Annotated in this window: 49 protein-coding genes; 27 read left to right on the forward strand and 22 right to left on the reverse strand. The window is 32.1% G+C overall.

The window, feature by feature from the left end:
• Window positions 1-419: 419 nt before the first annotated feature.
• On the reverse strand, window positions 420-1,436 hold the full coding sequence (locus Q4Q35_RS08735) for a glutamine synthetase beta-grasp domain-containing protein (protein WP_303277585.1): 1,017 nt from the start codon (window positions 1,434-1,436) through the stop codon (window positions 420-422).
• 279 nt (window positions 1,437-1,715) lie between these two features.
• On the opposite strand from Q4Q35_RS08735, the gene Q4Q35_RS08740 reads away from it, so the two are divergent.
• Window positions 1,716-3,902: a glutamine synthetase III family protein gene (locus Q4Q35_RS08740; protein ID WP_303277587.1), complete on the forward strand. Its 2,187-nt coding sequence runs from the start codon at window positions 1,716-1,718 to the stop codon at window positions 3,900-3,902.
• Between the two features lie 391 nt (window positions 3,903-4,293).
• On the opposite strand, the gene Q4Q35_RS08745 is transcribed toward Q4Q35_RS08740, so the two are convergent.
• Both Q4Q35_RS08745 and Q4Q35_RS08750 read right to left on the reverse strand, forming a co-directional pair.
• The gene (locus Q4Q35_RS08745; protein ID WP_303277588.1) at window positions 4,294-4,689 is read right to left on the reverse strand and encodes a VOC family protein; all 396 of its coding nucleotides are present in this window, start codon (window positions 4,687-4,689) and stop codon (window positions 4,294-4,296) included.
• A 32-nt stretch (window positions 4,690-4,721) separates the two neighbouring features.
• Window positions 4,722-5,135 carry a helix-turn-helix domain-containing protein gene (locus Q4Q35_RS08750; protein WP_303277589.1) on the reverse strand — a complete coding sequence of 138 codons (414 nt, stop codon included), beginning with the start codon at window positions 5,133-5,135 and terminating at the stop codon, window positions 4,722-4,724.
• 352 nt (window positions 5,136-5,487) lie between these two features.
• Here Q4Q35_RS08750 and Q4Q35_RS08755 point away from each other — a divergent pair, with 352 nt between their 5' ends.
• The 3 genes from Q4Q35_RS08755 (at window position 5,488) to Q4Q35_RS08765 (ending at window position 10,447) form a co-directional block, all read left to right on the forward strand.
• Window positions 5,488-6,666 carry an AIR synthase related protein gene (locus tag Q4Q35_RS08755; RefSeq protein ID WP_303277590.1) on the forward strand — a complete coding sequence of 393 codons (1,179 nt, stop codon included), beginning with the start codon at window positions 5,488-5,490 and terminating at the stop codon, window positions 6,664-6,666.
• Window positions 6,667-6,735: 69 nt separating this feature from the next.
• Window positions 6,736-7,707 carry a DUF3078 domain-containing protein gene (locus tag Q4Q35_RS08760; protein WP_303277591.1) on the forward strand — a complete coding sequence of 324 codons (972 nt, stop codon included), beginning with the start codon at window positions 6,736-6,738 and terminating at the stop codon, window positions 7,705-7,707.
• 220 nt (window positions 7,708-7,927) lie between these two features.
• Window positions 7,928-10,447: an adenosylcobalamin-dependent ribonucleoside-diphosphate reductase gene (locus tag Q4Q35_RS08765; protein ID WP_437439741.1), complete on the forward strand. Its 2,520-nt coding sequence runs from the start codon at window positions 7,928-7,930 to the stop codon at window positions 10,445-10,447.
• A 56-nt stretch (window positions 10,448-10,503) separates the two neighbouring features.
• On the opposite strand, the gene Q4Q35_RS08770 is transcribed toward Q4Q35_RS08765, so the two are convergent.
• The gene (locus Q4Q35_RS08770) at window positions 10,504-11,166 is read right to left on the reverse strand and encodes an ATP-binding cassette domain-containing protein (RefSeq protein ID WP_303277593.1); all 663 of its coding nucleotides are present in this window, start codon (window positions 11,164-11,166) and stop codon (window positions 10,504-10,506) included.
• Window positions 11,167-11,569: 403 nt separating this feature from the next.
• On the opposite strand from Q4Q35_RS08770, the gene prfA reads away from it, so the two are divergent.
• The 5 genes from prfA to Q4Q35_RS08795 all read left to right on the forward strand — a co-directional run bounded on the left by prfA (window position 11,570) and on the right by Q4Q35_RS08795 (window position 16,301).
• Entirely contained in the window at window positions 11,570-12,646 is a 1,077-nt protein-coding gene (gene prfA, locus Q4Q35_RS08775; RefSeq protein ID WP_303277594.1) for a peptide chain release factor 1, read from the forward strand.
• Window positions 12,647-12,677: 31 nt separating this feature from the next.
• Window positions 12,678-13,352: a signal peptidase I gene (gene lepB, locus Q4Q35_RS08780; RefSeq protein WP_303277595.1), complete on the forward strand. Its 675-nt coding sequence runs from the start codon at window positions 12,678-12,680 to the stop codon at window positions 13,350-13,352.
• A 7-nt stretch (window positions 13,353-13,359) separates the two neighbouring features.
• On the forward strand, window positions 13,360-14,178 hold the full coding sequence (gene pyrF, locus Q4Q35_RS08785) for an orotidine-5'-phosphate decarboxylase (RefSeq protein ID WP_303277596.1): 819 nt from the start codon (window positions 13,360-13,362) through the stop codon (window positions 14,176-14,178).
• 424 nt (window positions 14,179-14,602) lie between these two features.
• Window positions 14,603-15,478: a sugar phosphate isomerase/epimerase family protein gene (locus Q4Q35_RS08790; RefSeq protein ID WP_303277597.1), complete on the forward strand. Its 876-nt coding sequence runs from the start codon at window positions 14,603-14,605 to the stop codon at window positions 15,476-15,478.
• Between the two features lies 1 nt (window position 15,479).
• On the forward strand, window positions 15,480-16,301 hold the full coding sequence (locus tag Q4Q35_RS08795) for an ABC transporter substrate-binding protein (RefSeq protein ID WP_303277598.1): 822 nt from the start codon (window positions 15,480-15,482) through the stop codon (window positions 16,299-16,301).
• Window positions 16,302-16,511: 210 nt separating this feature from the next.
• Here the strand turns inward: Q4Q35_RS08795 and Q4Q35_RS08800 are convergent, their stop codons facing one another.
• The 3 genes from Q4Q35_RS08800 to purU form a co-directional block, all read right to left on the reverse strand.
• Window positions 16,512-16,688: a Lacal_2735 family protein gene (locus tag Q4Q35_RS08800; protein ID WP_303277599.1), complete on the reverse strand. Its 177-nt coding sequence runs from the start codon at window positions 16,686-16,688 to the stop codon at window positions 16,512-16,514.
• A gap of 250 nt (window positions 16,689-16,938) precedes the next feature.
• The gene (locus Q4Q35_RS08805; RefSeq protein ID WP_303277600.1) at window positions 16,939-17,649 is read right to left on the reverse strand and encodes a DUF4197 domain-containing protein; all 711 of its coding nucleotides are present in this window, start codon (window positions 17,647-17,649) and stop codon (window positions 16,939-16,941) included.
• 355 nt (window positions 17,650-18,004) lie between these two features.
• The gene (gene purU, locus Q4Q35_RS08810; RefSeq protein ID WP_303277601.1) at window positions 18,005-18,859 is read right to left on the reverse strand and encodes a formyltetrahydrofolate deformylase; all 855 of its coding nucleotides are present in this window, start codon (window positions 18,857-18,859) and stop codon (window positions 18,005-18,007) included.
• Window positions 18,860-19,005: 146 nt separating this feature from the next.
• Here purU and Q4Q35_RS08815 point away from each other — a divergent pair, with 146 nt between their 5' ends.
• The 3 genes from Q4Q35_RS08815 (at window position 19,006) to Q4Q35_RS08825 (ending at window position 27,346) form a co-directional block, all read left to right on the forward strand.
• Window positions 19,006-22,482, forward strand: a complete 3,477-nt coding sequence (locus Q4Q35_RS08815; protein ID WP_303277602.1) for a methylmalonyl-CoA mutase family protein — start codon at window positions 19,006-19,008, stop codon at window positions 22,480-22,482.
• A 734-nt stretch (window positions 22,483-23,216) separates the two neighbouring features.
• Window positions 23,217-26,771 carry an SUMF1/EgtB/PvdO family nonheme iron enzyme gene (locus Q4Q35_RS08820; protein ID WP_303277603.1) on the forward strand — a complete coding sequence of 1,185 codons (3,555 nt, stop codon included), beginning with the start codon at window positions 23,217-23,219 and terminating at the stop codon, window positions 26,769-26,771.
• A gap of 158 nt (window positions 26,772-26,929) precedes the next feature.
• The gene (locus Q4Q35_RS08825) at window positions 26,930-27,346 is read left to right on the forward strand and encodes a hypothetical protein (protein ID WP_303277604.1); all 417 of its coding nucleotides are present in this window, start codon (window positions 26,930-26,932) and stop codon (window positions 27,344-27,346) included.
• Window positions 27,347-27,356: 10 nt separating this feature from the next.
• Here the strand turns inward: Q4Q35_RS08825 and Q4Q35_RS08830 are convergent, their stop codons facing one another.
• Window positions 27,357-27,752: a hypothetical protein gene (locus tag Q4Q35_RS08830; protein WP_303277605.1), complete on the reverse strand. Its 396-nt coding sequence runs from the start codon at window positions 27,750-27,752 to the stop codon at window positions 27,357-27,359.
• A 122-nt stretch (window positions 27,753-27,874) separates the two neighbouring features.
• On the opposite strand from Q4Q35_RS08830, the gene Q4Q35_RS08835 reads away from it, so the two are divergent.
• Window positions 27,875-28,318 (forward strand): Lrp/AsnC family transcriptional regulator, encoded by a 444-nt coding sequence (locus tag Q4Q35_RS08835; RefSeq protein WP_303277606.1) that lies wholly within the window; start codon window positions 27,875-27,877, stop codon window positions 28,316-28,318.
• 3 nt (window positions 28,319-28,321) lie between these two features.
• Here Q4Q35_RS08835 and Q4Q35_RS08840 read toward each other — a convergent pair whose 3' ends face one another.
• Genes Q4Q35_RS08840 through Q4Q35_RS08850 form a run of 3 tightly spaced genes read right to left on the reverse strand, consistent with a single transcriptional unit; the run spans window position 28,322 to window position 30,453 of the window.
• Window positions 28,322-28,825, reverse strand: a complete 504-nt coding sequence (locus Q4Q35_RS08840) for a hypothetical protein (RefSeq protein WP_303277607.1) — start codon at window positions 28,823-28,825, stop codon at window positions 28,322-28,324.
• Window positions 28,826-28,831: 6 nt separating this feature from the next.
• Window positions 28,832-29,209 carry a VOC family protein gene (locus Q4Q35_RS08845; RefSeq protein ID WP_303277608.1) on the reverse strand — a complete coding sequence of 126 codons (378 nt, stop codon included), beginning with the start codon at window positions 29,207-29,209 and terminating at the stop codon, window positions 28,832-28,834.
• The gene (locus Q4Q35_RS08850; RefSeq protein WP_303277609.1) at window positions 29,200-30,453 is read right to left on the reverse strand and encodes an MDR family MFS transporter; all 1,254 of its coding nucleotides are present in this window, start codon (window positions 30,451-30,453) and stop codon (window positions 29,200-29,202) included. Before Q4Q35_RS08850 ends, Q4Q35_RS08845 begins: the two co-directional genes overlap by 10 nt.
• A gap of 336 nt (window positions 30,454-30,789) precedes the next feature.
• Between Q4Q35_RS08850 and Q4Q35_RS08855 the strand changes: the two genes are divergently transcribed.
• Together Q4Q35_RS08855 and Q4Q35_RS08860 are read left to right on the forward strand one after the other, a co-directional pair.
• On the forward strand, window positions 30,790-32,196 hold the full coding sequence (locus Q4Q35_RS08855; RefSeq protein ID WP_303277610.1) for a cytochrome P450: 1,407 nt from the start codon (window positions 30,790-30,792) through the stop codon (window positions 32,194-32,196).
• Between the two features lie 165 nt (window positions 32,197-32,361).
• Window positions 32,362-32,970, forward strand: coding sequence for a DUF1684 domain-containing protein (locus Q4Q35_RS08860; RefSeq protein WP_303277611.1), 609 nt, complete (start codon window positions 32,362-32,364; stop codon window positions 32,968-32,970).
• Window positions 32,971-32,981: 11 nt separating this feature from the next.
• On the opposite strand, the gene Q4Q35_RS08865 is transcribed toward Q4Q35_RS08860, so the two are convergent.
• The 3 genes from Q4Q35_RS08865 to Q4Q35_RS08875 form a co-directional block, all read right to left on the reverse strand.
• Window positions 32,982-33,701, reverse strand: a complete 720-nt coding sequence (locus tag Q4Q35_RS08865; RefSeq protein ID WP_303277612.1) for a hypothetical protein — start codon at window positions 33,699-33,701, stop codon at window positions 32,982-32,984.
• An 85-nt stretch (window positions 33,702-33,786) separates the two neighbouring features.
• Window positions 33,787-34,152, reverse strand: coding sequence for a fluoride efflux transporter CrcB (gene crcB, locus Q4Q35_RS08870; RefSeq protein WP_303277613.1), 366 nt, complete (start codon window positions 34,150-34,152; stop codon window positions 33,787-33,789).
• Between the two features lie 3 nt (window positions 34,153-34,155).
• Window positions 34,156-35,175: an SRPBCC family protein gene (locus Q4Q35_RS08875; RefSeq protein WP_303277614.1), complete on the reverse strand. Its 1,020-nt coding sequence runs from the start codon at window positions 35,173-35,175 to the stop codon at window positions 34,156-34,158.
• Between the two features lie 186 nt (window positions 35,176-35,361).
• Here Q4Q35_RS08875 and Q4Q35_RS08880 point away from each other — a divergent pair, with 186 nt between their 5' ends.
• Window positions 35,362-37,401 carry a dipeptidyl-peptidase 3 family protein gene (locus Q4Q35_RS08880; RefSeq protein WP_303277615.1) on the forward strand — a complete coding sequence of 680 codons (2,040 nt, stop codon included), beginning with the start codon at window positions 35,362-35,364 and terminating at the stop codon, window positions 37,399-37,401.
• 292 nt (window positions 37,402-37,693) lie between these two features.
• Here the strand turns inward: Q4Q35_RS08880 and Q4Q35_RS08885 are convergent, their stop codons facing one another.
• The 5 genes from Q4Q35_RS08885 to Q4Q35_RS08905 form a co-directional block, all read right to left on the reverse strand.
• Window positions 37,694-39,187 (reverse strand): hypothetical protein, encoded by a 1,494-nt coding sequence (locus Q4Q35_RS08885; protein WP_303277616.1) that lies wholly within the window; start codon window positions 39,185-39,187, stop codon window positions 37,694-37,696.
• 70 nt (window positions 39,188-39,257) lie between these two features.
• Window positions 39,258-39,884: a response regulator gene (locus Q4Q35_RS08890; RefSeq protein WP_303277617.1), complete on the reverse strand. Its 627-nt coding sequence runs from the start codon at window positions 39,882-39,884 to the stop codon at window positions 39,258-39,260.
• Window positions 39,881-41,764, reverse strand: coding sequence for a tetratricopeptide repeat-containing sensor histidine kinase (locus Q4Q35_RS08895; RefSeq protein WP_303277618.1), 1,884 nt, complete (start codon window positions 41,762-41,764; stop codon window positions 39,881-39,883). Before Q4Q35_RS08895 ends, Q4Q35_RS08890 begins: the two co-directional genes overlap by 4 nt.
• Entirely contained in the window at window positions 41,764-42,294 is a 531-nt protein-coding gene (locus Q4Q35_RS08900; protein ID WP_303277619.1) for a hypothetical protein, read from the reverse strand. Before Q4Q35_RS08900 ends, Q4Q35_RS08895 begins: the two co-directional genes overlap by 1 nt.
• Window positions 42,295-43,100: 806 nt before the next feature.
• Window positions 43,101-43,523 (reverse strand): hypothetical protein, encoded by a 423-nt coding sequence (locus Q4Q35_RS08905; RefSeq protein WP_303277620.1) that lies wholly within the window; start codon window positions 43,521-43,523, stop codon window positions 43,101-43,103.
• Between the two features lie 570 nt (window positions 43,524-44,093).
• Between Q4Q35_RS08905 and Q4Q35_RS08915 the strand changes: the two genes are divergently transcribed.
• Entirely contained in the window at window positions 44,094-44,480 is a 387-nt protein-coding gene (locus Q4Q35_RS08915) for a pyrophosphohydrolase domain-containing protein (RefSeq protein ID WP_303277622.1), read from the forward strand.
• Window positions 44,481-44,683: 203 nt separating this feature from the next.
• Here Q4Q35_RS08915 and Q4Q35_RS08920 read toward each other — a convergent pair whose 3' ends face one another.
• The gene (locus tag Q4Q35_RS08920) at window positions 44,684-45,754 is read right to left on the reverse strand and encodes a branched-chain amino acid aminotransferase (protein WP_303277623.1); all 1,071 of its coding nucleotides are present in this window, start codon (window positions 45,752-45,754) and stop codon (window positions 44,684-44,686) included.
• A gap of 94 nt (window positions 45,755-45,848) precedes the next feature.
• Here Q4Q35_RS08920 and Q4Q35_RS08925 point away from each other — a divergent pair, with 94 nt between their 5' ends.
• The 3 genes from Q4Q35_RS08925 to Q4Q35_RS08935 all read left to right on the forward strand — a co-directional run bounded on the left by Q4Q35_RS08925 (window position 45,849) and on the right by Q4Q35_RS08935 (window position 48,138).
• A complete protein-coding gene (locus tag Q4Q35_RS08925; protein ID WP_303277624.1) occupies window positions 45,849-46,352 on the forward strand; it encodes a DUF4920 domain-containing protein in 504 nt (167 codons plus the stop codon).
• Window position 46,353: 1 nt separating this feature from the next.
• The gene (gene mnmC2, locus Q4Q35_RS08930) at window positions 46,354-47,043 is read left to right on the forward strand and encodes a tRNA (5-methylaminomethyl-2-thiouridine)(34)-methyltransferase MnmC2 (protein ID WP_303277625.1); all 690 of its coding nucleotides are present in this window, start codon (window positions 46,354-46,356) and stop codon (window positions 47,041-47,043) included.
• 189 nt (window positions 47,044-47,232) lie between these two features.
• Window positions 47,233-48,138: a TIGR01777 family oxidoreductase gene (locus Q4Q35_RS08935; RefSeq protein WP_303277626.1), complete on the forward strand. Its 906-nt coding sequence runs from the start codon at window positions 47,233-47,235 to the stop codon at window positions 48,136-48,138.
• 42 nt (window positions 48,139-48,180) lie between these two features.
• On the opposite strand, the gene Q4Q35_RS08940 is transcribed toward Q4Q35_RS08935, so the two are convergent.
• A complete protein-coding gene (locus Q4Q35_RS08940) occupies window positions 48,181-48,966 on the reverse strand; it encodes a hypothetical protein (protein ID WP_303277627.1) in 786 nt (261 codons plus the stop codon).
• Window positions 48,967-49,225: 259 nt separating this feature from the next.
• On the opposite strand from Q4Q35_RS08940, the gene Q4Q35_RS08945 reads away from it, so the two are divergent.
• The 6 genes from Q4Q35_RS08945 to Q4Q35_RS08970 all read left to right on the forward strand — a co-directional run bounded on the left by Q4Q35_RS08945 (window position 49,226) and on the right by Q4Q35_RS08970 (window position 55,577).
• The gene (locus tag Q4Q35_RS08945; RefSeq protein ID WP_303277628.1) at window positions 49,226-49,777 is read left to right on the forward strand and encodes a nucleotide exchange factor GrpE; all 552 of its coding nucleotides are present in this window, start codon (window positions 49,226-49,228) and stop codon (window positions 49,775-49,777) included.
• Window positions 49,778-49,786: 9 nt separating this feature from the next.
• Window positions 49,787-50,905 (forward strand): molecular chaperone DnaJ, encoded by a 1,119-nt coding sequence (gene dnaJ / locus Q4Q35_RS08950; protein ID WP_303277629.1) that lies wholly within the window; start codon window positions 49,787-49,789, stop codon window positions 50,903-50,905.
• Between the two features lie 294 nt (window positions 50,906-51,199).
• Window positions 51,200-52,126 carry an ABC transporter ATP-binding protein gene (locus Q4Q35_RS08955; protein WP_303277630.1) on the forward strand — a complete coding sequence of 309 codons (927 nt, stop codon included), beginning with the start codon at window positions 51,200-51,202 and terminating at the stop codon, window positions 52,124-52,126.
• 4 nt (window positions 52,127-52,130) lie between these two features.
• On the forward strand, window positions 52,131-53,444 hold the full coding sequence (locus tag Q4Q35_RS08960; protein ID WP_303277631.1) for an ABC transporter permease: 1,314 nt from the start codon (window positions 52,131-52,133) through the stop codon (window positions 53,442-53,444).
• A gap of 1 nt (window position 53,445) precedes the next feature.
• Complete coding sequence (locus Q4Q35_RS08965; RefSeq protein WP_303277632.1) at window positions 53,446-54,339, forward strand: mechanosensitive ion channel family protein; 894 nt, start codon at window positions 53,446-53,448, stop codon at window positions 54,337-54,339.
• Window positions 54,340-54,413: 74 nt separating this feature from the next.
• On the forward strand, window positions 54,414-55,577 hold the full coding sequence (locus Q4Q35_RS08970) for a sigma-54-dependent transcriptional regulator (protein WP_303277633.1): 1,164 nt from the start codon (window positions 54,414-54,416) through the stop codon (window positions 55,575-55,577).
• A gap of 79 nt (window positions 55,578-55,656) precedes the next feature.
• Here Q4Q35_RS08970 and Q4Q35_RS08975 read toward each other — a convergent pair whose 3' ends face one another.
• Complete coding sequence (locus Q4Q35_RS08975) at window positions 55,657-56,424, reverse strand: hypothetical protein (protein ID WP_303277634.1); 768 nt, start codon at window positions 56,422-56,424, stop codon at window positions 55,657-55,659.
• A gap of 227 nt (window positions 56,425-56,651) precedes the next feature.
• Between Q4Q35_RS08975 and Q4Q35_RS08980 the strand changes: the two genes are divergently transcribed.
• Window positions 56,652-57,503 (forward strand): PPK2 family polyphosphate kinase, encoded by an 852-nt coding sequence (locus Q4Q35_RS08980; protein WP_303277635.1) that lies wholly within the window; start codon window positions 56,652-56,654, stop codon window positions 57,501-57,503.
• The last annotated feature ends 168 nt before the right edge of the window (window positions 57,504-57,671 follow it).

Consider the following 57,671-nt stretch of genomic DNA (forward strand, 5'->3'; position numbering starts at 1 on the left):
AATTGAACTTTTTGTTGTTGATCTAGCATAGGTAAAAGAATATTTTTACTCTTTTAAGATACAAAAAAAGGAGTAGAAAATCTTCGATTTCTACTCCTTTTCATTACTATTTAAGTCTTAATAGACTTTTTCAGTGGCCTCTTGAAAAAGCAGTCTTTTTTTTGTCAAGAATAAGTGAAAAACTTCTACAAGAGATTGAATAGGGGTAGGAGTTGATTTGTCCAAATGACTTCAATTAAGGGATTTAAATAGTTTTCTAGTGAGTGAAAATGTAAGTAAAAAAACGCTCGTTTTTATAAACGAATTTCAAGAAAATAAACAGTCTTAAATTTAAAGAAATCACCAAAAACAAAAAGACCGCCTAATATTTTTAGACGGTCTTTTTCTTATTATGAACAAATAATACTAGTTAAATATTATTAGATGTTAGCGGATTTAACAGTCTTAACAATTCTACCAGCAATTTTATATGGATCTCCGTTTGAAGCAGGTCTTCTGTCTTCTAACCATCCTTTCCATCCTTTTTCTACAGTAATAATAGGAATACGAATAGATGCCCCTCTATCAGATACTCCATAAGAGAAATCAGTAATAGAAGCTGTTTCATGTAAACCAGTTAAACGTTGGTCGTTAAACTCACCATAAACTTCAATGTGTTCTTTAGTAACAGGTCTAAATGCTTCACATATTTTCTCGTAAACTTCTTGAGAACCACAAGTTCTTAAAGTTGTATTAGAGAAGTTTGCGTGCATACCAGAACCATTCCAGTCACCTTTTACTGGTTTAGGGTGGTATTCGATATAGTATCCGTACTTTTCAGTTAATCTGTCTAGTAAATATCTAGCAATCCAAATTTCATCACCAGCTTTTTTAGCGCCTTTAGCAAATAATTGGAATTCCCATTGTCCACTGGCAACTTCTTGGTTAATACCTTCAAAATTTAAACCAGCATCGATACATAAATTAGCATGTTCTTCTACAAAGTCTCTACCATGTGTGTTTTTTCCACCAACAGAGCAGTAGTACATACCCTGTGGTCCAGGATATCCTCCAATTGGGAATCCTAAAGGTAATTGTGTATGTGTATCCATGATAAAGTATTCTTGCTCAAAACCAAACCAGAAATCATTATCATTGTCATCAATAGTAGCTCTTGCATTAGATTCATGCGGTGTTCCGTCTGCATTTAAAACTTCAGTCATTACTAAATATCCATTAATACGAGCAGGATCTGGGTATATCGCAACAGGTTTTAATAAACAGTCTGAAGAACCTCCTTCTGCTTGTTTTGTTGATGAACCGTCAAAAGACCAAGTACTTAACTCTTCTAATGTTCCTTTAAAGTTTTCATGCTCTTCTACTTTGGTTTTACTTCTCAAATTTTGAGTTGGCTTGTAACCATCTAACCAAAGATATTCTAATTTGATTTTTGCCATAATAAATATTTTATGAATGAAATTTTAATAATAATCACAAATATATATTTTTATATAAATACTTCAAGTTTAAAGGGGGTATTTTAATATAAGTATCAGTTATTTTTGTTTATACCCCATAATTTTGGGGTTTATTTTAAAAAAAGAGTATTATTTTATATAAAAATTGAAAAAATGTTAACAATAAATTTTAATGTTTTAATGTTTTTATTGTTTTAGCTACTTATTTTTGCAGTAATATATAAATTATTGCTCAAAACTAATATTAATTAACTGAGAATGTCAACATTAAGATTTCACGCTATTAAAGAGTCCCTTGCATACAAGCCAATTATCGTAGAGGAAAAAGAACGTAGGTCGGATTTGTTTGGAAAGCATGTATTTAATGAGAGTACCATGCGTCAATACTTAACAAAAGATGCTTTTAAAGGTGTTACAAATGCGATTGAATACGGCAAAAAAATAGATAGAAGTATTGCAGATCAAGTGGCTTCTTCAATGAAAGATTGGGCTTTATCTAAAGGAGTAACACATTACACACATTGGTTTCAGCCATTAACCGGAGCTACTGCCGAAAAGCACGACGCATTTTTTGAAACTATTGGAGATGGTATAGCTATTGAAAAATTTGGAGGAACTCAATTAGTACAGCAAGAACCAGATGCTTCCAGTTTTCCAAGTGGAGGTATTAGAAATACATTCGAAGCACGAGGTTATACAGCTTGGGATCCTACATCTCCGGCATTTATTTATGGTACAACACTGTGTATTCCAACCATCTTTGTGGCTTATACTGGTGAAGCATTAGATTATAAAACTCCATTATTAAGAGCATTGCATGCTGTAGATGATGCAGCAACAGCAATTTGTAAATATTTTGATAAAAATGTAAAGAAAGTATCATCGTCTTTAGGTTGGGAGCAAGAATATTTTTTAGTAGATAAAATGTTGGCAGCGAGCCGTCCGGATATTTCCTTAACCGGAAGAACATTATTAGGACATTCTCCTGCAAAAGGACAGCAATTAGACGATCATTATTTTGGATCTATTCCCAGTAGAGCATTAAATTTTATGCGCGAACTGGAAACAGAATGTATGCTTTTAGGTATTCCGGTAAAAACCCGGCATAACGAAGTAGCTCCAAACCAATTTGAATTAGCGCCAATTTATGAAGAAGCTAATTTAGCGGTAGACCATAACTCTCTTTTAATGGATATTATGGGGCGTGTAGCATCGCGCCATAACTTTAAAGTATTACTTCATGAAAAACCATTTGAAGGTATTAATGGATCTGGTAAACATAATAATTGGTCTTTGTCTACAGATACAGGTGTTAATTTATTGGGGCCAGGAAAAACCCCGATGAGTAATCTTCAATTTTTAACATTTTTTATTAATACTATTAAAGCGGTTCATGAGCATGAAGCGCTTTTAAGAGCAGCGATCGCTTCGGCCGGAAACGACCATAGATTAGGGGCTAACGAAGCGCCTCCAGCAATAATTTCAGTATTTATAGGGGAGCAATTAACCAAGGTTTTAGAAGAATTAGAAGGTGTTACTAAAGGGAAATTATCACCACAAGAAAAAACAGAACTTAAATTAAATGTTGTTGGTAAAATACCTGATGTGTTACTTGATAATACCGACAGAAACAGAACGTCTCCTTTTGCATTTACAGGTAATAAATTTGAGTTTAGAGCAGTAGGTTCTACAGCGAATTGTGGAAGCCCTATGACCATTTTAAATACCATAGTAGCGAAACAATTAAGAGATTTTAAAATTGAAGTAGATGCGTTAATTGATAAGAAAGATTTAAAGAAAGACGAAGCTATATTCAATGTATTGAGAGAATACATTAAATCGACTAAAAATATTTTATTTGAAGGAAACGGTTATGATAAAGCATGGGAAGAAGAAGCTAAGAAAAGAGGTTTAAGTAATAATAAAACGACCCCTGAAGCTTTAAAAGCCAAGGTATCAAAACAAACCATTGCATTATTTGAAGAAATGAATGTGATGAGTAAGATTGAAGTCGAAGCACGTTATGAAATTGAGATTGAAGCCTATATAAAACATATTCAAATAGAAAGCCGCGTATTGGGGGATATTTCACGTAATCATATAGTACCAACTGCTGTAAAATATCAAAATATTTTAATTGAAAACGTTAGAGGTTTAAAGGAAATATTTGATAAAAAGTTTAATTCTGTATCAAAAGCACAAATAGATTTAATTGAAGAAATTTCCAGTCATATTGAAAGCATTAATGTCAATGTTACAAAAATGATAAACGAACGCAAAAAGGTAAATGCCATTAAGGATATAGAAAAGAAAGCATTAGGTTATTGTAATGATGTGAAACCTTTGTTTGATGATATACGCTACCATTGTGATAAATTGGAATTATTGGTTGATGATGAGATTTGGCCACTAACCAAGTATAGAGAATTGTTGTTTACAAGATAGTGTTTGTTACTTCTAGTAATTTTAATGTTTAGAAACTGTATCAAGAAGTTGGGCGTTACCCCAAAAAAAGGGTCGGGCTTGTAGCCTGTCTTGAGTGGAGTCGAAAGGTTACAAAACATCATAGCGGGGGCAAAGGCCCCATGCTTACCTGCTTTTCATTAGCTTGAAGGTTATTTAATTCTAACGTTTACACCTTCAAAATAACTTAAAAATAATACAACGAAACCGTTCCTAAAAAAATATTCTTATGCTCAAATGTGGTTTTAATAAGTCTATTATTAAGTTCATGCGAAAATGAAACTTCAGATATAGATTCGTCCACTACAACAGTCGAACAGGGATCTCTAGAGCAAGATTGGAAAAAAACACCTTGTTGGTGGTAGTGTTTATCCTATAGCATTTCGACTATTTGTATTTTATTTCCGCAAGTGTCATTGAAAACAGCAATTTTTACAGTTCCCATTTCTGTTGGGTTTACACTAAATTCGACTCCAAGATTATTCAGTCTGTCATATTCTTGTTGCACATTTTCAACATTAAATTGAGTATATGGAATCCCAGCATCAAAAAGTGCCTTTTGATAAGTTTTGGCAGGTTCAAAATGTTTGGGTGAAGGTTCTAATAATATTTCGGCTCCGTCTTGTTCTTCCTTGTTTACAACTGTTAACCACCTATTTTCTTCGCTTAGCGGAACATCCACTTTTTTTATAAATCCCAATGTTTCGGTATAGAACTTTAGAGCTTTTTCTTGGTCTTGAACAGGAATACTTAATACTTTTATTTTCATCTTTTTTGATTTTTAATTAGATACTCCAAATTTCAAGAATCAACTTTAGATTGACTTTGCGAAAATTGCTCTTTTTGAAAATCAGTTGGTGTTTTTCCAGTCTTTTTTTTGAAAAGTGTGCTGAATGAACTTGGGCTTTCGAATCCGACCGAATAACAAGTTTCTGATACCGACATTCCCATTCTTAAATAGATTTTTGATTTTGTAATCCTTTTGTCTATTAAATACTGTCTTGGTGTCTGTCCGTAGTATTTTTTGAACAATCTCAGAAGATGAAACTTTGAAGTAAATCTGATGTGTGAGAGTAAATCCAAGTTCAATTCTTTGTCGAAGTTATTCTCAATATAATTTCGCATTCCAATTACGGTTTGAATTTGTCTATCGTTAGAATAGCAAATTCCTTTAATTCGATTGATTTCTTTTTGATAGAATGTCATTTTGTTCATTACTGCCAACTATAATGGTATGAAATCGCTTTAATGCTTTATATCAGAAGTTAAACGAAGTTATATTTTTTTCCTGATAAAGTCAAGAAAAGTTCAATAAAGCAAAGTTGTAATTTTTAGAAAACCGTGTTACTAAAAGCATGGTTTTATAATTCAAAAAAGGTGTAAGAAATTCCTCGATGATAACATTGAGGTTTCTAATTGAATTGTCATTCTTGCGAAAACAGGGATCTAGTAAAGGAATATTGTTTGTGTTTGATGAAAAACTTTGTTGATAAAACGTTATTCCTATTTCGAATATGCTAATATATTTTTAAAATATTACTTTACTTTTGCATCACAATACAAGATTATGGGTCAAGAAGTTTCAAAACGATATGCACAACGTGGTGTTTCGGCATCAAAAGAAGATGTGCACAATGCTATTAAGAATATTGATAAAGGATTGTTTCCAAAAGCATTCTGTAAAATAGTCCCAGATTATTTGACAAATGATGAGGATTATTGCTTGATTATGCATGCCGATGGAGCCGGAACAAAATCATCCTTAGCTTATATGTATTGGAAAGAAACCGGAGATGTTTCAGTTTGGAAAGGTATTGCACAAGATGCATTAATAATGAATATTGACGACTTACTTTGTGTAGGTGCTACAGATAATATTATGTTGTCTTCTACCATAGGAAGAAACAAGAATTTAATTCCGGGAGAAGTTATTTCTGCAATTATAAATGGAACAGAAGAATTGCTAGAAGACTTAAAATCGTTTGGAGTTACTATTCATTCTACCGGAGGAGAAACCGCCGATGTTGGAGATTTGGTAAGAACTATTATTGTAGATTCTACGGTAACAGCAAGAATGAAACGAGACGATGTTATTGATAATGCAAACATTAAAGCAGGAGATGTTATTGTTGGATTGGAGTCTTTTGGACAAGCAACTTACGAGAAAACATATAATGGCGGTATGGGAAGTAATGGTTTAACGTCTGCCCGTCATGATGTTTTTAGTAAGTATTTGGCAGAAAAATACCCTGAAAGTTATGATGCATCAGTTCCAGAAAATTTGGTGTATTCTGGAGGTGTAAAATTAACAGATGCTGTTGACGATGCTCCTATAGATGCTGGTAAATTAGTGCTATCGCCAACACGAACATACGCGCCAATTATTAAAAAAATATTATCAGAATATAACAGCGAACATATTCATGGAATGATTCATTGCAGTGGAGGTGCTCAAACTAAAATCCTTCATTTTGTAGATGAGTTGCATATTATAAAAGATAATATGTTTCCGATTCCGCCATTATTTAAACTCATTCAAAAACAATCTAAAACCGATTGGAAAGAAATGTACCAAGTGTTTAATTGTGGTCATAGAATGGAATTATATGTATCGCCAGAAATTGCCGAAAATATTATCGCTATTTCTAAATCTTTTCAAGTTAATGCTAAAATAATTGGTAGAGTAGAAGCTTCAAAAACAAAAAAACTCACTATAAAATCTGAGTTTGGAGTATTTGATTATTAAATTTTATTTAATATGGTATGATTATTGATAGCGATTTGTAAATTTGTACAACTAATTCAAGGCTATACTATGAAAAATGTTCTATTAATCCCTCTTTGTTTCTTTTTTCAATTTATTTCTGCACAACCTGATTCGCTGTTTTTACAAGAAAAGAATAAAGAAAAGCAAGAGCAGGAAGGTGGGCCACAATGGGTTCAAAAAAATAAAGCAACTATAGATTTAAGCGAAGTTGCATTTGTTAATTGGAATTCTGGTGGTAGTAATTCTATATCTGGTCTTTTTGGAATGCAATCTTCAGCAAATTATAGTGATAAATATTTCTCGTGGAGAAATAATGCATCTGTACGTTATGGTATAAATAAACAACAAGCCAGAGAATTAAGAAAAACAGATGATTTACTTGAAATTAATTCAGATATTGGTTATAAACCCAACGAATCGTCAGATTGGTTTTATTCTGCAAAGCTTAATTTTAAAACCCAGCTTACTAATGGGTATTCGTATCCAAATAAAGAAGTACCAATTTCCAGATTGATGGCTCCAGGATATTTATTCTTTGGTGGTGGTATGGAATACGGAAAAAATATTGAAAAATTATCGTTTTATTTCTCTCCAATAACTTTAAAGGCAACTTTTGTATTAGATGAAGATTTGGCTAATGCAGGATCTTTTGGAGTTGAACCAGCTGTTCTAGACGAAAGCGGCAATGTGCTTATACCGGGAGAGCGTTTAAGAAAAGAAGTAGGTATTTTGATGACTAATAGCTATGAAATGGAGGTTGTTGATAATGTTAATATGAAGCATAAAGTGAGTTTGTATTCCGACTATGTAAATAATTTTGGAAATGTAGATTTAGATTGGCAAATCGATTTTAATTTTAAAGTGAATAGTTTTATAAGAGCCACTCTAGGATCTCATTTTAGGTATGATGATGATGTAAAAACAACCGAACCTTCAGAGGTTGAAGGCGAGTTTGATGAAGCTGGTGCTAAATTGCAGTGGAAACAGATTTTAGGCGTTGGATTTGCTGTTGATTTTTAAAATGAATACTTTTCTTTTTATTTCAAAAATTTGTTAACTTTTTTGTGTTAATAAATAATTATAATTCTTAAAATCAGTTATTTAAGTATTATTTCTTGTAAACTTTATGATTTTTGTCATGCTTTGAGTTGTTCACTTTAGCTATATTTATACCTTAATTGAATAATCCGAAAACAACAACTTACCAATGAATGAAAATGTGACAAAAACGCTACCAAAAATGTACACGCAAGACCAGGCTTATACCGCATCATTAAAATATTTTAACAATGATGATTTAGCAGCACGTGTATGGTTAAATAAATATGCACTTAAAGATTCTCAAGGAAATATTTATGAGCTAACTCCAAACGACATGCACCTTCGAATTGCCAACGAACTGGCAAGAGTAGAAAAAAAATATGCTAATCCATTATCGGCAGATACTATTTTTAATTTAATTAAAGATTTTAAATATATAGTGCCGCAAGGTAGCCCTATGGCGGGAATAGGAAACCCGTTTCAAATAGCGTCACTTTCTAATTGTTTTGTAATCGGGAATTCGGGAGAATCAGATTCCTATGGTGGTATCATGAAAATTGATCAAGAGCAAGTTCAGCTCATGAAGCGTAGAGGAGGTGTAGGGCACGATTTATCTCATATCCGCCCCAAAGGCTCTAGCGTTAAGAACTCAGCATTAACATCTACGGGCATTGTCCCCTTTATGGAACGCTACTCTAATTCGACCAGAGAAGTTGCACAAGATGGTAGACGAGGGGCATTAATGCTATCAGTTTCAATTAACCATCCGGATTCAGAAGACTTTATTGATGCAAAATTAGAACAAGGTAAAGTTACTGGAGCGAATGTGTCTGTTAGAATGGATGATGATTTCATGAAAGCTGTAAAAAATGGTTCAGATTATATTCAAAAATATCCGATATTTAGTGCAAACCCTAAAGTTTTAAAAACAATAAAAGCGAACGATTTATGGAAAAAGATTGTACATAATGCCTGGAAATCAGCCGAACCGGGCATCTTATTTTGGGACACTATTATAAAAGAATCTGTTCCAGATTGCTACGCAGATTTGGGTTATAAAACTGTGTCTACAAACCCTTGTGGAGAAATTCCTCTATGTCCTTACGATTCTTGTAGATTGTTGGCAATTAATTTATTTTCTTATGTAGAAAACCCTTTTACAAAACATGCTGAGTTTAATTTTTCTTTATTCAAAAAGCATATTGTAGCGGCGCAACGCCTCATGGATAATATCATTGATTTAGAACTGGAAAAAATTGATACTATTTTACAAAAGATTGACGAAGATCCAGAGTTGAATGAGGTTAAAGCGACTGAGCGTAATTTATGGGTTAATATAAAACAAAAAGCAGAAGAAGGACGTAGAACGGGTATTGGTATTACAGCAGAAGGTGATATGTTGGCTGCATTAGGTATTCAATATGGTAGTAAGGAAGGTAATGCTTTTTCGTTAGAAGTACATAAAACAATTGCTATAGAAGCCTACAGGGCATCGGTACATTTGGCTAAAGAGCGTGGCGCTTTTTCTATTTTTGATGCAGAACGCGAAAAAAACAATCCATTTATACAGCGTTTAAAAGAAGCAGATAGTAAGCTATATTACGAAATGTTGGAATATGGTAGACGAAATATTGCGCTACTTACTATAGCGCCAACAGGAACAACCAGTTTGATGACGCAAACAACATCTGGAATTGAGCCTGTATTTTTACCAGTTTATAAACGCAGAAGAAAAGTGAATCCGGGCGATAAAGAAGCACGTGTGGATTTTGTTGATGAAGTAGGTGATTCATGGGAAGAATATGTCGTTTTTCATCACAGATTTAAACAATGGATGGAAGTAAATGGCATTGATACCTCTAAAAACTTTTCACAAGATGAGTTAGATGATTTGGTAAAACAGTCGCCATATTATAAAGCAACTTCTAATGATGTAGATTGGTTAAGTAAAGTGAGCATGCAAGGTGTTATTCAAAAATGGGTAGATCACTCGATAAGTGTAACGATAAACCTGCCTAATGATGTTTCTGAAGATTTAGTGGGAAAACTATACTTAAAAGCATGGGAAGTAGGTTGTAAAGGTGTAACTGTTTATAGAGATGGTTCTCGTTCTGGTGTATTAATTTCCAATGATGAAAAAAAAGAAGAAGAGTCGAGTTTATTAACGACATTTCCTGTAAAGCGTCCTCAGGTATTGGAAGCAGATGTAGTTCGTTTTCAGAATAATAAAGAAAAATGGATAGCTTTTATAGGTATTATTGATGATAAACCTTATGAGATTTTTACTGGATTAACAGATGATGAAGATGGTATTTTAATTCCTCGTTGGGTAAACAACGGATTAATAATAAAGAACAAAACAGAAAATGGTTTATCCCGTTACGATTTTCAATACGAAAATAAGAGAGGTTATAAAACGACTATAGAAGGTTTATCTCATAAATTTAATCCAGAATTCTGGAACTATGCAAAGCTTATTTCCAGTACGCTTCGTCATGGTATGCCCATTGATAAAATTGTTGATTTAATTAATAGTTTACAATTGGATAGTGAGTCTATTAATACCTGGAAAAATGGTGTAGGTCGTGCATTAAAACGTTATGTGGAAGATGGCACACAGGCTAAAGGACATACTTGCGACTCTTGTAAGTCTAAAAACTTAATTTATCAAGAAGGTTGTTTGACTTGTAAAGACTGCGGATCTTCAAAGTGTGGCTAATATCTAGCATAAAAATAAGAAGAAGATATGTTTAAGTAAATATATCTTCTTCTTATTTAATCTAAAGTACCTATACTTAAATACTTGTAATCTTCTAGTTCTTTTAAATCATTAATAAGCTTAGTGCTACCATTTTTTAAAAGATAAATAGTATCAGAAACAGAAATAAGATGCCTGTACATATGATCGGTTATTATAATAGCTTTATTTTGTTTTTCACCCTCAATGAGTGCTTTTATTCTTTCAATGTATAAAGGAGCAACAAGAGAGAAAGGTTCATCTAAAAGCGCTATTTTTCCTGAGCATTTTAATATTAAGTAAATTTCTATTATTCTACGTTCGCCACCAGATAACTTATTGAAATAAAGGTTTTTAAATGGAATAAATGTTTCGAATACATTAACAAATGTATCCCAGTCTACCTGAAAAAGGTTAAAGGCGGTCTTAATTTTTATCTTATTGGGAACAAAATGGTGTTGAGGCAAATAACTAATTAATTTGGTTTGGTATAGTGGTTTTAAAATAGGAGTATTATTAATCCTTACTAAGCTATATTTAGCTCTTAGATTACCAAAAACAATATTTAAAAGGCAGCTTTTTCCACAACCATTACTTCCTAGAATGCCTGTAATTTTTCCTGTTTCAACTTTTAAGTAAACACCATTTAAAATGAGTTTATTATTAAAATAAAGTTCGACGTTATCAATCTCTATAATCATACAAATTCCTTAAGAAGTAAAAGAGAGGGAATACTTAAAAACAGGTCGATAACAAATAAAAGTGAAAACAATTTAAAAGTAGAAATACCTAAGTTTTTGTAAAATATTAGTTTTCGTTTTGCGCTTGTCTCATTTATAAAGTACCATAAGAAAACAACTAATACTAGTTTGGCAATAAGAAAAGGAATAATATCATATTCTAAATACGAGAAAACAATATTCAGGCCAAAAGACCAAAAAATAAAAGGCCTGTAAAAAACGAATATGGAAAATAATTGATTCATATATATGATTAGAAACGTTGTAAGTTGAATATTATTCTAATCTAATGATTAATAGGCGGATGTATTCGTGCTGAAAATTCATAAATTATCGTATTTTTGATTCCCAATTAAAAAGGTAGATGTTAGAGAAATTACAAATAGTAAAGCAGCGTTTTGATGAGGTTAGCGATTTAATTATTCAACCTGATATAATTACAGACCAAAAACGTTATGTAGAACTTAATAGAGAATACAAAGACTTGCGAATTCTTATGGATAAGCGAGAATTATACATAGAACTTACAGACAATTTAAAGGAAGCTGAATCCATTATTGCAGATGGGAGTGATGCCGAAATGATTGAAATGGCCAAAATGCAGTATGATGAGGCTAAAGAAGGTATTCCTAAGTTAGAAGAAGAAATAAAAGTGCTTTTAATTCCTAAAGACCCCGAAGATGCTAAAAATGCAGTGGTTGAATTACGAGCAGGAACTGGTGGTGATGAAGCGAGTATTTTTGCGGGTGATTTGTTTAGAATGTACACTAAATACTGTGAAGGAAGGGGTTGGCGCGTAGATACTGTAGATTTTAGTGAAGGAACTAATGGAGGTTTTAAAGAAATTCAGTTTGAGGTTAGTGGAGAAGATGTTTACGGAACTTTAAAATTTGAAGCCGGCGTACATCGTGTGCAACGTGTACCACAAACCGAAACTCAAGGGCGTGTACATACAAGTGCCGCCACAGTTATGGTATTTCCAGAAGCAGAAGAGTTTGATGTAGAAATCAACCCAAAAGAGGTACGTATTGACTTTTTCTGTTCATCAGGTCCAGGAGGGCAGTCAGTGAATACTACTTATTCGGCAGTACGTTTAACGCATATTCCTACTGGCTTGGTAGCACAATGTCAGGACCAGAAATCGCAACATAAAAATAAAGAGAAAGCCTTTAAAGTATTGCGTTCTCGATTATACGACTTAGAGTTGGCGAAAAAACAAGAAGAAGATGCTGCTAAACGTGGTAGTATGGTGTCATCTGGAGACAGAAGTGCTAAGATTAGAACCTATAATTACCCACAAGGCCGTGTAACTGATCATAGAATAGGCTTAACACTTTACGATTTAAGTAATATTGTAAACGGAGATATACAAAAAATCATTGATGAATTGATGTTAGCTGAAAACACTGAAAAGTTAAAGGCTAATGATGATGTAATCTAAAATATTTAGCCTCTACTTTGAGGCTTTTTTTATGAAGAAAAAAACTTTAATATTCTTAGTTGCTATAGGAATTATACAATTAATACTTTGGAGTTTTAATATTCTTAGATTTTATAATTATCCATCTACAGCTAACGAACCTGGTATAAAGGAAGGGGCAAGAATTATTTGGACTAGTTTAGTAAAGCCAGAAAGACTAGATTTTGTTTGTTTTAATACAGAATTTGAAGATTTAGGGAAATTCGAAGCTGTTATGCGATTAGTTGGTTTACCCGGCGATGTTGTACAAATAAAAAAAGGAAACCTTTATGTAAATAACTTACTCGTAGATAATGAAATTGAATTGAGAAGGCTTTATAAATGCAGTAAAGAGTATTTTTATGAAAATGTAGAACCTGTAATCAAGGATAATAATTTTAATTATTTTTTATATCATCAAGATTCAATGGTGGTGTACTTGAATGAAAGTCTAGTTAAGGAATTAAGGTTTAATCTAAAAAGAGATATTGAGCCTTTAAATGAAAGAAATGAAAATGTGAGTAGAGTTTATAATAAAGATTGGAATCTTGATAATTTTGGACCTTTGAAAATTCCTAAAAATAAATACTTTTTAATTGGAGATAATAGAAAGAATTCAATTGATTCAAGAATCACAGGTTTGGTTGATAAAGAGGATATTTTAGGTACAATAATTTATATTTGGTAATAATTCAATGGTAACAAACGAACTCATACAACAAATCAAAAAAAAGAAATCCTTTTTGTGTATAGGATTAGATGTTGATTTAAATAAAATTCCAGAACACCTTTTAAAAGAAGAAGACCCTATTTTTGCTTTCAATAAGGCAATTATTGACGCCACACACCATTTATGTGTCGCTTATAAGCCCAATACAGCATTTTATGAAGCTTATGGTTTAAAAGGATGGAAAGCTTTAGAGAAAACCATTAATTACTTAAATGAAAAGCATCCCGAAATTTTTACGATAGCAGATGCTAAACGAGGCGATATTGGTAATACAAGTACCATGTACGCCAAAGCATTTTTTGAAGATTTGGCTTTCGATTCTGTAACTGTGGCGCCTTATATGGGTAAAGATTCCGTAGAGCCTTTTTTGGCTTTCGAAAATAAACATACCATACTTTTAGCATTAACATCCAACCAAGGAGCGTTTGATTTTCAAACGAAAACAGTTGAAGGAAAAGAGCTTTACAAGCAGGTTTTAGAAACTTCTAAAACTTGGGAGAATTCAGAAAACCTAATGTATGTGGTTGGAGCTACTAAAGCAGAATATTTAGCAGATATCAGGCAAATTATCCCAGACAGCTTTTTGTTAGTACCAGGAGTTGGAGCCCAGGGTGGTAATTTACAAGACGTTTGTAAATATGGAATGAATCATCAAATAGGCTTACTTATTAATTCTTCTCGCGGGATTATTTACGCATCTAAAGACCCCGATTTTGCCGAAGCAGCTGCTATAAAAGCCAAAGAACTTCAACAAGAGATGGAAGTAGAGTTAAAACGCTATTAGTTTTCTTGATTGAATAGTTTTGTACCTTTAATTTTCTTTTCGTTTTTTTGTTTCATACTGTTAGTAATTAAAAACTAAAGTTTAGTGTCTAGACAAATTTTATTTGGAGAAATAGAGGGAATTGAAGAAAACCACTGAGCTAATTTAGTTATATATGCCAGTTTAAAAAGGCTAGTTACGATTTAATTGATCATAATAAATTATGTTTGGGCTGACCCCAAGGACCTGATGAATTGGAGACTTTCTGAGGCAGACGTTCCGATTGCACAACAATTGATTAAAATCTGTGCATAGTGGTATATATAGTTCATTATATCTAAGCATTGAAACTATACATTTTCAAAAGGAACTACTAGTTTTGAAATTAACTTGGTGTTAGGCGTAGATGAAAATCACATACAAATTAAATATTAATATAAAAAATATGAAAAACTACAGTAAACTAATCATTTTTTTGCTTTTCGTTTTTATTTTTTCTTGCGCTAACCAAGGAGACAGAAACATAGAAATGAAAGATATGTACCCGTGGTGTGTAGTCATGTTTGATTCCATAGAAAGAACCCCTGCCCAACGCATACACATGTTAAAAGATATGGGCTTTGTTAAATATGCTTATGACTGGAAAGACAAGCATTTAGATGATATGGAAAGCGAATTTCAATTAGCTAAAGAAAACAATATAGAGATCATTTCTGTTTGGCTATGGCTTAATGCAAAAAGAGACAGCCTTGGTAAGTTAAGCCCATCAAACAATAGGATGTTCGATATTGTAAAGAAATCACAACTTAAAACTACCTTGTGGCTAAGCTTTAGCAATAACTTTTTTGAAGATCGTACTCAAGAGCAATCAATGGAAACGGCTATAGAGATGATCAAGTTTGTAAATACGAAAGCAAAAGAAATAGGTTGTGATATTGCGTTATATAATCACCGGGGATGGTTTGGTAATCCGAATAATCAAGTTGAGATTATTAAAGCGCTTCCTGAATACAATTTGAAAATGGTATATAACTTTCACCATGCTCACGATTATTTAGAGGACTTTCCTCAAATTATAAAAAAAATAAAGCCTTATTTAGCTTCGGTCAATTTAAATGGTATGAAGAAAGAAGGATCAAAAATTTTACCCATTGGAAGTGGTGATTATGAAACAGAGATGATAAAACTACTAATAATGGATGAGGTTTTTGATGGCCCATGGGGAATATTAGGTCATGTAGAAAATGACGATGCAAAAAGCGTTTTAGAGCGTAATATTGAAGGATTAAACTCTTTGATGGTAGGTTCTATATTAGAGTAGTATGAAGAAAACTATTAATCTTATAAAAGACCAATTAAGTCGAAGCATTCATTTAAAAGAAACTCCAAAGCGTATTATTTCGTTAGTGCCGAGTCAAACCGAATTATTATGTGATTTAGGTTTAGAAAATGCACTAGTTGGTGTTACCAAATTTTGTATTCATCCGCAGCATATAAGAACAGATGTAGCTGTGGTTGGTGGTACTAAGCAAATTCATTTAGATAAAATTAAAGCGTTACAACCAGATATTATTCTTTGTAATAAAGAAGAGAATACTAAAGACATTGTCGAAGCTTGCGAAACCATTTGTAATGTACATATTTCAGATATTTTCATAATTGATGATAGTTTAGAGTTGATTCATCAATACGGTGTAATTTTTAATAAATCAAGTGAAGCGTTTGCTATAATTAATACAATACAAGGAGAGATAAAAGATTTCAAGACTTTCATTAAAAATAAACCCATATTAAAAGCAGTTTATTTTATTTGGAAAAATCCTTGGATGGTCGCTGCTAATAACACCTTTATTAATTATGCATTGAAGCTTAATAAGTTTGAAAATATTTTCGAAAAAGAGAATCGTTACCCTGAAATAGAACTTAGTGAATCGATTATTAATAAAGACGTAGATACTGTGCTTTTATCTAGTGAACCTTACCCGTTTAAAGAAAAGCATAAAAGAGATATCCAGAAGTTTTATCCCAACGCAGAAGTGATTTTAGCAGATGGTGAGATGTTTTCCTGGTATGGCTCCAGACTGATAAAAGCTTTTAAATACTTTAAAAACTTGCGCCTAAGTCTTGAGAATAATCAATCTTAGTAGTATCATCTACAAAGTTTGCAATGCTTTTTTCTAATTCTTTTAAGCTAATTAGCTTGTTTAAGTTTGGTTTTATTTTACCAACCCTACAAAAATGTGTACTCATAACTTCTTTTTTATATATAAAGTACGAATAATGGCATGTATTAGACGTAACAAAAAAGTTAAATAATTACTAAATTTTTATATAACAGTCAGTAAATAGGAGTATTACCTAGCTAAATATTTTAGCTTATTAAGTTTATCGAGCAGTTTAATAGCTCGATATTCGGAAATGTCACTTAAAGCAGAATCAGTTTGACGAAAATTATAAGCTTGTTCAACAAGTTCTTTGTAACGTTGATGAAGTTTTCCTTGATCATCCTTTATGTTGTCTATTCTTTTCATGCAAACGGAAATAACAAGTAACTAAATATACATTTTTTATTCAGAAATCAAAAAGAATAACAGAACTATTTTTATTGAAACATGTTCATTTTTAGATAGTTGTGAGTATTGTATTATAAGAGAAAACAAAGTGGAAAGGATGGTTTTATGAGCCGGAGATGCAATAAATAATATAGGACGTATAAATAAAAGAGGTCTGTAAAGTAAATAAAATGACTTTTCAGACCTCTTTAAAACCGTAATGTTTTGTTTATTTATCCTGCAAAGCAAAAACTTTTTTCAATAAATCTGTTGTTCTAGAAGATAGTTTCGTTCTAATTTCCGTTTCTTCAACAGCAATCATAGTAAATACACCTTTTAAAGCCTCCCCGGTAACATAGTCTGTCAAGTCCGGATTCACATTATTAGTAAAAGGGATATTATTGTACTTGTTTATCAAATTGCTCCAAATTTTATCAGCTCCAACTTTACCAAACGAACTTTTTATAACCGGATTAAACTTATTATACAAAGCTGTTTTGGTTTTGCTACTTAAGTATTGAGTTGCTGCATCGTTATTGCCTAGCAGAATATTTTTAGCATCGGCAAATGTTATCCCCTTAACAGCGTCAACAAAAATAGGCGTAGCTTCTTTTACGGCATCTTCAGCCGCTCTGTTAAGCACTTTTAAGCCTTCGTCTGCTAATTTACTTAAGCCAATATCTCTAAGCGTTTTGTCAACTTTTTGTAATTCTTCAGGTAGTAATATTTTCACTAATTCATTTTTAAAAAAACCGTCAGTTTGAGTCAGTTTTGTAACTTGTTTGTCTATTCCAAAATCTAATGCCTGTCTTAAACCAGAAGCAATATCAGTATTGCTTAAAACACCTTCGCTTTGTGGTAATTGATTAACAACTTGTTGCAATTCTGCACATGCAGTAAGATTAAAAATTAGGAGAATAATTAAGAATTTACGAATCATAGTTTTTGGGTTTTATATGTTTAACAAAGATATATTTTATAGATGAAACCTCTTTAAATATTATTTCTAATATTAAATCGGTTCATTTAACTTAATTTTTTTTTTAGAAAATTGCTTTATGTAAAAGGCACCTTGAAATCAAGATGCCTTTTCTGCAAACCAAAATAATCTAATTAAAATTTAACCTTTAAGTGTCAATAGATTATTTTTCACTAAACCTATTTTTTAGACACGAAGAAAAAAGAAAAGTCACAATTTTTTTTAAAAATAATGTAAAAAATTGCTTAAATGTTATGTGATATTAATTAAACAGATTGATAATCAGCTGCTTATTTTTTTTAAAAATAAAGTTTAACTAAGAAAAAATAACCGTTTTATTATTATAAACCATTACTTTTCTATCAGAATGTAGTTTAACAGCATTAGCCAAAACAATTTTTTCTAAATCGCGTCCTTTGGCAATTAAATCTTGAATAGAATGTGTATGAGATACATGGGCTACATCTTGTTCAATTATAGGTCCGGCATCAAGTTCTTCAGTGACATAATGACTCGTAGCTCCAATAATTTTCACACCACGTTTATAGGCCGAATGATAAGGTTTAGCACCAACAAAGGCAGGAAGAAAAGAATGGTGAATATTAATTATTTTGTTAGGATACTTATCAATAAGTTTTCCGGAAACAATTTGCATATATCTAGCTAAAACTATAAAATCTATTTGGTGCAGCTCTAATAATTCCAATTGTTTGTTTTCGGCTTCTTCTTTAGTGTCTTTAGTAACAGGAATATGATAAAATGGGATTTTAAAATTATCAGCAATAGGTTTTAGATCTAAATGATTACTTATTATAAACGGAATTTCTAAGTTAAGTTCACCAGAGTTGTAACGTCCTAACAAATCGTATAAGCAATGATCGTATTTAGAAATAAACAAAGCCATTTTTGGCTTGGTTGCAGAAGAATAAATACGCCATTTCATTTCAAACACATTAGCCAAAGTATTCTTAAATAATTCCTTAAAATTGTTAGTAGAGAAGCTGTCTTCTATGAATTCGCTTTCTAAACGCATGAAAAAAATGTCTTGTTCTCTGTCTACATGTTGGTCTATATAAACAATATTACCTCCTTCATTAGCAATAAAATTTGTTACAGAAGCAATGATGTTAGAACGGTCTTTACAATGAATTAAAAGTGTAATTTTATTCATGAGATTCAAAATCGATTAGCTCCAAAATTAGTTTAAAAAATAGATAAGAAACAGTTGGTGTTATAATTTTAGATAATTTTATGTAAATGCTTGGTTTTTTTGAATATTTCGTAAATTGCGGTACTTAAAAATCATATTCTTTACGAATGAAACAAGAAACACCATATAAACCAAAACATAAAGTCCGTATAGTAACAGCAGCATCATTGTTTGATGGGCACGATGCATCCATAAATATCATGCGTCGAATCATTCAAGCTACTGGTGTAGAGGTGATTCATTTAGGACATGATAGGAGTGTAGAAGAAGTTGTAAATACAGCGATTCAGGAAGATGTAAATGCGATTTGTTTAACTTCTTATCAAGGAGGGCATAATGAGTATTTTAAGTACATGTACGATTTGTTAAAGGAAAAAGGAGCGGGTCATATTAAAATTTTTGGAGGAGGTGGCGGTGTTATTTTACCGTCTGAGATTAAAGATTTAATGGACTATGGTATTACTCGTATATATTCTCCTGATGATGGACGCGAAATGGGATTGCAAGGAATGATTAATGATTTGGTTGAAAAGGCCGACAGCCCCACTCCAACTCTCCCCAAAAGGGAGAGAGTCATAGAAGCTCTAAAAAGAAAAGATGTTAATATAATAGCAAGATTAATTTCATTATCTGAAAATAGACATGACGAATTTGACACTCTGTTTTTACAGCAGCGTAAAAGTTCCTTCCCTTCGGGGAGGCTAGGAGGGGCTATTCTAGGAATTACAGGAACCGGAGGTGCAGGAAAATCTAGTTTAGTAGATGAGTTGGTAAGGAGGTTCTTAACCGATTTTCCGGAAAAAACAATTGGAATTGTTTCGGTAGATCCATCGAAACGAAAAACAGGTGGTGCTTTGTTAGGAGATAGAATTCGTATGAATGCTATAAACTCACCTCGCGTTTATATGCGCAGTTTAGCAACGCGCCAATCTAATTTAGCATTGTCTAAATACGTAAATGAAGCTGTAGAAGTTTTAAAAGCAGCCGAATATGATTTAATTATTTTGGAAACATCTGGTATTGGACAATCTGATACTGAAATTATAGAACATTCTGATATGTCGTTATATGTTATGACTCCCGAATTTGGAGCTGCAACGCAGTTGGAAAAGATAGATATGCTTGATTTCGCAGATTTGGTTGCCATTAATAAATTTGACAAACGTGGTGCTTTAGATGCCTTACGTGACGTTAAAAAGCAGTATATGCGTAATAACAATTTGTGGGAAGTTCCGCAAGATGAATTACCGGTTTTTGGAACCATTGCCTCTCAATTTAACGATCCGGGAATGAACACACTTTATAAAGCTGTTCTTGATAAGTTGGTTGAAAAAGCGGAAGCAGATTTAAAATCAACTTTTACCATATCTGATGAAATGAGTGAGAAGGTTTTTGTGATTCCACCTTCAAGAACACGTTATTTATCTGAGATAGCAGAAACGAATCGGGCTTACGATCAAAAAGCTAACAGTCAGGTTGAAGTGGCCCAAAAACTTTATGGTATTTATAAAACAATTTGTTCAGTTACGAATGTCACCTTGAACACTTCGACTGCGCTCAGTGTAAACTCCATCGAAAGGTCTTTTATAGGAAAACTAAGTTTAGACAATGACGAGATCCTAAAACAAGCTCAGGATGATAATAAGAACTTTGTTAAACTTCTTATCGCAGAATTCGACCGCGTAAAACTTAATCTAGACCCTTATAACTGGGAAATCATTATAGGTTGGGAAGAAAAAGTAAATAAATATAAAAATCCTATCTATTCATTTAAAGTTCGAGATAAGGAAATAAATATAGAAACGCATACAGAGTCATTATCCCATACTCAGATTCCAAAAGTAGCATTACCTAAATATCAGGCATGGGGAGATATTCTGCGTTGGTGTTTACAAGAAAATGTACCGGGAGAATTTCCTTTTGCATCAGGTTTGTATCCCTTTAAAAGAACAGGAGAAGACCCAGCAAGAATGTTTGCGGGAGAGGGAGGACCAGAGCGTACCAACCGTCGTTTTCATTATGTAAGTATGGGACTGCCTGCAAAACGTTTATCGACGGCATTCGATAGTGTGACACTTTACGGGAACGATCCGGATCATCGCCCGGATATTTATGGGAAAATTGGAAATGCAGGTGTTTCAGTTTGTTGTTTAGACGATGCTAAAAAACTGTATTCCGGTTTTAATTTGGCAGATGTCAAAACATCTGTGAGTATGACCATTAACGGCCCGGCACCTATGTTATTAGGCTTTTTTATGAATGCCGCCATAGACCAACAATGCGAAATATATATAAAAGAAAAAGGTTTAGAAAAAGATGTTAAAGCTAAAATAGCTACTATTTATAAAGGAAAAGAACGTCCAAAATATAATGGAGAATTACCAGAAGGTAATAATGGCTTAGGGTTAATGTTACTTGGTGTTACGGGAGATCAGGTATTACCATCAGACATTTATAATGAGATTAAGACAAAAACCATAGCACAAGTTAGAGGAACCGTTCAGGCTGATATTTTAAAGGAAGACCAAGCTCAAAATACTTGTATCTTTTCTACCGAATTTGCGCTGCGATTAATGGGTGATGTTCAAGAATATTTTATTGAAAATAATGTTCGTAATTTTTATTCGGTATCCATTTCAGGGTATCATATAGCAGAAGCAGGAGCCAACCCTATTACACAATTAGCCTTAACACTTTCTAATGGATTCACTTATGTGGAATATTATTTAAGTCGAGGCATGGATATTAATAAATTTGGTCCAAACTTATCGTTTTTCTTTTCCAATGGTATCGATCCGGAATATGCTGTGATAGGTAGAGTAGCCCGAAAGATATGGGCTAAAGCGATGAAGCATAAATACGGTGCTAATATTAGAGCGCAAATGCTTAAATATCATATTCAAACTTCCGGACGCAGTTTGCATGCACAGGAAATAGATTTTAATGACATTCGAACCACGTTACAAGCTTTATATGCTATTTACGATAATTGCAACTCATTGCATACGAACGCTTACGATGAAGCCATAACAACACCCACAGAAGAATCTGTGCGTCGTGCTATGGCCATTCAACTAATCATAAATAAAGAATTAGGTTTGGCGAAGAATGAAAACCCGATTCAGGGATCTTTTATTATTGAAGAACTTACCGATTTAGTTGAAGAAGCCGTATTACTTGAATTTGATAGAATTACAGAGCGAGGAGGCGTGTTAGGTGCTATGGAAACGATGTACCAACGTAGCAAAATTCAAGAAGAAAGCTTGTATTATGAGACTTTAAAGCATAATGGTAAATTTCCAATAGTTGGAGTGAATACATTTTTGAGTTCAAAAGGGTCACCAACAATACTTCCAAAAGAGGTCATTCGAGCTACAGAAGAAGAAAAACAACTTCAAATAAAAACGTTAGAGAATCTTCATCAAGCAAATGATACAAAAGCCTTATTAAAAGAGCTACAAACAAAGGCCATTCACAACGAGAATATTTTTGAAGTACTTATGGAAGTTTGTAAAGTATGTTCTTTAGGAGAGATTACGCATGCGTTATTTGAAGTAGGAGGCCAGTATCGCCGAAATATGTAAGCAGAGAACCACTTTTTGCCAAAGCAAAAAGTGCGTGAATCGCTTATCCCGAGAGAAACCTCGGGATCTATATAATAGGTGTTATAATCAAGTTACCATTTTTTGCTAAAGCAAAAAGTGTGTGAATGGCTTACCCTGAGCGAAGTCGAAGGGTCTAATACAAAGAACTACTTTTCATCTTACAAAAGTGTCTGAATCGTTTATTCTGAGTCTTTCAATTTTAAGGCAGACTATAAGGTAGAAGATATTGCACTGAAAACAATTTAGTAGATGTAAACTACTATATTTAACTTCTAGATTATATTAAACTTATACCAAGGTTTATCGTAGATAAATTTAAGTTTTTATTGGTCCCAAATGGAGTTAAAACTATGTACTTTAGTGCATGTTGCTTTCAGCTTCTAAAAACTTTTGACACGAACCAGCCTGCCGGCTGGCAGGTTTAACGAATTCACACGAATTCAGTTTTACCATATTTCACGAAGCAGACTTTCAGTCTGCCAAAACGAACCTATGGACTTGCAGTCCATGGTTTAGTTCAGGAGTTTACGTAAAAGTAAGGTATCTTTTTTGTATTAAAGTTTAAAAAAAAGAAAACCAAAAGCATATTTTAATAGCTTTGTATAATTATATTTATAATAATTTTATTATAAATTTTAGTGACCTAAATTTTTATTTTATAGATTTAATGGCATGCATGTTATATTGTAATGCTGTACAAAAAACAACCTACTATGCAAGAGGATATTAACCTACAGTTTCGCTTGTTACTATTACCTATAGTTACATTTTATTTTTTTATTTTTTCATGGCAAGCACATAGTTCCTATAATAATGGAAACTATAGTGAACATTCTTTAAAAAAGGTAGAAATATCGCCTCCAGTATTGAGTACTCCTGCGAACAATGCAACTTATCAAAGCAATTATGTTTCGCTATCATGGATTGCTGCAACTGATTCCAACGGAGGAGCATTGACTTATGATTTGTATTTGGGGACAACATTAAGTCCTTCATTGTTTAGGGTCGATTTGACTGAGAATTGGGTAAATGAAAATTTTACAGAGTTTGTGATTTCCCAAATAGTAGATGGAAAAAAATATTTTGAATTTTTCCATTCGGGATTAGAGTATGAGACTACTTACTATTGGAAGGTAGTGGCTAAAGATGGTACAGGTGCCGAAAAAAATAGCGAGGTTTTCTCTTTTACAACAGATAGAGAGAATAATCTGCCTACTGCTCCTGTATTACGTACACCGGTTAATGGTGCCATAGATGTTTCTAGGAACATAACACTTGAGTGGGAACCAAGTGTAGATATTGATAACGATATCGTAACCTATAACCTTTTTCTAGGAAGTAATGCCTCTAACCCATATGATGTAAGCTTGTTGGCTTCTGGATTACAAAATCCCTCGTACAACTTTGTAACACCTTTAGATGATCAAAAAACCTATTTTTGGAGGGTAGAAGCTATCGACGGGTATAGTAATCAGAAGGTTTCACATGCTGGTAGTCTATTCACTTGGCAATTTACCATAGAAAACTATAAAAATGATGCCCCTGTTATGGGGACTATTTTCTCTCCAAGTGATGGTACAAAGAACATTACCACTAAGCCTGTGTTACAATGGCCGGCAGCGACAGATAAAGATGGAGATGCAGTTATTTATGGTCTATATTTGGGAAATTCTCAAACTAATTTAGTTGAGATAGCCATTGGGTTAAGAGAAAACAAATATCAAGTAGATTTAAAAAACCCATACACCACTTACTATTGGAGGGTAGTAGCTTATGATGAAAACGGAGGTACTACAGAAGGGCCTATCCTTTCGTTTACTCCTTGGGAACAGCCCTCTCCAAGTATTTCTGTTGAAATGGTAGAAGTTACCGGAGGTGATTTTAATATGGGAAATAGAGACTACGAAAATATACTACCGAGTTTTGAAACTTTTGGGCTTATACCACAGCCGGAACTCTATCCGCAAAGATTGGTTACGCTAAATGATTACAAAATTGGTAAGTATGAAATCACATATGGACAATTTTTAATTTTTTTACAAAGTATTCAAAATAACTGGAGTATTAATATCGGTACTAATAGGCTTGTTTTTGAACAGAGTGAATTAAACAGTCAAGGGAATCTGGTAACCAAGAGTTATGACCTTTGTGAGGTAAAAACAGGGGATGATGCTTTCGACTTTAAGACAGATTCGAAACTTCTCTGGGATGGAGCACAATTAGAAGTGAAGGCAGGTTTTGAAAATTATCCAATGAACTGGATTTTACCTAAAGGAGCAGAGTTATTTGCCGATTGGTTGGGATATCGTTTGCCTACAGAAGCAGAATGGGAGTATGCAGCTCTGGGTGGAAGTCAATCTAACGATTATATCTATAGTGGTACTAATGATGTAAATAGTGCAGGTTGGTACTTATGGAATGGAAAAAACCCAGATAATCCCATGACAGGATATGGAGCGGGAGTGCCAGCAAGAGATGGAGTGGGTACGCATGAAGTAGGAGGTAAAATTGCCAATGAGTTAGGTATCTATGATATGTCTGGAAACGTTAGGGAACTCTGTCAAGATTTTTATAGCGGAACCTATTACCACAAAGGAGATAATTTTAACCCATTAGGGCCTGCTAGTGGAACATATTATGCCCTTCGTGGAGGAGCATGGTGCGGTTTAGAATATGAAATGTTTTCGAAAGCAAGGAAGGATACGTATAGAGTAGGACCAAGAGAAACCGGAGTAAGAGTTGTATCAAATCATCCAGACAATAAAAATGCATTGGTTTATGGTATTGTTCGTAATGAAAATGGAGACCTTTTACAAAACGTTAAGTTAAAAACAAGTAAAGGGGAAGCTTTTACAGATGAAAAAGGTAGATATATTTTTCAATTTGCTAATGGTAGCAGCACTGTTATAACCCCAGAGCAGCAAGGTTACACATTTTCGCCATCACAAGTACATCTAAGTGAATTGCCTGATAAGACGCTTCACGTAAATTTTAAAGCCTATCTAGATAGAGATTATACTATTTCTGGTGTTGTTAAAGATTCTAATGGAGACCCCATAGAAAATGTATTAATTAATGGACTGCTTGAAACAGTTAAAACAAATTCAGAAGGTTTTTACTCCATTTCAGTTCCTAAAAATCAAAGCTTTACTTTAGAACCTGAACTTTTGGGCTATCGGTTTACCAATGTTTCTGAGAAAATAGAAAATATTCAAAGCGATATAAACGATTTGGACTTTACAGCAGAATATATTGGATATGTTACGATCTCCGGAATTGTTCATCGAACTACTCTATCCCTTATAAAAAATGGTGTTCGAATCTTAGGACTTCCTGGAGCCCCAGTAGTTACATCTGGTAATGGGAATTATTACAAGCAAGTTACAAAGGGATGGTCTGGAGTCTTAACTCCTATAGATGATGAAGCTTTTTTTATTCCTAAGGAACTGGTAGTTTCTAATGCTGTAACCAATTTATCCCAAAATTTTCAAATTTTTAATAGTAATTCTAAAACCATAACGGGTATGGTTAAAGATAATAGAGGTAATCCTATGCCGGGAGTACGCATCCTTTTAGGGGCATCTAATGAAATTGTAACAGGTGTAGATGGCAAGTTTGCTACGAAACTGAATGTTGGTTGGGAAGGGAAGCTTAAAGCTGTATTTAACAATTATGATGTTTCCCCTCTTGAATATAATCTAAAGGTAGAAAACGAAAATAATGCCTCACCACTATTTGTAATGACTCCTCCTGGAGATTATAAAGTATCTGGCGAAATTAAAGACGATATGGGTAACCCAATTCAAGGAGTGGTTTTGAATGGCTTTTTAGAAAAAATTCAAACCGATGTTCAAGGGAAATATTCCGTTTGGGTAGACACTGGTCATACTACGACGGTTACTCCTAGTTTGTCAGGGAGTAATTTCGTTCCTATAAACAGAAATATTATCAATATTAGTTCGGATGAAAATAATGTGAATTTTGCGATTGCCGAATCACTTTCTATTGCCGAAGAAGGCACTGATGAAAAACAAGCAGTTTTGATATATCCAAACCCATTGGTAGAAGAAAAATTGTATATTATTTTTAATAAAAATACAATGGTAAATGAAGTGCTCATTTTTGATAGCCGTACCTTGATTCACCAAATACCGATAGCTAGTGTAACAAACAAAGTTGAGATTAAACGTAATTTGCCTTCTGGGTTTTATATCGTTAAAATTAAAACAGATAATGAATCCTATATTAGAAAATTGATTGTTCGTTAATAATATGTAAAATGACAATTGCTTTAGTCTGTTGAATAGTTAGATGAAATTGGAGTTTTCTAATATAGATACATAAATCATTTATGATCAATCGTAAAACCTTATGCAACCATTTTAAGTATCAGGCATCTAACAAACAAAAACTTTGATTTCAAGTTATGAAAAATGCTACTCTAATTCTACTGATATTACTTTTGTTTAATTGTAAATCTGATGATGGCACTCCACAAGGAGATATAGATCTGATAGGTGAATGGAAGCTGATAGAACAATTAGCAGACCCGGGAGATGGAAGTGGCACCTTTCTACCTATTGAAAGTGATAAGGTTATTACGTTTTTTAACGATGGAACCGTTACTTCTAATGGGCTTTTATGTTCTATGAGCTCTGAAGCTGGTACAGAAGACACCGGGATTTATGAAGCAATTGAAACTTCGTTTAGCTATGGTGAAATTACTCCAGACAATTGCGTCTCTAATTTTTTTAACGTAGTGTATTATAAAATAGAAGGGGCTAATCTAATATTATGGTATCAATGTATAGAAAGTTGTGGATTCAAGTTTGAAAAAATTTAGAAACTTTTCACTATAAGGTTAACAACCAAGTACGTTGTAACTTTTTAAACTTTTTCAGTTCACTACGTAAAATAGGTAAGAAGTCTTTACCATTACTGTTAGAACGTTCCAAACGGTATGAGTTTTTATAAAGCATATTTGTAAGACGCTTAAGCGAAGCAATATGTTTATATTTTTTTTCAGAAAAACGGGCTTGTTCTGCATTTAAAATTTCTGGAACTAATGATACTGATTGTTGTACAATGTCTCCAGAAAAATAAATGTTAGAATCTTCGGTACCATCACTTTTTAAAATGGATAAGTCGTGATTAAGATACTTGGAAATACTTTGAGAAAGTGCGAAAATCTCAATAGCTTTTTTATAAATCGGTAATTCCGATAGGTTTAATGGGGTATTCGTTGACATAAGTTCTTTTTTCTTAGCTTTTTACCAAATTTACTCACAAGAAGTTATATACAACTTTAGGTTTTAAAGTAAAAACGTATATTTGCTTTAGATTTTAATTATTTATAGTTAAATTTCATTAAATGGAGATAGATAGGCTTAATTGGAAGATTTTAAAGTGTTTACAAGAGAATGCACGCCTTTCTAATGCCGAAATTGGCCGACGTGTTGGTGTAAGTTCTCCAGCAGTTTCAGAGCGTATTAAAAAGATGGAAGACTTAGGTGTTATAGAAGGCTATAAAGGGATTGTTTCTCCGTTTGAAGTGGGGTATCAATTAAAGGCTATCATTACTCTGCGAGCTTTTATGGGTAAGCTAAAACCGTTTTTAGTAAAAGTGAAAACGTACGATGAGGTTGTGAACTGCTATCGCATTACTGGCGACGAAAATATTGTTATGGAAGTGGTTTTAAAAAATCAAAAACATTTAGAGACTTTTATAGATCAACTTATCATATATGGAGAGAGTAAAACACAAATTGTGTTGTCTGATGTTGTAAAACAAAAAGAGATTGAATCGTTGAAATAACGGTTACAGGTCTTTAAAGAAATCGTCTGGATTAAAAGGGATGTCATCGTCTGGATCTTTATCATCATAATTCACCCCTGGAGGATTAAAAAGTCCCCAACGATCAATAATATAATTCCATGGATCGAATGTTTTTACCCATTCAGCAAACAAGATACGAAACGCTTCCACCTCGGTTCTTAATAAGTCTAAATATTCAATATCTTTAAAGCCGTGCATTTGTATCCCACGTGCATCTGTGATAAGTTCCCGTGCTGCTTTACGAATTATGGCTGCATTTTCCATTTTTATATCATATAACATATCCTCGGCAGAAGCACCAGCAATTTTTGCCGGAATTAGCAATGAGTTTTCTCGCATGTAGCTAATATTGCTTTTTATCATTTCTGATTGAATTTCCTGTTCAAAATCAATATCGGTTTTTTCAACAGATGCTACAATATGATCTACTAGCTCTTGTATTTCCATAGCTTTTTGAAATACCGGTAGTTTATGCCACTTATCCATACATATTTAGTTTATACGCCATGGCGGATTTTTTCTATTTTTTCCAGCATGATATAAAATAATGTGATTACCATCAGGATCTTGTAAATGAGCCTCGCGCCACAACCATGATTTATCTTCAGGTAATTGGGTAAAAATAATACCTTTTCCTTGAAGATTGGTTACTAAATCGTCAAGATTATTATCTTCAAAATAGATCGTAATGCCATCTCCTTTTGCTAAGGTGTCTACTTTATGAATTGAAAACGTACTATCGCCATCAGGACATTCAAATCTTACATATCTTGGAGCTGCATCCACTATAAGATGCAACCCCAAGGTTTTATAAAATTCTGTAGCTTTTTCAACATCTAAAGACGGTATTGTTATTTGATTTAAATCCATAATATGTCTTTTTCTTCTTCGTCTTTTATTTTTTCTTTATGTTTCTTTTTTGCATTCAAATATTGCCTTAATATAAATAATAATAGTATACTAAGTGTGGCAAGCAAAGTAATAATGTACCAGGTGTTTTCAAAACCAACAGCATCTGCCATTCGCATACCTGCATTATGTCCAAAAACATGTGCTATTGAAAATGCAATACTATACAGTGCCATATATTCACCCTGATTTCCCTTTTTAGCTCTGTCCATAGTGAACGCATTAGAAAAAGGAAATGTTATCATTTCACCAAAAGACATTAATAACATGCCAATTATTAGAATTCCTATCCAAGGTGTAAAATTTAAGATAATAAAACTTAGTCCTGTTAAAATAGCTCCAAATAGCATGAGTCCAGATTTAGTAAAATTGGTATTTTCTAACCATTTTATCAAAGGCATTTCGAATAGAAAAATGAAAAACCCATTCATTCCTAAAAGAATACCTATTTCAAATTCACTTAAATGATGCACATCTTTATAATATAAAGGCATCGTAGAAAAGTATTGCAAGAATACAATTCCAAAGAGTACCATAGCTACAAGAAAAATTAAAAATGCTTTATCTTGATAAGCAGATTTTGGATTTTCTGTTATAACATCGTCCAATATTTTTGCTTTTTTAGGATTCAAAACATTTACAAGCACCAATGTTGCAATAATACATGTGATACCATCTATCCAAAATAAACCGCCATAGCTAAGTGTTGTAATAATGATACCACCAACAGCCGGCCCGGCAGAAAACCCAAGGTTTATAGCCAAACGAATTAGTGTTACAGATCGTGTTTTGTTTTCAGGTTTACTGTAAGCACTTAGAGCTACAAACATAGCCGGTCTAAACATATCTGCTACTAGCATCACTAAAAAAATGCCTAAACAAAAAGATACAAATGTGTATAGAAACTGCAATGCAATAAATAGAAATCCGGTAACTAATAAGCTAAATGCCATAACTTTATAATACCCGATTTTATCGGTTAATTTTCCACCCAACCATGATCCAACAACAGAGCCTAAACCAAACGCACTCATAATCCATCCAACATCACTCATGGTAAAATTAAGACTCTTGGTTAAATACAGCGATAAAAATGGAATGACCATAGTTCCTGCTCTATTTATAAGTGTTATTAAAGAGAGCCACCATACTTCTTTTGATAAGCCTTTAAAAGTGTTTAAGTAATTGTTGAATAGTGTTTTCATGAGTTCTAATTGTTCAAGTTTCTGTTTTCAAATGTTTGATTTTAATTAAAAGTTGATTTTGTGCAAAAAAAAAGTCCGACTGTGAAGTCGGACTTTTTAATATTGTAATATTTTATACTTATATCACCACAATATATAACAAGCCCGACCCTTTCTCTTTAGAGAGGTCCACTGTTTTTTACAAATTGTGACGTTAAGACGCATGTTTATTTTATTTTGAAGCTTCAAAGCTAGGTAAAATATTCTTAAGTTGTATTTTTGAAATGAAAATATTTTTCAAAAATGAATAAAATAGCAAACTAAAATACTTTTGGATTTAAAACAGAATAGGATTATATGAGCGACCATACATTAATTGAAGTTAAAAATTTAAAATCTCCAAAGGGCACATTCCTATTAGGGCATTTACCTCAATTTAATACTTATAATAAACATCAGGTGTTAGAGCGTTGGGTAGATGAGTGTGGCGAATTATTCAAAATACATTTTGTAGGGAAGGAATTTGTGGTATCTGCAAATCCAGATTTTAATAATAAAATGCTGCGATTAAGGCCAGAAGGTTTTAAACGTTTTTCTAAAATTGATGAGATTTTAAAGGAAATGGGAGTCGATGGCGTTTTTAACGCAGAAGGCGCTACATGGAAAAGGCAAAGGAAACCTACGGCAGAGGCTTTAAGTGTAAAAAACATAAAAGCATTTTACCCTGTAATTCTGGATAAAACTAAGGTGATTCTTGAAAAGTTTAAAAACTATGCTCAGCAAAAAACCATCGTAGATGTGCAAAAAGAATTTATGGCATTTACCATTGATATTACGACTGAGATTGCTTTCGGACATAAGTTGGATACCATAAATAATAAATCGAATAGTTTTCAAAAACATTTAGAAGTTATTTTTCCAATGATTAATACGCGTGTTACTGCACCAATTCCTATATGGCGATATTTTAAAAGAGAAAAGGATAAAATACTAGATGCTTCTTTAAAAGCTATTGAAAAAGTAATTTATGAATTTATTGACGATGCTAAAAAACGAATTGCAGAAAATCCGAAATTAAGGGAGCAGCCTTCAAATTTTTTAGAAGCCTTATTGGTAGAAAATGAGGATGTGAATTTTACCGACAAAGAAATTTACGGAAATGTATTTACGATACTATTGGCAGGTGAAGACACCACATCTAACTCACTGTCTTGGGCCATGTATTATTTAGCTCAACATCCTGAAATTGTGGCTAAGGTAAGAGCGGAAGCTAAGGATATATATACTGAGGATACACCAAATATGTATGAACATATAGACCAATTGAAATACGCAAATGCAGTAGCTCAGGAGGCGATGCGGTTAAAACCAACAACGCCTCAATTATATTTAGAATCTAATGAAGATGTTATTATAGATAATTTGTTTATACCTAAGGGAACCAGTATTATTTTGCAGAATAAAGTTGCGCAAACGGATGAGGCTTATTTTTCTAATCCCGATAGTTTTGTTCCGGAAAGGTGGATGGTTAATGGGTGTCCGATGCACAAAAACCATGTGCCCAATGTTATGAGAGCTTTTGGAGGTGGTGCGAGATATTGTCCGGGGATGCATTTAGCTAAAACGGAAATGATTATTTTAATTTCTACTTTGTGCAAACATTTTGATTTTAAATTAGAAGTTAAACCAGAACAAATTAGAGAACAATTTGAATTTACCATGTACCCGGAAAATTTAAAAGTAGCTTTTATACCTGTAAATTAATATTGAACTTAAAAGCATTAAAAAGAATTCGAATATTTGATAAGTGTTATATGGTAAGTGTCACCCTGAACTTGTTTCAGGGTCTTATAAACCATTTGATTAACAAATTAGGAACATTAAAAAATAAACAAAATAGTATAACCACTTTTAAAAAGATAAAAAACCATGGCTCTAAAAAATATTTTAATAGTATTGTTTTTAGTATCAATATATAGTTGTGCCCAGGAAAAAAAGCCTCTTTTGGGAGATACCGAGTTTCAACGTAAAATGAATGCAGATTATAAAGATGCTACAAAATCGCCTTTAAAAGATAAAGACAGGAAGAATTTCAAAGGGTTGGACTTCTTTAAGTTTGATTCTACTTATGTGGTAACCGCTCAATTTAAAAGAACTTTGGATGAAAAGCCTTTTAAAATGAAAACAACGACAGAAAGGCTTCCAATTTATGTAAAGTATGGTGAACTTACTTTTAATCTTAAAGGAGAGCATTTTACATTGAGTATTTATCAAAATCAAGGTTTGATAGAAAAAGAAGGATACGAAGATTATTTGTTTCTACCTTTTTTAGATGAAACCAACGGATTTGAAAGTTATGGTGGCGGACGTTATATTGATGCCAGAATTCCGGAAGGTGATACGCTTATTTTAGATTTTAATACAGCATATAACCCGTACTGTGCTTATAATGATAGATACTCTTGCCCTATAGTGCCTCGGAAAAATTATTTAAAGGCTAGGATTGAGGCTGGGGTTATGGCTTTTGGGGAGCATTAAGTTAAATTAAATTATGTTGGCTTTACGGTGTTGTATAATGTTTTGTTCAGATGTTTATATTTAATTGTTTTTGCCAAATATTTAATAATTTCTTGAGCCATTGACTTTTCTTTAATTTCACAGAGCTCAAAAAATAGCGAATTATTTCCAACAATATAAATATTCTTTCGTGATGAAATTAATTTCCATTTATCTAATTTTTGTTCTGCGAAAATTTCTAATTCCGATTCGTTTATTGGATATGTGTTTGATTTTGTGTATCCACTTGACCTCGCAAATGGAAATTTTATATCAATTTTTTCTCCGTTTTCAAATAGTAAAATTAGTTGGTCTCCTTTTGCAAGTCCCATTTCTTGAACATTGCTATAAATATCTAAATAGATTCTGTCTTGAAATATCGAAAAAGAAATTCCAATATGTTCATGACTAACTGCTATTTCTCCAATTTGCTTAAAATACATTGGCAAATACTTATAGTCATTTTGTGTAATATTATTGAAATGTATTGAAGTTGTTCCTTCAAAATCATCTTTTTGAACTACAAGTTCAATTTTACTAATTGCTTGTTCAAGAGTTAATTCCTTTTTTTCTATATGAGGAAACATTCTATAGTCTTCCTTCTCAAAACTTAATTCAGAAAAAGTGTTTTCAGATTCGTAATTATTTTTACTTTTCCGATTAAGCCAGATAAATGCAAAAATTCCAATAATTATGAAGAATACTATTTCCATACGAGATTTTTATTCAACATTATATACAACGATTTTATATCTAATATTAAACGAATATAGAAGAAAATTTCTACAAAATAAAGTTTTACCTTACCAAAAACATCCCCGCAAACACAGCCAAAAAACCAATAACAAAACTGGCAATAGTATAAATAGCAAAGCTTGTAAAATCGCCTGATTTTAAAAACACATGGTTTTCGTAAGCAAAGGTTGAAAAGGTGGTAAAACCACCACAAAAGCCGGTAGCTAAAAGTAAGGTTTGGTTTTGTGTTAAGGAATCATTTTTTGCAGCCAGACCAAGTATTATACCAATAAGTAAACTTCCTATAATATTAGCAGCAAAAGTACCATAGGGTATACCGGTTTGTGTACTGTTTAAATACTTGCCAATAATATAACGAAGTACACTACCAAAGCCACCACCCAAAAAAACCAATAAGAGACTCTTCATGTATTATTTAACAGCGATATAAATTTCAGTAATCCAATCAGCTGGATTAGGGGTACTCATAGGGTCTGTTAAATACGTCTCTAACATAGGTCCTTTTTCTGTAAACTCATGACCGTTTTCTGGTATATATGCCATAACAGATTCCCAAGCTTCTTTCAGGTTTTCATAATTACCTTTCAGGGTTGTTTTAACAGCTTTAAAAGATTCTAACTGTCCGGTTAAAATATCACTTTCTGTACTTACCACCTTAGTAGTTGTTGGAACGCAACAAGAGAACATGACAGCATTATTTTTTTCATCCCATTTGTGATAATATGTAAAAGGAGCTCCAGCCATCGCTATTTTATTAGTCATAGCATAGTTGCCAATTTTAGGCATCATTTCGGTCATTTTAGCCTCTAATTCGGTTATTTTACAAGAGGTTGTATTGTATAAATAATAGCCACCGCTATGTTCTGTGATACCGTCAATTTTAATGCTGTATTTTTTCATATCGGCAGAAACAACACTGTCCAGTTTTTCTAAACTACGTTCGTAATGTGGTCCGATTTGTTTTTCCATTCCGCCAGTAAACGTAGCAAAAGCCTTAAAACCAAATGGCAAGTCTTTTCCAGAAATTGTCCAGGTCGCATCTGTAGAGCCATCGTCATTAGGAGTAAATTTCCAATCGATATTAGAAGTAGGGAACTCAGCAAACTGTAAGTTCTGTTTAATAGATTCATTAGGAACCGTTTCAAGCGTTTTCATGATGCCTATACCATCTTTATCTTCCCAGGAATAAGAACCTCCTGCACCTTTGCTTTGCTCAGAAAGTGTAATAATCATATCAGGATCGGCTTCGGCCCAAGAAGACCAGGCTTCCCAGTTTTTAAAATCGATAACATTATCATAAATAACAGCAGCAGGTGCTTTTATTGTTCGGGTTCTAGTAACTTCAAATGAGTTAGGTTGTACAGCAATATAAATGGAAGTTCCTATAATGGCAATAAGTAATAAGAATAAAATGTATTTAAAAGCTTTCATTTTTATTTTTTTGAGGAATTAAACAAACCAAAGATAATCATTTTAAAACGCGTTTAATAAATTATTATATTTGTTGCAAATAAATTAAATTTTTATTAACCGAAAGAATGTTTTTGTAATTAATCAATAATTTTGAAGTCGTTAATAATCAGTTTTTTGAATAATAATTAAAAATTTTTATATAAAATGAACCCAAAAATAATACTAAATTTAGCACTCATAACAGCTTTATTCTTGTCCTGTGGTCAAGAAAAGTCTAAAGAAAATACAGAAGGTACAGAAATAAAAGAAAGCGAAACTTTTAATTATAAAGTAGAGCAGTTTGCAGATATTCAAATACTCCGTTATCAAATCCCTGGATGGGAAAACTTAACTTTAAAAGAACAAACATTAGTGTACTATCTTACTCAGGCAGGTTTAGCAGGACGAGATATTATGTGGGATCAAAACTATAGGCATAATCTTAAAATAAGAAAAGCTCTTGAACATATATATTCAAATTATAATGGTGATAAAGCTTCAGAAGATTGGAAGGTTTTTGAAACTTATTTAAAACGTGTTTGGTTTAGTAACGGAATTCATCATCATTATTCAAACGACAAATTAAAACCTGAGTTTTCTTCAGATTATTTAAAACAATTATTAGCAGATACAAATGCCACTTTAGAAGGAGAGGCTTTCGATGTTATTTTTAACAGTGCGGATGCGAAAAAAGTAAATCAGTCAAAAGGTGTTGATAATGTAGGGCTTTCTGCGGTTAATTTTTACGGACCAGATGTTACTAATAGTGATGTAGAGAGTTTTTATGCTGCGAAGCAATCTCCAGATCTTAAAAAACCGTTGTCGTTTGGTTTAAATTCACAACTGGTAAAAGAAAATGGCGTATTAAAAGAGCGTGTTTATAAATCGGGTGGTTTATATGGTTCGGCTATCGATGAAATTATTAAATGGTTAGAATTAGCAAAGGGCGTTGCTGAAAATAAGGCACAGGGTGATGCTTTAGGTTTGCTAATTGCGTATTATAAAACGGGAGATTTACAAACTTGGGACGATTATAATGTCGCATGGACGGCTGCCACAGACGGTAATATTGATTATATAAACAGTTTTATTGAAGTGTATAACGATCCGTTAGGGTATAGAGGTTCTTATGAGTCGATTATTGAAATTAATGATTTTGATATGTCTCAAAAAATGAAAGTACTATCGGAGAATGCCCAATGGTTTGAAGATCATTCTCCGTTAATGGACGCTCATAAAAAAGATAGTGTTGTTGGTGTTACTTATAAAGTAGTTACTGTAGCGGGTGAAGCTGGTGATGCCTCGCCAAGTACACCAATAGGGGTTAATTTGCCTAATGCGAATTGGATTAGAAAAGAAATAGGAAGTAAATCTGTTTCTTTAGGAAATATTATACATGCCTATAATAATGTTGGAGGTACTGAACGTTTAAAAGAGTTTGTTCATGACGAAGAAGAATTGGTGTTAGCAGAAAAATATGGACAATTATCTCGTAAATTACACACAGCATTACATGAGGTTATAGGTCATGCATCTGGGCAATTAAATCCGAGAGTAGGAGAAACTAAAGAAACGTTAAAAAATTATGCGTCTACATTGGAAGAAGGACGCGCAGATTTGGTTGGATTGTATTTTTTATATGATGCCAAATTACAGAAGCTTGGTTTAGTAGATGATTGGAAGGCTGTTGGAAAAACAGCTTATAACCATTATATAAGAAATGGTCTTATGTTGCAATTAATTCGTTTAAATTTAGGGGATGATGTAGAAGAATCGCATATGAGAAACAGGCAATGGGTGAGTGCCTGGGTATTTGAAAAAGGTAAAGCAGATAATGTTATTGAAAAAGTAACACGCGATGGCAAAACGTATTTCAATATTAATGATTATGATAAACTACATGATCTTTTTGGACAATTATTACGTGAAACACAACGTATAAAATCTGAAGGTGATTACTCTGCTGTTGAAGCTTTAGTGGAAAATTATGGCGTTAAAGTAGATCAGACGATACACGCAGAAGTTTTAGAGCGCAATAAACAATTTTTATCGGCGCCATATAATGGCTTTGTAAATCCGGTATTAGTTACAGAGACTAATGAAGCAGGAGATATTATAGAAGTAAAAGTAACACAGCCAGACTCCTTTGCCGGTCAGATGTTAGATTATAGTAAAAACTATAATTTCTTACCAGAGGTAAACTAGATTTTTTTTGGAGCAAAAAGGACATAAATATAAAAGAACAGACCTTAAGGGTCTGTTCTTTTATTCACACTAAAAGTCAAAAGAATCAAGTTAATAACAATAAGTATGCTAATTATTATTAGAATTTTCATTTGTTTGAGTTTGTTTAGTTACATACTAGATGCATAATTATTAAAAAGGTTGCGTGAAAATCTTACAACTATTTATATAACAGTTAAAGTTTGTTTTTTCCTACCTTATTAATCATCGTATTATTTAGACCCCGATATTCTTAAATTGTTTAGAATTTATATTATTGGGATTTAACCGGGGTAATACCTATTGTGAATTTGTATCCAAATTGTAATTGAAAAAATGAAGCACGACCTGTTGAAACATCTCTTATACTTTTCATTCTGAGAAAGATTGATTGTGATTTTTTATCATTAGGATAGAAAAAGATTTCTGCTTTTACGGCTTGAGTTTTTAAATAACTGGGTTCTTGAAGCATATTTGAAGAATACTCCCCTAGATAGGAATAGCCTTTTAATTCATAACCAAGGTTTAAACCAAAATTATTATAGCGTTTTAATTCTATATCGGCTGCAATACCATAGCCTAAACTTTTAAAATTTATATTTTCAACATTAACACCTGTTTTAATTGGAGTTACATGATAGGTCAACGGTGAGCGCAATGACATCCAAAAAGGAGACTCTTTAAAAAACCTAAAATTAATAATATTAACATCTAATCCCATTTCAAGATTTGACCGCTGCAATAGTTGTAATTTGCTTTCATTAAAATTATAGATTCCGACATTATTAGGTGTTGCAGTTAAAAAATCTTCATCATTATCAAGTCTTGAATACCGAACAAAAGGAGAAACTTTTTTTAAGTAATAAAAAGCTGTTCTTGGAAAGCTAAACGGATGAATAAAAAAATCGGCTTGCCCTTCTATTTGAAATAAGCCATTAGCTTCGTTGCTAAAAAGCCCTAAAGCATCTGTGTAGGCTCTTAGATCCAGTACGTGTTGTAATTTAGTGTTATTAATAATTTTGTATACGCGACGTTTATTTACGTTTGCATCGTTCGCATCTTCTTTAGAAGGAAAATTATATGTAATGTCATCGGGAACATAGTTATTCCCTAAACTAGGGTGGTAATCTAAAACATCTATTAACCTTACTTTTAATGTCTTTAGCTGATCATTGTTATAAATTATATCGTTTTTTTTTCTCACATAATGTGAAAACTCTAAATAATCTCTATGGGAGGATTTGCGAGTGTAATGTAAAATACTTACAGGTGAAATAATTTCAAAATAAAAATAAGCATCGTCATTTTCTAATTCTAATCTGGCATCTATAATGCTACCTTCACATAATTCTATGCCAATTAACTTAAATTTAGCTGTTTTCGGAATAGCTGTGTAATGTTTAGAATTTTGTATTTCTTCTAATGAAGTTAAAGGAATGTATTTTAAATTCTTTTGTGTTAATTTATTAGATGTTTTGCTAAAATTTTTATTTAAAACAGAAAAAAACTTTTTAACATTTTTGATGTAAAACTGAATTGGAGTGTTGTCGCCCGGGACTTCAAATTTCCCTAGTTTACTTTGGCTTTCTGCATTAAAAGCGTCTAATACTATTTTTTTTTGAGTTTCAGTACTATAAAGGCTATCTGAAGAAATAGGTTGATTGTCTCCTATAATATAAAAAGTTTCTTTATTGTCTTGTTTTACTTGTTCTTGTGCAAAGATGTGAGATGTGAGCAGTAAAAATGTTATTACAATTTTAGTTTTCATATGGTTGTTTTTGAATTGATTAATTAAAATCAAAACTCGATTAAATAACTATATGAAAACATACCCGATACTAGGTAAACTTATACTTTTTCTCTAATGCATACCGCATTAATTCTCCTTTCCCCTGAAGCCCTAAAATACGTGCCATATTTTTACGGTGGGTATCAACTGTATGGACACCGATAAAGAGTAAATCGGCAATTTCGCGAGAAGTTTTTCCTTGAGCAATAAGTTCAAGAATTTCTATTTGTCTCTTTGTTAAAACACCTTTAGCTTTAATATCAGATTTTGAATTTAAAGCATTAGTATTAATATTAGCATCTAAATAGGTTTCTCCTTTTGAAACCGCTAAAAGGGCATTATAGACCTCTCTTAAGGATGAATTTTTTAGTATGTACCCAGAAGCCCCTGCATCCATCATTTGTTGAATAGCTTCTATTTGATCGAACATGGTAAAAGCTAATACTTTTATTTCTGGGAATTCTTTTTTTATAAGTTTGGTAGCAGTAATACCATCCATTTTGGGCATTCTAATATCAGTAATAACAACATTAGGGCGTTTTAACCGAATGATATGCATTAATTCTTCGCCATTAGTGGCAGTACCTAAAATAGAAATATCCTTTTCGTATTCCAAAAGTAATTTGATGCCATCAATTAAGGATTGATGATCTTCTGCTATGGCTAATCGTATCATATAGGTATGTCTATTATTATAGTTGTTCCTTTGTTTATTTCGGATTCAATGGTCATAGTACCATTTAAGTGGTCTATACGCTTATCTATACTGCTAATTCCCATCCCTTTATTTTTAGTTGTTATTTGGCTATGATCAAAACCTTTACCATTGTCTTCGACCATGATATTTAAACGGTCTTTATGGTTGGTTAAATGTATGGTAGCTTCAGTAGCGTTAGCATGTTTAATAATATTGGTCACCAGTTCCTGAATAATTCTAAAAATAGTTAATTCTAAGCTGTTCTCTAAACGATCTTCTAACTCATGGTCTACAACATAAATGGAAATTTTATTAGAAACAGATATTTTATCTGCCATATTCTGTATGGCTTTAAGCAAACCTTGCTTGGCAATTACTCCGGAATTTTTGGCATGTGCTATAGAGCGTATTTTTTGATAGGCTTCGTCAATGAGTTTTGTGGTTTTATCAAATAACTCAGGTGTTTGTTTGTCTTTAAAAACATTAAAATGAAGTTTGACAGTAGCCATAAGTCCGCCCAAATCGTCATGTAAATCGTTGGCGATACGTTGACGCTCTTTTTCCTGTCCTTCAATCATGGCATCAATACTTATTAGTTCTTGTTCTTTTAAAACGGTTGCTAGTTTTTGAGTTTCGAGGGCTTTTTCTTGTTCGGCTAGTTTTTGTTTGCGTTTGGTGTTTTTATAGATGAGAATTACCATAATACTTATAAATAATAAAAGTGTTAGCGCCCCCATTAAAAGATTACGTTTTTGGCGCTGCTCTTTTTCAATATTTGTTTGTAATTGAATGTTCTCTTTCTCTTTTTTTTCAGTTTCGTATTTTATATTATATTCTTCAACTTTTTTTAGTAGATTTAGGTTGCTTACGGAGTCATTTAGTATTTCAAATTGTTTTCTATACGCTAAGGCTTTATCGTATTTTTTTAATGATTCATAAAAATTTGATAGGTCTTCAGAAACATAAGATTTCATTTTTATATTTCTCACAGTATCAGCATATTTTTCAGCCTTTGAATAATAATATATAGTTGAATCAACTTTGTTCTTGAGTCTATTAATTACAGCTTTATTAAAATATAAACTAGTTAAACCCTCTTTCGTTATATTATACTTTAAAGCTTCGTTAAAATAATATTCAGCAGAATCAATATTTTTTAATTGGCCTAAATAAATACCTCCAATATTTTGCAAAATAGAACCACTGATTTTAGAGGTGGGTTTAATTTTTATAGCTTTTTTGTAATAAAATAATGATGAATCTATGTTGTTTATAGAGCTGAAATAAGTACCTAAGTTATTATAATTATAAACTAAATTATTTGTGTCTTTAAGAATTAATAGATCTGAAAGGTTTTTATTTAAATAATAATAGTATTTAGATTTATTGTTAATTCTAGAATAGGTGTTAGCGAGCTTTTGATAAAGTTTAGTTCTTTCTTTTCTTACTAAATTATCACTACCGTCTAAGAATTTTAGGGATGACAAAAAATAGTAAATAGCTGAATCATTATATTTGTTTAATACTCTATGAATATTACCTAAACCATAATTAAGTTTAGCTTTTTCTTTATTACTTAAATACTGATAATTAGCTTTTGACTTATGTAAATATATCTTAGAAGAGTTTTTATTTATCCAATAAGAGTTTTTATATAGTTCATAATAAATTTTATTTTTCTCATTTGCTGTAAAGCTATAATTAATTAAACTTTCTTCAAGTAAATTAATAGCTTTATTGTGCTCTTTTTTTTGGTATAAAACTAATGAGGAATCTATGATTTTTAGAGTCAAATCATTCTGCCCATAATTTGATTTAAAGCATAGTGTTAATAGAATGATTAGGCTTTTTTTTATCATTATTTATAGTTGAGTTTATTAGGATCATCAGGGACTTCATTAGTTGCCGTGGCAATACCTGTTCGATCATTTTTTTTCTCTATGTTATAAATACTATCAAAGCGAATCTCAACGATTCTTTTTCTTGGACGATTTTTTAGAAACCTCTCAAATCGTTTACCATTGATTTTAAAATCAAATGACACTAGATATAGCTTGTTAGAGTTAGAGTTTTGTTGATAATCAACTTTAAAATTAGCCGTAAAAGTTCTTCCTCGTTTTTTTGTTTTTTTCAAATTTATTGAACACACTTTTTTATATGTAAAAAACAAAACTCGATATTCGTGTTTTTTTTTATTTTTTAATTGATAAACATGAAGTTTTTTTTCTATAATACCTTTAAGCCCATCTGGAATAGATTGGTAATCAATTTCTTTGTTTTCTATGCATGGATTTTGTTGGCAAATAGCATTGTTAGCAAAAAATAAGGTGAAAGTAAAAGTCAATACTGTAATAAAGATCGATGATTTTTTTAATTTATTGATTTTCATAAGGGTTGGATTAATTATTAATACTACAAATGTGTAATAAAAGTTTATATGAAAACATACCCAATAGTAGGTATATCAGTCGATTAAGATACTGAAATATATTTAATAAGAAGTAATTTCGTACAATTATAAGATTTTTATAAAAAAGAGTTTCAATATCTAAAAACCTTACATGATCTTAGATATATAAGCATTTAATTTTATACGCAATAAAAAAACCAGAGAAGTCCACTTCTCTGGTTTTTTTAAACTGTCAACCTGTTTTAAGTTGACTATAATTTATAAGGCCTATTTTCTTTTAAAAATATAGGTCTCATTATAAGTTTGACCATTATATGTGTAGGTGTCAGTAATTACTAATTCGCCAGATACAATAGAAGCCGTTGCATTTTCACTACCAAAATATATGGAGCCATTTTCGAATGTTTGGTTATTAGATGGGGTTATGAAGTCTTCAAATTTGAAATCTATAATAGTAAACGTGTTTTTATCTTCGTTATAGACCCAATTACCAGAATATTTTTCATCTTCATCTTCAGATGTATATTCTGCAGTACAAGAACTACTACTTGCTTGTCTATCGATACTCTTGTAAACCCCTTTATGAGTTTCATAATAGCTACCATCTTTACTAAGAACTAATGTCCATACAGATTCATCGATATAACTTTCAACAGTTATTGTTTCTTCGTTTTCACACTCAATAGTTTCTGTTTCTTCAGCATTTTCTCCTTGACCTCTATCAAAAACCCATTCACCAACAATAGAAGCGTTACCACCCCATGCTTCAACTTCTACACAAATTGTTACAATTTGACTAATGTTATTTTCTGAATCATAAATACATAAATCTGCACAAAACTGCCCAGCTGGGAAAGAGTCTTCAAATCTACATCAATTTCATACTCACCATCTATTAGGGTTTTGTTAGATTTTAATGGCCCTCTATTTTTTTGAGATTTGTTAGTTTTTATATCAACAGATTTATTAGTATTAAAACTAGAAACCGATATATCAAAATGCCCAGAAGCAGTGTTATCATCAGAATCTTTGAATAATAAATAAGCTCCTGCTATATTTGTTTCAGTTGTTGAAAATTTTAAATTAAAACCGGTATTTTGAAAAGCTTCAGCTTGATTTGAATTTAATTCAAGGTTTAGATTACTATTAGGAGCTGGAGGCGTTCCCTGATTTTGTGTTGCTCCATCAATAGAAATATCAGAATTCAAATTAGCAAGAGGTACAGGAACTTCTTCCTGTTGATTTTACTCGTTCGCTAATTGCTCATTTTCATTGCCATTATTGTCATCCGACGAACAAGAAAATACTAGAATTTAAAAAATAGTTAATGCAAATAATGTTTTAAATAATTTCATAGAATTTGTAATAAATTGATTAATAATAAATTTGGTTGTGCATATCTAGAAGTATTAGTTTTATTAGCCAAATATCTGAAACAGATTGCCCACTTAAAAATACAATAATTGACAAAAGACAAAAAATCAGTTAAAGTGTTATTTGAAGAAGAATTTTATAGTTACTATAAATAAAATGAAAGCTATAAAAGCTAAAAGCACCCATATACTGCCAGAGTAAAAGCGTTTATGTAGTTTTAAATCTTTTCGGTAGGTAAACCCTATTATAATAGCAAAGACAATAAAAAATAAAACTCCGAAAATGATTTGACCTTTACTAAACATATAGTTATTTTTATGCAAATTTAATTAATAATGATGAGATTCCCACTTGGTCACTTCGACTACGCTCAGTGGCCAAGTGAGAATGACAAAAAAGTATTTATGAAAAACAAAATAGAAGCCGTAAAAGCATTTCATACGGCATTTAAAATTGGCCATAGGGAATCGCCTAAAGCAGATTTAGGAAAAGAGAAAAATACGCTTCGTTTCAATTTAATGAAAGAAGAAAACGAAGAGTATTTAGAAGCTGCCAATACTAATGATTTAGTTGAAGTAGCTGATGCGTTGGGAGATATGCTTTATATTTTATGTGGTACGATTATAGAGCATGGCATGCAATATAAAATTGAAGAAGTGTTTGATGAAATACAGCGTAGTAATATGAGTAAATTGGGAGTAGACGGACAACCTATTTATAGAGAAGATGGGAAAGTACTTAAAGGCCCCAATTATTTTAAGCCTAATATTGAATCGATATTAGATAAATAAAATAGGTTTCTAAAAGTGTTAGAAACAAAAATTGTCTCATCTAGCGTAGTCGAGAATGTTTTAATAGTTAAGATATTGAAAAAGTTCTCGACTTTAGCCTGTCTTGAGCGTTCGCCTGCCGGACGGGCAGACGAAAGGCTCGAACAGACATTTAAGTGTTTTAAGCTTTAATTTATAAAGATGAACAATAAATATATATAAGTTTATTCAACTTTATACCTCCAACCAAAAGGATCTTCAGCTTTATTTGTTTGAATATCGGTAATGCGTTTCTTTAAAGAATTGGCATACGATGTATCATCTAATTCTGGTAAATCATAATCAGTATCCTTATAACCAAAACCAGCAATTGGAGAAATAACAGCAGCAGTACCTGCTCCAAACATTTCTTTTAAAGAACCATCTTTAGCAGCAGAAACAACCTCTTGTACCGTTAGTTTTCTAACTTCAACAGAAATACCTTCAGCTTCAGCCAATTCAATAATACTTTTACGTGTAATACCATCCAGAATTCTATCACTAGTTGGCCCGGTAATTAGAGTATCGTTTATACGAACAAAAATATTCATGGCTCCGGCTTCTTCGATATACTCGTGGGTATTATCATCGGTCCAAATAACTTGTTGATACCCCTTATCTATAGCCAATTGCGTTGGATAAAATTGTCCGGCATAATTACCGCCAGCTTTAGCAAAACCAACACCACCATTTGCAGAACGTGAGTATTTTTCTTCAATTAAAACCTTTACTTTTCCAGAAAAATAAGAACCGGAAGGAGCAGTAGCAATAATAAAAGTGTATTCATCGGCAGGAGAGGCATGAAAACCATTACCGGAAGCAAAAACAAAAGGTCTTATATATAAGGAACTTCCATCTTGTTTAGGAATCCATTCACTATCAACTTGTAATAACGTTTTTAGCCCATCCATAAAATAATTTTCCGGTAACTCTGGAATAGCTAAACGCTTAGATGAAATATTTAAACGTTTAAAATTATCTATAGGGCGAAATAACCAGACATCATCATTCGCATCTTTATAAGCTTTCATACCTTCAAAAACAGATTGACCGTAATGAAAAATCTTAGCAGACGGATCTAAACTAATAGCTTGATAAGGAACGACCTTAGGTGCTTGCCATTTACCGTCTTTAAAATGACATTCCAGCATGTGATCTGAAAATACATGCCCAAATTTTAAATTACCAAAATCTACATCATTAATTTTAGTAGTTTTGGTTTTTATAATCTCTATGTTATTGATTATAGTATTCATGGTCTAGTTTATTTGATATCACAAATTTAAGTAAAAACGTTTTTAAAAAAACGGTATATTTATATAAATCGTTTAAAATTAAAATATTAATAATATGAAGCCGATTACCTTAGTAATTATATGTGTTTTAGTGTTAAATTCTTGCAAAAATAAAAATGAAGAACAACTAAAAATAACACCTAAAACAGAAGATATTGCATACACATCATTTGGGAAAAAGATTATTGCAGATGATGCGATTATGGCTACATCTATGGCCAAGCATTATAAAACTATGAGTACAGGAGACTCTATTAATTCTAAAATGATAGCTAAAGTAAACAGTGTATGTCAGGCAAAAGGCTGTTGGATGACTTTAAATTTAGAAGACGGCAACGAAGTTATGGTGAAATTTAAAGATTATGGTTTCTTTGTGCCTAAAGATATAACCGGAAAAGAAGTAATAGTAAATGGAAAAGCCTATGTAAAAGAAGTGTCAGTTGATGAGTTGAAACATTATGCCGAAGACGCAGATAAATCTACCGAAGAAATAGCAGCTATTACGCAACCCAAACGAACTTACTCGTTTGAAGCTGATGGAGTTTTATTAAAACAATAATTTGAAACGAGAAGTAGTAATAACCGCCGATGGTTCTTCAACCATTCATTTACCCGATTGGAACGAGCAATATCACTCTAAACATGGTGCGATACAGGAAGCCTATCATGTATTTATAAAACATGGTTTGCATCATTTTTGTCATGCTGAACTCGTTTCAAAATCACATAAAAACATATCCATCCTAGAAATTGGTTTTGGTACTGGATTAAATGCTTTTATTTCGTTATTAGAAGTGGAGAAATTAGGTGTCACTGTTAACTATTTTGGGGTAGAAGGCTATCCTGTTTTAATGGATGAAATTAACCAATTAAATTACCCGACAACATTACAGGTAAAAGCTAAAGAAGCCTATTTTAAAAAACTACACGAAGTTTCTTGGGAAGAAAAGCATGTTATTACTGAAAATTTTACAATAGAAAAACAGCATCGTTTTTTTTCAGAAATTAAAGAAAAAAGCAAGTATCATATTATATATTTTGATGCTTTTGGAGCCAGAGTACAACCCGAATTATGGACAGAATCTATATTCTTAAACATGTATCGGGCATTAAAAGTAGGAGGTGTACTGGTAACATATTCAGCAAAAGGGAGTGTACGGCGTGCTATGGAATCTGTCGGTTTTAAAGTTGAACGACTACCTGGACCTCCTGGTAAACGTGAAATGCTCAGAGCCACAAAAAGGCTTTGAGCATTAGGATTCATCCAAATGTTACGCGCCTGTAAGGAAGCGTGACATTCAACGGAGTTGAATGCTTAGAGCCAAAAAGATGCTTTAAGTATTATTTTAAGACCTATAAATACTTATTTAGATTGTTAAACCTAATATAAATCATTAGCATACGGATATGTCTTTTTGTAACTTTAATAAAAAAAGAAAATGCGAGTTTTAATAACAGGTGCGACAGGTTTAATAGGGCAGGAGATTGTAAAACTTTGTCAGGGAGAAGGTATTTCGGTTAATTATTTAACGACCAGGCGTTCTAAAATAGTTCAAACAGAAAGCTATCAGGGGTTTTATTGGAATCCTACAACTCAGGATATAGATACCAATTGTTTTAAAAATATTGACGCTATTTTTCATTTAGCAGGAGCAACAGTGTCTAAACGTTGGACTCCATCTTATAAAAAAGACATTTTATCTAGCAGAAAAATAACAACCCAGTTATTAATAAATGCTTTAAAAGGAGAGAGCCATACCATAAAACAAGTCATTTCTGCAAGTGCTATTGGAGTGTATTCAAGTTCATTAATTAATTATTATGAAGAAGACTCTAAAGATTTTAGCAATTCTTTTTTAAGTGAAGTAGTACAATCATGGGAGCAGGAAGTAGATGCATTTTCTAAACTGAATATAGTTGTTTCTAAAATACGAATCGGTTTGGTCTTATCTAAAAAAGGCGGTGCATTACAAGAAATAATTAAACCTATAAAAGTAGGATTGGGGGCAGCTTTAGGTAGCGGTACACAATGGCAGTCTTGGATTCATATTCAAGATTTGGCTAATATCTTTTTATATGTTTTAGAAAATAACTTAAAAGGTATTTATAATGGCGTAGCTCCAAACCCTGTTACAAATAAAGAACTAACAAAAACCATAGCTAGTGTAATGCGCAAACCATTGTTTTTACCAAATATTCCTAAATTATTTTTAAGATTTGTATTAGGTAAAATGCATATATTATTATTTGAAAGTCAGCGGGTCAGTTCTAAAAAAATAGAAAATAAAGGCTTTCATTTTAAGTATCACCATTTACGCCCAGCCTTAGAAGCCTTGTTAGAGTAAAGATTTAAACGTATTGTTAGAAGGTTGTTTTAAATGGAAACATTATTGTATTCCAAATTCACTGAACAAATCTTGTAAAATTTTAACATCTTTTGGTTTCGTTTCATCTCCATAAGAAATTGTAATGATACCTATAAAATCGTCAGAAACAACTATTTTTTGAAATTGGGTAAAGATGTAATCAGTGTCAATTTTAATTCCCATTACATTTTTCATATTAATTTTATACCATTGCGTTGCAATATTGGTTCCTACTCTAACTTGTCTTTTTCCAACAATATTTTGCATATCCTTTGTTAGAGAAAATGTACTATCCATATAATCAGATAATGTCATGTTCAAATCAATCAAAGGGTTTTTATCTAGTTGTAGTACAACAGTTGGACGAAATTCGTTATAACTCTCATCTTTAGATGTGAATACCATCATGGCAGGGTTAAATTGTTTTAGAAATTTATTTGAGGTTAGCAAAGAGTTTATTTCACTTTTATAAGACTCAAGTAAATTAACAGGTTTATTTAACGAAATTTCAGTTCCAAGAGGAGAGTCATTAACAACTTCTAAATTACTAACAATTTCAGAATCAATTTTAGGAAAAGGCTTATCTTTTGGCTCTTTTTTTAATTTAAAAAGAGAATAAAAAAGCATGATTATACCAACACCTGTTTCCACTATAAAAGTTGCAAAAAGAGGCGTTTTAAAATTTGATGCTAAATTACCAAAATCAAAAAATAAAGCGAGAATTGTTAATGATGTAATGACTATATAAAATATTATGAATACCCAGAATAGTACCCATTTCATTGTTATGCTTTGTTTGTCATTCATTTTAGTTAGGTTTATACGGTTTATACTCTTTGGTTGTAAAAAGAGGTTATGCAATTTAGTATATTTTTCTTACAAGTAAAAACAGCTCAGTTTTTACAAAGTAATTTTAAAATAAATAATGTCCCGTATTCAAATAGCGTTGCAAAAATGAGGTGTACAAATAAATTTAAAATATTTAATGACATTATGACATTTTTGTAATATTGGCAGTACTTTTGCCAACTAAATTTAGTATTTGTATAAAAATTTAAATGCAATAATGAGTAAGAAAGATAAAACTAACGATATTGAAAACGACCCAATAGAAGGTGTACAAAACGAAACTGTTGAAGTTGAGGAGCAAAGTGTCGAGGAGCAAACTGTAGAAGAAAAGCTTCAAGCAGAATTAAAACAAGAAAAAGATAAATTTCTACGTTTATTTGCCGAATTTGAAAACTATAAGCGACGTACCTCTAAAGAACGTATTGAGTTATTTTCGACAGCAAGTGAAGATGTCATGAAAACGCTATTACCGGTTCTTGATGATTTTGAGCGTGCATTAACTCATATAGAAGAAGACAAAGAGGCAGAAGAGTTACGCAAAGGTGTTTTATTAATTTATCAAAAGTTGGTAAAAACTTTAGAGCAAAAAGGTTTGTCGGCTGTTAAGATTGAAAAAGGCGATGATTTTAATCCAGATGATCATGAAGCTATTACGCAAATACCGGCTCCTAGTGATGATTTAAAAGGAAAAATTATAGACGTTGTTGAAAAAGGATATAAACTTGGAGAAAAGATCATTCGTTTTCCAAAAGTTGTTATAGGGCAATAAAATATAGACATGGCTAAAAGAGACTATTACGAGGTATTAGGAGTTAGTAAAGGCGCAACTGCAGCCGAAATAAAGAAAGCTTACCGAAAGAAGGCTATTGAGTTTCATCCAGATAAGAATCCGGATGATAAGAACGCAGAAGCCAAATTTAAAGAAGCAGCAGAAGCCTATGAGGTATTGAGTGATGCCGATAAAAAAGCACGTTACGATCAGTTTGGCCATCAAGCCTTTGAAAATGGCGGCAGCGGTTTTGGCGGCGGTGGTATGAATATGGACGACATTTTTAGTCAGTTTGGAGATATTTTTGGCGGCGGCTTTGGCGGTGGCGGATTCTCTGGTTTTGGCGGTGGTGGTCAACGTCGTGTAAAAGGCAGCAATCTTCGTATTCGTGTTAAATTAACTCTAGAAGAAATAGCAAATGGCGTAGAGAAAAAAGTTAAGGTAAAACGTAAAGTTCAAGCACCAGGAACTACCTATAAAACATGCTCGACATGTAATGGTAGTGGACAGGTAACGCGTATAACCAATACTATTTTAGGTAGAATGCAAACAGCTTCTCCGTGTAATGTATGCGGTGGGGCAGGACAAACTATAGATAAAAAGCCAAGCGATGCAGATTCGCAGGGCTTAAAAGTAGCAGAAGAAACAGTATCTATTAAAATACCTGCGGGTGTAGTAGATGGTATGCAACTTAAAGTATCTAGTAAAGGAAACGAAGCTCCGGGCAATGGTGTTTCTGGAGACCTTATAGTTGTTATTGAAGAAGAGGTACATGACAAATTACAACGCGAAGGCGATAATTTGCATTACGATTTATACGTGAGTTATCCAGATGCTGTTTTAGGGACTTCTAAAGAAATTGATACAGTAACAGGTAAAGTACGTATAAAAGTAGAAGCAGGTGTACAATCTGGTAAAATTTTGCGCTTACGCGGAAAAGGAATACCAAGTATAAATGGTTACGGAAAAGGAGATTTGTTGGTACATGTGAATGTATGGACACCAAAAACGTTGAATAAACAACAACGAGAATTTTTTGAATCAATGAGAGAAGATGAACATTTCGCACCAAAGCCTGAAAGTTCGGATAAATCGTTTTTTGAAAAAGTAAAAGATATGTTCTCTTAGTAGGAAAAGGTTATAGATAATTAGGAGCAAGTTTATGCCTCTAGTAGCAAGTTCTTATAAAGTTTTGTTATTAATATATAAAAAATAACTATATTTGAATTATCACTAAATTTATTTTAGTGGTAATTTTTCTTTTTCATAGCAATTTTTTTCCCATCCTTAATTTATTAAGGGTGGGTTTTGTTTTTTATAAAGTAGATTTTATTTTTAGTGCCTTTTACGGTATTATTCTATATGTTACTTTATAACATTTAATATATTTACAGACATCAAAAGTCAATTAAAAAATAAGTAATGAGTAACTTACTCGAAGTTAAAGAAGTTTCTAAAAACTTCGGAGATTTCAAAGCACTTAATAAAGTGTCAATTACGGTTCCTAAAGGTAGTATCTTTGGTTTATTGGGACCTAACGGTGCAGGTAAAACAACGTTAATAAGAGTTATTAATCAAATTACTATGCCCGATTATGGTAAGGTGCATTTAGATGGCGAATTACTCAATCCTATTCATATAAAAGATATTGGTTATTTACCAGAAGAACGTGGTCTTTACAAATCTATGAAAGTCGGAGAGCAAGCGTTATACTTAGCTCAATTAAAAGGATTAAGTAAAGCAGAAGCGAGAACGCGCTTAAAATATTGGTTTGAACGTTTAGAAATAGGAGATTGGTGGAACAAGAAAATTCAAGAGCTATCAAAAGGAATGGCCCAAAAAATACAGTTTGTAGTCACAGTATTGCACCAACCAAAGCTTTTAATTTTCGATGAACCCTTTTCTGGTTTCGACCCTATAAATGCCAATTTAATTAAAGACGAGATTTTACGTTTGAGAGAAGAAGGAGCAACAGTTATTTTTTCTACTCATAGAATGGAATCTGTTGAAGAACTATGTGATGATATTGCGTTAATACATAAATCGAATAAAATTCTTGATGGTAAGCTAATTGATGTAAAACGGCAGTATAAGATAAATACTTATGAGGTCGGTATTCGAACAAACAATAAGGAAAGTTTAGAGCAAGAATTGGCAAATAAGTTTGAAACTTCAATAGCAAATTTTAAAACTTTAGAAGATGAGTTGAAGTTAAATATAAAACTATCAGAAACAGATACCCCTAATGATTTATTAAATTATTTAACCTCAAAAGGAGAGCTGTCTCATTTTGTTGAATTAATACCAAGTGTCAACGATATTTTTATTCAAACAGTAAAGAATAATTAATTTTATGAACCATTTACCACTCATAATAAAGCGCGAATACCTAACTAAGGTTAAGAATAAGTCATTTATAATCATGACCATTCTAAGTCCTGTTATAATGATAGCACTTATTGCGTTTGTTGCCTATTTATCGCAGTTAAATAACGATAAAGTACGCGTTATTTCTATTTTAGACGAGTCCGGGTTGGTACAAGATGTTTTTAAAAGCACAGAAACAACAGTCTACAATAAGCTGGAGGGCATGTCTTTAGAAGAAGCAAAAATAATTTCTAAAGAAACAGATTCTTATGGCTTGTTGTACATTGACAGGTTTGATGATATTGAAACCGTATCAAAGCATATCAAATTTTATTCAGAGGAATCTCCATCGATTACATTTATATCAGACTTAGAAATTAAATTAGGTGAGAAGCTTACCAATTTACAACTTCGTAAAAATGATATAGATATTGAATTAATCAATACTTCAAAAATAAGTGTCAATATAGCTCAAGAAAGTTTTACAGGAGAAAAAACATCTACAGTAGATAGTATCATTAAACTAGTATTTGGATTAGCTGCGGGCTATTTACTTTTTATGTTCATCATTATTTATGGTAATATGATTATGAGGAGTGTTATTGAGGAAAAAACCAGTAGAATTATTGAAGTTATTATCTCATCTGTAAAACCGGTGCAATTGATGCTAGGCAAAATTATAGGAACGTCTTTAGCTGGTATTACACAATTTATTATTTGGATGGTTTTTGGAGGACTTCTAATGACTATCGTTTCATTAGTATTAGGTGTTAATTTACTTGAAACAGAAACACCACAACAAGAGTTAATGCAGATGGCTTCAGAAGGTATCGATTTTAAATATTTATTCGAATCGTTTAAAACCTCTTTAGAGAATTTACCTGTAATGAATCTTATCATAGCATTTATTCTATTTTTTGTATGCGGGTATTTGTTATACAGTTCACTATATGCAGCCATTGGTGCTGCCGTAGATAATGAAACAGATACGCAACAATTTTTATTTCCAATTATGGTGCCTTTAATTTTAGCAGTTTATATTGGTATCTTTACAGTTATAGAAGACCCGCATGGAACCGTATCAACTGTGTTTTCATTTATACCATTAACATCTCCAGTGGTTATGCTCATGCGTATTCCTTTTGGAGTCCCTTTATGGCAACAATTGGTATCATTATTGTTGCTAATTGGTACATTTATGTTTACAGTTTGGTTTGCAGCAAAAATTTACCGCGTAGGTATTTTAATGTATGGCAAAAAACCGAGTTATAAAGAATTGATTAAATGGATTAAGTATTAATATGTATCAAGATTTAGAAGATATAGAAGAAACTATAACAAAAAGTTCAATATGGGAGGTCTTTACGGATTTTACCAGAATTGCTCTTTATGAAAATGAAGCAGCTACCATTAAAATAACAGTAGGTTTTTTACTTTTAGTTTGTATATTTTTTATATTAACTAATGTTGTTCTTTCTTTTATTAATAAGTTAGTTACACGTAAGTTACCAACAGAAGATAAGGCCAAGTTTAATACCGTTTTTTCATTTTCACGTTGGTTTATTTATCTTATTGTATTATTAATAGCGTTTAGTACAGCGGGTATTAATGTAAATGCGATTTTAGCAGCTTCTGCCGGTTTATTAATTGGTGTTGGTCTTGCATTGCAGACACTATTTCAAGATATTATTTCGGGTATTTTTATTCTTGTAGATCAATCTGTTCATGTTGGTGATATTATTGAATTGGAAGGTAAAGTTGGGCGCGTTGAAGAAATTAAACTTCGTACAACCAGAGCAGTAACTATAGATAATAAAGTATTAGTAATCCCTAATCATTTATATTTAACTAACAGTTTATATAACTGGACACAAAATGGAACCAAAACCAGAGAAATTGTAGCAGTAGGGGTTGCTTATGGTAGCGATGTAGAGCTTGTAAAAAAGTTACTTTTACAAGTAGCTTCAGAAAATAAAGATGTATTAAAGTATCCAGAACCATTGGTACTTTTTACAGATTTTGCCGATAGTTCCCTTAATTTTAAATTAATTGTTACTATAAATGATAGCTTTCAAGCCGTCATACCAAAAAGCGACTTAAGATTTGCAATAGATAGAATATTTAGGGAAAACAATATAAGTATTCCGTTTCCTCAAAGAGACGTACATGTTATTTCCCAGAACAAAGAGATATAGAGAAGAAAGATTTAATAAATTTACAATACGAGTATGGATGTCTTTTTCATCTATATTCCTTAATATAAGATAAAATGCCAAAAATATTAGTAATAGAAGACGAAGCTGCCATTAGACGTGTGCTAATTAAAATTCTTTCAGAAGAAAATGACTCCTATCAAGTAGAAGAAGCTGACGATGGTTTAGAAGGCATTGATAAAATTAAAAATGATGATTTTGATTTGGTACTTTGCGATATTAAAATGCCAAAAATGGATGGTGTTGAGGTTTTAGAAGCAGTTAAAAAAATTAAACCTGAAATTCCTATTGTCATGATTTCAGGACATGGTGATTTAGATACAGCTGTAAATACGATGCGCTTAGGAGCTTTTGATTACATATCTAAACCACCAGATTTAAATAGATTACTAAATACAGTTCGTAATGCATTAGACAAAAAAGAGTTAGTAGTTGAAAATAAATTACTAAAGAAGAAAGTTAGCAAGAACTTTGAAATGATAGGAGAAAGCGAAGCTATTTCTCATATAAAAGATATTATTGAAAAAGTAGCACAAACAGATGCACGTGTACTCATTACAGGACCTAACGGAACAGGAAAAGAGTTAGTAGCCCATTGGTTGCACCAAAAAAGTGAGAGAGCAAGTGGGGCTATGATTGAGGTTAATTGTGCAGCGATACCAAGCGAACTTATTGAAAGTGAATTATTCGGTCATGTTAAAGGTGCTTTTACTAGTGCTGTTAAAGACAGAGCAGGTAAATTTGAAGCAGCAAATGGCGGTACTATTTTTTTAGATGAAATAGGAGATATGAGCTTGTCAGCTCAGGCTAAGGTGCTTAGAGCTTTACAAGAAAGCCGTATTCAGCGGGTAGGAAGTGATAAGGATATTAAAGTAAATGTTCGTGTAGTTGCAGCTACTAATAAAGATTTAAAAAAGGAAATTGCAGACGGTAAATTTCGAGAAGATTTATATCATAGATTAGCCGTAATATTAATTAAAGTACCAGCCCTAAATGACAGACGGGATGATATTCCTTTATTAGTAAATTATTTTTCAGATAAGATTGCCGGCGAACAGGGAACTGCAAAAAAATCGTTTTCAAATAAAGCGATTAAGTTACTTCAGGATTATGATTGGACAGGAAATATTAGAGAGTTGCGCAATGTTGTAGAACGTTTAATAATTCTTGGAGGTAGTGAAGTAAGTGAAGAAGATGTAAAGCTATTTGCTTCTAAATAAAATATATTTATAAATAAAAAATGAGGTTATATGAATTTTTTCATATAACCTCATTTTTTTGAATCTGATTGTCTAAGACTTATTCGTCACAACTATTAATTAGTGATACATATTCGGAAGACATAGATTTAATACGATTCATATAATGTGCTTTAACCTCCTTGACACTTTTTTCTGTCATATCTTCTAACGATTTATTATCTCTAAAAGGCTTGTAATTAATACATCCACAAATGTTTAAAGTTTCATTGTAAGTATTAATATTAGACGAAATAGCGTTTTCGTAAGAAAGCACTAATTTTTTCTTTTGTATTAATAATTCTTTTTCTTTTTGCTCAGCTAATTTTAATTTAATTTGCTGCTCTTTAAGCTTCAAAGCTTCTTGCTGTTGTTTTAGTTTCAGCTGTTCATTTTGTAAATCAGTAAGTTCACTACCTTGGCTATCAGCTTCAGCAAGATCTCCGTTATCATCATTAGAAGGAGTATTAGCAGAACATTTGTCAATTTCTATAACACTATTTTTACCATAATCTCTGGCACGCTTTACATAAAAACGACCATTTTCAAAAGTATCAGCAGTATCAACTTTTGCTAATAACTCAATACATTTATCTGTAAGCTCTAAAGCAGCTTTGCAGTTACAACCTTTTAATTCTTCTTTAGCATGTTTAAAAGATTCTAAAGATCTGTTGGCATAATATTGTAAATGATTTATATTATTAGAATCATAAGAATCTTTAACATGAGAATACGCACTAACTAGGTACGAATTCGCATAGTCACATTCCTCTTGACCATTAATAATTAATGATGAAAATAGAAACAATAATAAATAATAGTTTTTCATAAATTTGGTTTTAATAACATAAATATGGGTCGCAATTTATTAAAAACATTATTAAAAAAATGTATTTTGTCGTATAAAATTGCATTTTACGTATAAAATTATCGTTAAAACAATTTATTTGTAAGTTAAATACTTCAATTTTATGATTTGTAAGAAATAAATATTGATATAGTTAATATGATATAATCGATAGCATTTTATATATTTAACCATATAAACTTCTTAGAATGGACAATTACAAAGTAACCAAGAGCATATCATTAAAAAATTCTGAAACTAAAATTATAATTGATAACGCAGAAAAAGAACTTAAAAACATCAGAAAAAAGTTAGGAAAACTACAAGATACACTTTATGCACATGGTAAATATGCCATTTTAGTTTGTTTACAAGGAATGGATACATCTGGGAAAGATAGTTTGATACGAGAAGTTTTTAAAGATTTTAATGCAAGAGGTGTCGAAGTTCATAGTTTTAAGGTACCTACAGAATTAGAGTTAAAACATGATTATTTATGGAGACATTATATAGCACTGCCAGCTCGAGGTAAATTTGGTGTTTTTAATAGAACACACTACGAAAATGTATTGGTAACAAGAGTGCATCCAGGTTATATTTTAGGAGAGAACATTCCAACTGTAAATACTATAGACGATATTGATGATGCGTTTTGGGATATGCGTTTTGAGCAAATTAATAACTTCGAAAAACACATAGCAGAAAATGGCACCATTATTTTTAAATTTTTCTTAAATCTTTCAAAAGAAGAACAAAAAAACAGATTACTTCGTCGTTTAGAAAAACAAGAAAAAAACTGGAAGTTTTCTCCAAGCGATTTAAAAGAACGTAAACTATGGGACAAGTATCAAGTATGTTATGAAGACGCTATAAATAGAACATCCAAACCGCATGCACCATGGTATCTTATTCCAGCAGATGATAAACCAACGGCACGTTATATAGTTGCTAAAACCATGTACGATGCTTTAAATAAATATACAGACATACAAGAACCAGAATTGGATGACGAAATAAAAGCGAATTTGGAATTGTATAAAAAAGAACTTAATAATGAATGAGTAGGGTATTTACTAAATGTCTAAAGCGTTAAAATATAACCGTTTATTCTGAGGGTTCCTGACCCCGATAGCTATCGAGACCAGTACTCCTTCGCAAATGATATACTTAATTAGATTTTTAAGTATTTTTTAAAGAGGTAACCACTATCAATATATAATTAACTTTTA

The sequence above is a fragment of the Flavivirga aquimarina genome, assembly GCF_030540835.1.
GTDB lineage: Bacteria > Bacteroidota > Bacteroidia > Flavobacteriales > Flavobacteriaceae > Flavivirga > Flavivirga aquimarina.

Coding starts and splice junctions, on each gene's coding strand:
- Q4Q35_RS08755 (WP_303277590.1), top strand. CDS start 5,488: ATGGGTCAAGAAGTTTCAAAACGATATGCACAACGTGGTGTTTCGGCA.
- Q4Q35_RS08920 (WP_303277623.1), bottom strand. CDS start 45,754: ATGAATACTATAATCAATAACATAGAGATTATAAAAACCAAAACTACT.
- Q4Q35_RS08925 (WP_303277624.1), top strand. CDS start 45,849: ATGAAGCCGATTACCTTAGTAATTATATGTGTTTTAGTGTTAAATTCT.
- Q4Q35_RS08765 (WP_437439741.1), top strand. CDS start 7,928: ATGTACACGCAAGACCAGGCTTATACCGCATCATTAAAATATTTTAAC.
- Q4Q35_RS08980 (WP_303277635.1), top strand. CDS start 56,652: ATGGACAATTACAAAGTAACCAAGAGCATATCATTAAAAAATTCTGAA.
- Q4Q35_RS08940 (WP_303277627.1), bottom strand. CDS start 48,966: ATGAATGACAAACAAAGCATAACAATGAAATGGGTACTATTCTGGGTA.
- Q4Q35_RS08830 (WP_303277605.1), bottom strand. CDS start 27,752: ATGTCAACGAATACCCCATTAAACCTATCGGAATTACCGATTTATAAA.
- Q4Q35_RS08825 (WP_303277604.1), top strand. CDS start 26,930: ATGAAAAATGCTACTCTAATTCTACTGATATTACTTTTGTTTAATTGT.
- Q4Q35_RS08875 (WP_303277614.1), bottom strand. CDS start 35,175: ATGAAAGCTTTTAAATACATTTTATTCTTATTACTTATTGCCATTATA.
- Q4Q35_RS08805 (WP_303277600.1), bottom strand. CDS start 17,649: ATGATTCGTAAATTCTTAATTATTCTCCTAATTTTTAATCTTACTGCA.
- Q4Q35_RS08945 (WP_303277628.1), top strand. CDS start 49,226: ATGAGTAAGAAAGATAAAACTAACGATATTGAAAACGACCCAATAGAA.
- Q4Q35_RS08970 (WP_303277633.1), top strand. CDS start 54,414: ATGCCAAAAATATTAGTAATAGAAGACGAAGCTGCCATTAGACGTGTG.
- Q4Q35_RS08965 (WP_303277632.1), top strand. CDS start 53,446: ATGTATCAAGATTTAGAAGATATAGAAGAAACTATAACAAAAAGTTCA.
- pyrF (WP_303277596.1), top strand. CDS start 13,360: ATGGTAACAAACGAACTCATACAACAAATCAAAAAAAAGAAATCCTTT.
- purU (WP_303277601.1), bottom strand. CDS start 18,859: ATGAATAAAATTACACTTTTAATTCATTGTAAAGACCGTTCTAACATC.
- Q4Q35_RS08835 (WP_303277606.1), top strand. CDS start 27,875: ATGGAGATAGATAGGCTTAATTGGAAGATTTTAAAGTGTTTACAAGAG.
- Q4Q35_RS08790 (WP_303277597.1), top strand. CDS start 14,603: ATGAAAAACTACAGTAAACTAATCATTTTTTTGCTTTTCGTTTTTATT.
- Q4Q35_RS08855 (WP_303277610.1), top strand. CDS start 30,790: ATGAGCGACCATACATTAATTGAAGTTAAAAATTTAAAATCTCCAAAG.
- prfA (WP_303277594.1), top strand. CDS start 11,570: ATGTTAGAGAAATTACAAATAGTAAAGCAGCGTTTTGATGAGGTTAGC.
- Q4Q35_RS08860 (WP_303277611.1), top strand. CDS start 32,362: ATGGCTCTAAAAAATATTTTAATAGTATTGTTTTTAGTATCAATATAT.
- Q4Q35_RS08880 (WP_303277615.1), top strand. CDS start 35,362: ATGAACCCAAAAATAATACTAAATTTAGCACTCATAACAGCTTTATTC.
- Q4Q35_RS08735 (WP_303277585.1), bottom strand. CDS start 1,436: ATGGCAAAAATCAAATTAGAATATCTTTGGTTAGATGGTTACAAGCCA.
- Q4Q35_RS08815 (WP_303277602.1), top strand. CDS start 19,006: ATGAAACAAGAAACACCATATAAACCAAAACATAAAGTCCGTATAGTA.
- Q4Q35_RS08960 (WP_303277631.1), top strand. CDS start 52,131: ATGAACCATTTACCACTCATAATAAAGCGCGAATACCTAACTAAGGTT.
- Q4Q35_RS08895 (WP_303277618.1), bottom strand. CDS start 41,764: ATGATAAAAAAAAGCCTAATCATTCTATTAACACTATGCTTTAAATCA.
- Q4Q35_RS08760 (WP_303277591.1), top strand. CDS start 6,736: ATGAAAAATGTTCTATTAATCCCTCTTTGTTTCTTTTTTCAATTTATT.
- Q4Q35_RS08845 (WP_303277608.1), bottom strand. CDS start 29,209: ATGGATTTAAATCAAATAACAATACCGTCTTTAGATGTTGAAAAAGCT.
- Q4Q35_RS08885 (WP_303277616.1), bottom strand. CDS start 39,187: ATGAAAACTAAAATTGTAATAACATTTTTACTGCTCACATCTCACATC.
- Q4Q35_RS08795 (WP_303277598.1), top strand. CDS start 15,480: ATGAAGAAAACTATTAATCTTATAAAAGACCAATTAAGTCGAAGCATT.
- Q4Q35_RS08850 (WP_303277609.1), bottom strand. CDS start 30,453: ATGAAAACACTATTCAACAATTACTTAAACACTTTTAAAGGCTTATCA.
- Q4Q35_RS08750 (WP_303277589.1), bottom strand. CDS start 5,135: ATGAACAAAATGACATTCTATCAAAAAGAAATCAATCGAATTAAAGGA.
- Q4Q35_RS08900 (WP_303277619.1), bottom strand. CDS start 42,294: ATGAAAATCAATAAATTAAAAAAATCATCGATCTTTATTACAGTATTG.
- Q4Q35_RS08745 (WP_303277588.1), bottom strand. CDS start 4,689: ATGAAAATAAAAGTATTAAGTATTCCTGTTCAAGACCAAGAAAAAGCT.
- Q4Q35_RS08955 (WP_303277630.1), top strand. CDS start 51,200: ATGAGTAACTTACTCGAAGTTAAAGAAGTTTCTAAAAACTTCGGAGAT.
- Q4Q35_RS08820 (WP_303277603.1), top strand. CDS start 23,217: ATGCAAGAGGATATTAACCTACAGTTTCGCTTGTTACTATTACCTATA.
- Q4Q35_RS08935 (WP_303277626.1), top strand. CDS start 47,233: ATGCGAGTTTTAATAACAGGTGCGACAGGTTTAATAGGGCAGGAGATT.
- Q4Q35_RS08915 (WP_303277622.1), top strand. CDS start 44,094: ATGAAAAACAAAATAGAAGCCGTAAAAGCATTTCATACGGCATTTAAA.
- Q4Q35_RS08800 (WP_303277599.1), bottom strand. CDS start 16,688: ATGAAAAGAATAGACAACATAAAGGATGATCAAGGAAAACTTCATCAA.
- crcB (WP_303277613.1), bottom strand. CDS start 34,152: ATGAAGAGTCTCTTATTGGTTTTTTTGGGTGGTGGCTTTGGTAGTGTA.
- Q4Q35_RS08975 (WP_303277634.1), bottom strand. CDS start 56,424: ATGAAAAACTATTATTTATTATTGTTTCTATTTTCATCATTAATTATT.
- Q4Q35_RS08770 (WP_303277593.1), bottom strand. CDS start 11,166: ATGATTATAGAGATTGATAACGTCGAACTTTATTTTAATAATAAACTC.
- Q4Q35_RS08865 (WP_303277612.1), bottom strand. CDS start 33,701: ATGGAAATAGTATTCTTCATAATTATTGGAATTTTTGCATTTATCTGG.
- lepB (WP_303277595.1), top strand. CDS start 12,678: ATGAAGAAAAAAACTTTAATATTCTTAGTTGCTATAGGAATTATACAA.
- Q4Q35_RS08840 (WP_303277607.1), bottom strand. CDS start 28,825: ATGGATAAGTGGCATAAACTACCGGTATTTCAAAAAGCTATGGAAATA.
- Q4Q35_RS08890 (WP_303277617.1), bottom strand. CDS start 39,884: ATGATACGATTAGCCATAGCAGAAGATCATCAATCCTTAATTGATGGC.
- dnaJ (WP_303277629.1), top strand. CDS start 49,787: ATGGCTAAAAGAGACTATTACGAGGTATTAGGAGTTAGTAAAGGCGCA.
- Q4Q35_RS08740 (WP_303277587.1), top strand. CDS start 1,716: ATGTCAACATTAAGATTTCACGCTATTAAAGAGTCCCTTGCATACAAG.